Source organism: Streptosporangium sp. NPDC053982, from assembly GCF_055585205.1.
The window spans coordinates 150418-205726 of record NZ_JBVJKQ010000004.1; the positions used below are offsets into that span (position 1 = coordinate 150418).

52 protein-coding genes and 3 pseudogenes (1 of these 55 cut by a window edge) are annotated in these 55309 nt (G+C 70.7%); 28 read left to right on the plus strand and 27 right to left on the minus strand.

The genetic code is table 11. The annotated features are described in order from the left end of the window. The 6 genes and pseudogenes from ACZ6W9_RS08115 to ACZ6W9_RS08140 all read left to right on the plus strand — a co-directional run. Positions 1–216 (plus strand): annotated as a pseudogene (locus tag ACZ6W9_RS08115) (hypothetical protein); the annotation flags it as partial. After that, on the plus strand, positions 213–1499 hold the full coding sequence (locus ACZ6W9_RS08120) for an MFS transporter (protein ID WP_470116946.1): 1287 nt from the start codon (positions 213–215) through the stop codon (positions 1497–1499). The pseudogene ACZ6W9_RS08115 and the gene ACZ6W9_RS08120, both read left to right, overlap by 4 nt. A gap of 129 nt (positions 1500–1628) precedes the next feature. Continuing rightward, on the plus strand, positions 1629–2342 hold the full coding sequence (locus ACZ6W9_RS08125) for an SRPBCC domain-containing protein (protein WP_389961017.1): 714 nt from the start codon (positions 1629–1631) through the stop codon (positions 2340–2342). Positions 2343–2444: 102 nt separating this feature from the next. Further along, positions 2445–4004, plus strand: a complete 1560-nt coding sequence (locus ACZ6W9_RS08130; RefSeq protein ID WP_470116947.1) for an alpha/beta fold hydrolase — start codon at positions 2445–2447, stop codon at positions 4002–4004. 79 nt (positions 4005–4083) lie between these two features. Beyond that, on the plus strand, positions 4084–4470 hold the full coding sequence (locus ACZ6W9_RS08135; protein WP_470116948.1) for a DUF6176 family protein: 387 nt from the start codon (positions 4084–4086) through the stop codon (positions 4468–4470). A 211-nt stretch (positions 4471–4681) separates the two neighbouring features. After that, complete coding sequence (locus tag ACZ6W9_RS08140; protein WP_470116949.1) at positions 4682–5818, plus strand: carboxylate-amine ligase; 1137 nt, start codon at positions 4682–4684, stop codon at positions 5816–5818. A 125-nt stretch (positions 5819–5943) separates the two neighbouring features. Here ACZ6W9_RS08140 and ACZ6W9_RS08145 read toward each other — a convergent pair whose 3' ends face one another. Both ACZ6W9_RS08145 and ACZ6W9_RS08150 read right to left on the minus strand, forming a co-directional pair. Beyond that, complete coding sequence (locus ACZ6W9_RS08145; RefSeq protein ID WP_470116950.1) at positions 5944–7494, minus strand: NAD(P)-binding domain-containing protein; 1551 nt, start codon at positions 7492–7494, stop codon at positions 5944–5946. Beyond that, positions 7491–8060, minus strand: a complete 570-nt coding sequence (locus ACZ6W9_RS08150) for a carboxymuconolactone decarboxylase family protein (protein WP_389961028.1) — start codon at positions 8058–8060, stop codon at positions 7491–7493. The genes ACZ6W9_RS08145 and ACZ6W9_RS08150 overlap by 4 nt, the downstream gene beginning before the upstream one ends. Positions 8061–8431: 371 nt before the next feature. Here ACZ6W9_RS08150 and ACZ6W9_RS08155 point away from each other — a divergent pair, with 371 nt between their 5' ends. Continuing rightward, positions 8432–8827 carry a nuclear transport factor 2 family protein gene (locus ACZ6W9_RS08155; protein ID WP_389961030.1) on the plus strand — a complete coding sequence of 132 codons (396 nt, stop codon included), beginning with the start codon at positions 8432–8434 and terminating at the stop codon, positions 8825–8827. A gap of 538 nt (positions 8828–9365) precedes the next feature. Here ACZ6W9_RS08155 and ACZ6W9_RS08160 read toward each other — a convergent pair. Beyond that, positions 9366–10064 carry a carboxymuconolactone decarboxylase family protein gene (locus tag ACZ6W9_RS08160; protein WP_389961032.1) on the minus strand — a complete coding sequence of 233 codons (699 nt, stop codon included), beginning with the start codon at positions 10062–10064 and terminating at the stop codon, positions 9366–9368. Positions 10065–10467: 403 nt separating this feature from the next. Between ACZ6W9_RS08160 and ACZ6W9_RS08165 the strand changes: the two genes are divergently transcribed. Next, a complete protein-coding gene (locus ACZ6W9_RS08165; protein WP_389961034.1) occupies positions 10468–11766 on the plus strand; it encodes an erythromycin esterase family protein in 1299 nt (432 codons plus the stop codon). Between the two features lie 5 nt (positions 11767–11771). On the opposite strand, the gene ACZ6W9_RS08170 is transcribed toward ACZ6W9_RS08165, so the two are convergent. The 6 genes from ACZ6W9_RS08170 to ACZ6W9_RS08195 form a co-directional block, all read right to left on the minus strand. Next, complete coding sequence (locus ACZ6W9_RS08170) at positions 11772–12518, minus strand: copper homeostasis protein CutC (protein WP_389961036.1); 747 nt, start codon at positions 12516–12518, stop codon at positions 11772–11774. Continuing rightward, positions 12515–13495, minus strand: a complete 981-nt coding sequence (locus ACZ6W9_RS08175) for an asparaginase (protein WP_389961134.1) — start codon at positions 13493–13495, stop codon at positions 12515–12517. The genes ACZ6W9_RS08170 and ACZ6W9_RS08175 overlap by 4 nt, the downstream gene beginning before the upstream one ends. Before the next feature lie 67 nt (positions 13496–13562). Beyond that, a complete protein-coding gene (locus tag ACZ6W9_RS08180; RefSeq protein ID WP_470116951.1) occupies positions 13563–14387 on the minus strand; it encodes an amino acid ABC transporter permease in 825 nt (274 codons plus the stop codon). Beyond that, positions 14384–15028, minus strand: a complete 645-nt coding sequence (locus ACZ6W9_RS08185; RefSeq protein WP_389961040.1) for an amino acid ABC transporter permease — start codon at positions 15026–15028, stop codon at positions 14384–14386. Before ACZ6W9_RS08185 ends, ACZ6W9_RS08180 begins: the two co-directional genes overlap by 4 nt. Beyond that, the gene (locus ACZ6W9_RS08190; protein WP_470116952.1) at positions 15028–15945 is read right to left on the minus strand and encodes a glutamate ABC transporter substrate-binding protein; all 918 of its coding nucleotides are present in this window, start codon (positions 15943–15945) and stop codon (positions 15028–15030) included. The genes ACZ6W9_RS08185 and ACZ6W9_RS08190 overlap by 1 nt, the downstream gene beginning before the upstream one ends. Positions 15946–15966: 21 nt before the next feature. After that, on the minus strand, positions 15967–16695 hold the full coding sequence (locus ACZ6W9_RS08195) for an amino acid ABC transporter ATP-binding protein (protein WP_362936105.1): 729 nt from the start codon (positions 16693–16695) through the stop codon (positions 15967–15969). Positions 16696–16799: 104 nt separating this feature from the next. Between ACZ6W9_RS08195 and ACZ6W9_RS08200 the strand changes: the two genes are divergently transcribed. Beyond that, complete coding sequence (locus ACZ6W9_RS08200) at positions 16800–17942, plus strand: ROK family protein (protein WP_389961044.1); 1143 nt, start codon at positions 16800–16802, stop codon at positions 17940–17942. A gap of 297 nt (positions 17943–18239) precedes the next feature. Then, a complete protein-coding gene (locus tag ACZ6W9_RS08205) occupies positions 18240–18779 on the plus strand; it encodes a hypothetical protein (protein ID WP_470116953.1) in 540 nt (179 codons plus the stop codon). Between the two features lie 144 nt (positions 18780–18923). On the opposite strand, the pseudogene ACZ6W9_RS08210 reads toward ACZ6W9_RS08205, so the two are convergent. After that, positions 18924–19325 (minus strand): annotated as a pseudogene (locus ACZ6W9_RS08210) (aldo/keto reductase); the annotation flags it as partial. 86 nt (positions 19326–19411) lie between these two features. Between ACZ6W9_RS08210 and ACZ6W9_RS08215 the strand changes: the two are divergent. Both ACZ6W9_RS08215 and ACZ6W9_RS08220 read left to right on the plus strand, forming a co-directional pair. Then, a complete protein-coding gene (locus ACZ6W9_RS08215) occupies positions 19412–20902 on the plus strand; it encodes a recombinase family protein (protein ID WP_470116954.1) in 1491 nt (496 codons plus the stop codon). Between the two features lie 690 nt (positions 20903–21592). Next, a complete protein-coding gene (locus ACZ6W9_RS08220) occupies positions 21593–23008 on the plus strand; it encodes a replication initiator (RefSeq protein ID WP_470116955.1) in 1416 nt (471 codons plus the stop codon). Here ACZ6W9_RS08220 and ACZ6W9_RS08225 read toward each other — a convergent pair. Then, the gene (locus ACZ6W9_RS08225) at positions 22992–24227 is read right to left on the minus strand and encodes a helix-turn-helix transcriptional regulator (RefSeq protein ID WP_470116956.1); all 1236 of its coding nucleotides are present in this window, start codon (positions 24225–24227) and stop codon (positions 22992–22994) included. The genes ACZ6W9_RS08220 and ACZ6W9_RS08225 overlap by 17 nt on opposite strands. A 263-nt stretch (positions 24228–24490) precedes the next feature. Here ACZ6W9_RS08225 and ACZ6W9_RS08230 point away from each other — a divergent pair, with 263 nt between their 5' ends. From ACZ6W9_RS08230 to ACZ6W9_RS08245, 4 genes are all read left to right on the plus strand, one after another. Then, positions 24491–24745, plus strand: coding sequence for a hypothetical protein (locus tag ACZ6W9_RS08230; protein ID WP_470116957.1), 255 nt, complete (start codon positions 24491–24493; stop codon positions 24743–24745). Further along, positions 24742–25203, plus strand: a complete 462-nt coding sequence (locus ACZ6W9_RS08235) for an ATP-binding protein (protein ID WP_470116958.1) — start codon at positions 24742–24744, stop codon at positions 25201–25203. Before ACZ6W9_RS08230 ends, ACZ6W9_RS08235 begins: the two co-directional genes overlap by 4 nt. Positions 25204–26023: 820 nt before the next feature. Then, positions 26024–27679: a pentapeptide repeat-containing protein gene (locus tag ACZ6W9_RS08240; protein ID WP_470116959.1), complete on the plus strand. Its 1656-nt coding sequence runs from the start codon at positions 26024–26026 to the stop codon at positions 27677–27679. A gap of 126 nt (positions 27680–27805) precedes the next feature. After that, positions 27806–28610, plus strand: a protein-coding gene (locus ACZ6W9_RS08245) for an IS5 family transposase (protein ID WP_470116960.1) whose coding sequence is annotated in 2 segments (ribosomal slippage) — positions 27806–28158 and positions 28157–28610 — 807 coding nt in all. Because the reading frame shifts where the segments join, the coding sequence is not laid out codon by codon here. Positions 28611–28992: 382 nt separating this feature from the next. Here ACZ6W9_RS08245 and ACZ6W9_RS08250 read toward each other — a convergent pair. The 3 genes and pseudogenes from ACZ6W9_RS08250 to ACZ6W9_RS08260 all read right to left on the minus strand — a co-directional run. Next, the gene (locus tag ACZ6W9_RS08250; protein WP_470116961.1) at positions 28993–29571 is read right to left on the minus strand and encodes a hypothetical protein; all 579 of its coding nucleotides are present in this window, start codon (positions 29569–29571) and stop codon (positions 28993–28995) included. A 151-nt stretch (positions 29572–29722) separates the two neighbouring features. After that, positions 29723–30928, minus strand: a complete 1206-nt coding sequence (locus tag ACZ6W9_RS08255; RefSeq protein WP_470116962.1) for a hypothetical protein — start codon at positions 30926–30928, stop codon at positions 29723–29725. 1560 nt (positions 30929–32488) lie between these two features. Beyond that, a pseudogene (locus ACZ6W9_RS08260) lies at positions 32489–33016 on the minus strand (aldo/keto reductase); the annotation flags it as partial. A gap of 39 nt (positions 33017–33055) precedes the next feature. On the opposite strand from ACZ6W9_RS08260, the gene ACZ6W9_RS08265 reads away from it, so the two are divergent. Both ACZ6W9_RS08265 and ACZ6W9_RS08270 read left to right on the plus strand, forming a co-directional pair. Beyond that, complete coding sequence (locus ACZ6W9_RS08265) at positions 33056–33514, plus strand: MarR family winged helix-turn-helix transcriptional regulator (RefSeq protein ID WP_470116963.1); 459 nt, start codon at positions 33056–33058, stop codon at positions 33512–33514. Then, positions 33511–34944 (plus strand): MFS transporter, encoded by a 1434-nt coding sequence (locus ACZ6W9_RS08270; RefSeq protein WP_470116964.1) that lies wholly within the window; start codon positions 33511–33513, stop codon positions 34942–34944. Before ACZ6W9_RS08265 ends, ACZ6W9_RS08270 begins: the two co-directional genes overlap by 4 nt. 1 nt (position 34945) lies before the next feature. On the opposite strand, the gene ACZ6W9_RS08275 is transcribed toward ACZ6W9_RS08270, so the two are convergent. Continuing rightward, the gene (locus ACZ6W9_RS08275) at positions 34946–35215 is read right to left on the minus strand and encodes a hypothetical protein (RefSeq protein WP_470116965.1); all 270 of its coding nucleotides are present in this window, start codon (positions 35213–35215) and stop codon (positions 34946–34948) included. A gap of 197 nt (positions 35216–35412) precedes the next feature. Between ACZ6W9_RS08275 and ACZ6W9_RS08280 the strand changes: the two genes are divergently transcribed. Next, the gene (locus ACZ6W9_RS08280) at positions 35413–36876 is read left to right on the plus strand and encodes an RICIN domain-containing protein (RefSeq protein WP_470116966.1); all 1464 of its coding nucleotides are present in this window, start codon (positions 35413–35415) and stop codon (positions 36874–36876) included. A 144-nt stretch (positions 36877–37020) separates the two neighbouring features. Here ACZ6W9_RS08280 and ACZ6W9_RS08285 read toward each other — a convergent pair whose 3' ends face one another. The 3 genes from ACZ6W9_RS08285 to ACZ6W9_RS08295 form a co-directional block, all read right to left on the minus strand. After that, positions 37021–37530 (minus strand): GNAT family N-acetyltransferase, encoded by a 510-nt coding sequence (locus tag ACZ6W9_RS08285; protein WP_389961071.1) that lies wholly within the window; start codon positions 37528–37530, stop codon positions 37021–37023. 73 nt (positions 37531–37603) lie between these two features. Beyond that, positions 37604–38305 carry a class I SAM-dependent methyltransferase gene (locus ACZ6W9_RS08290; protein WP_470116967.1) on the minus strand — a complete coding sequence of 234 codons (702 nt, stop codon included), beginning with the start codon at positions 38303–38305 and terminating at the stop codon, positions 37604–37606. After that, positions 38302–39321 carry a Glu/Leu/Phe/Val dehydrogenase dimerization domain-containing protein gene (locus tag ACZ6W9_RS08295; RefSeq protein WP_470116968.1) on the minus strand — a complete coding sequence of 340 codons (1020 nt, stop codon included), beginning with the start codon at positions 39319–39321 and terminating at the stop codon, positions 38302–38304. Before ACZ6W9_RS08295 ends, ACZ6W9_RS08290 begins: the two co-directional genes overlap by 4 nt. A 111-nt stretch (positions 39322–39432) precedes the next feature. Here ACZ6W9_RS08295 and ACZ6W9_RS08300 point away from each other — a divergent pair, with 111 nt between their 5' ends. The 4 genes from ACZ6W9_RS08300 (at position 39433) to ACZ6W9_RS08315 (ending at position 41409) form a co-directional block, all read left to right on the plus strand. Then, entirely contained in the window at positions 39433–39897 is a 465-nt protein-coding gene (locus tag ACZ6W9_RS08300; protein ID WP_470116969.1) for an Lrp/AsnC family transcriptional regulator, read from the plus strand. Between the two features lie 77 nt (positions 39898–39974). Then, positions 39975–40313: an ArsR/SmtB family transcription factor gene (locus ACZ6W9_RS08305; protein WP_389961079.1), complete on the plus strand. Its 339-nt coding sequence runs from the start codon at positions 39975–39977 to the stop codon at positions 40311–40313. Continuing rightward, a complete protein-coding gene (locus tag ACZ6W9_RS08310; protein ID WP_470116970.1) occupies positions 40310–40786 on the plus strand; it encodes an SRPBCC domain-containing protein in 477 nt (158 codons plus the stop codon). Before ACZ6W9_RS08305 ends, ACZ6W9_RS08310 begins: the two co-directional genes overlap by 4 nt. Next, positions 40783–41409, plus strand: coding sequence for a dihydrofolate reductase family protein (locus ACZ6W9_RS08315; RefSeq protein ID WP_470116971.1), 627 nt, complete (start codon positions 40783–40785; stop codon positions 41407–41409). The genes ACZ6W9_RS08310 and ACZ6W9_RS08315 overlap by 4 nt, the downstream gene beginning before the upstream one ends. A 104-nt stretch (positions 41410–41513) precedes the next feature. Here ACZ6W9_RS08315 and ACZ6W9_RS08320 read toward each other — a convergent pair whose 3' ends face one another. The 3 genes from ACZ6W9_RS08320 to ACZ6W9_RS08330 form a co-directional block, all read right to left on the minus strand. Next, on the minus strand, positions 41514–42722 hold the full coding sequence (locus ACZ6W9_RS08320; RefSeq protein WP_470116972.1) for a vWA domain-containing protein: 1209 nt from the start codon (positions 42720–42722) through the stop codon (positions 41514–41516). Then, a complete protein-coding gene (locus ACZ6W9_RS08325; RefSeq protein WP_389961087.1) occupies positions 42722–43930 on the minus strand; it encodes an AAA family ATPase in 1209 nt (402 codons plus the stop codon). Before ACZ6W9_RS08325 ends, ACZ6W9_RS08320 begins: the two co-directional genes overlap by 1 nt. A gap of 153 nt (positions 43931–44083) precedes the next feature. Next, a complete protein-coding gene (locus tag ACZ6W9_RS08330) occupies positions 44084–45370 on the minus strand; it encodes a hypothetical protein (RefSeq protein ID WP_470116973.1) in 1287 nt (428 codons plus the stop codon). A gap of 159 nt (positions 45371–45529) precedes the next feature. Here ACZ6W9_RS08330 and cutA point away from each other — a divergent pair, with 159 nt between their 5' ends. After that, positions 45530–45856: a divalent-cation tolerance protein CutA gene (gene cutA, locus ACZ6W9_RS08335; RefSeq protein WP_470116974.1), complete on the plus strand. Its 327-nt coding sequence runs from the start codon at positions 45530–45532 to the stop codon at positions 45854–45856. Between the two features lie 81 nt (positions 45857–45937). Here the strand turns inward: cutA and ACZ6W9_RS08340 are convergent, their stop codons facing one another. After that, positions 45938–46087 (minus strand): hypothetical protein, encoded by a 150-nt coding sequence (locus ACZ6W9_RS08340; RefSeq protein WP_470116975.1) that lies wholly within the window; start codon positions 46085–46087, stop codon positions 45938–45940. A 33-nt stretch (positions 46088–46120) separates the two neighbouring features. Then, positions 46121–47128 (minus strand): NAD(P)/FAD-dependent oxidoreductase, encoded by a 1008-nt coding sequence (locus tag ACZ6W9_RS08345; RefSeq protein WP_389961093.1) that lies wholly within the window; start codon positions 47126–47128, stop codon positions 46121–46123. 103 nt (positions 47129–47231) lie between these two features. Between ACZ6W9_RS08345 and ACZ6W9_RS08350 the strand changes: the two genes are divergently transcribed. Next, on the plus strand, positions 47232–47822 hold the full coding sequence (locus ACZ6W9_RS08350; RefSeq protein ID WP_389961095.1) for a helix-turn-helix domain-containing protein: 591 nt from the start codon (positions 47232–47234) through the stop codon (positions 47820–47822). A gap of 128 nt (positions 47823–47950) precedes the next feature. Continuing rightward, entirely contained in the window at positions 47951–48817 is an 867-nt protein-coding gene (locus ACZ6W9_RS08355) for a class I SAM-dependent methyltransferase (protein ID WP_470116976.1), read from the plus strand. A gap of 63 nt (positions 48818–48880) precedes the next feature. Here ACZ6W9_RS08355 and helR read toward each other — a convergent pair whose 3' ends face one another. After that, positions 48881–51028 (minus strand): RNA polymerase recycling motor ATPase HelR, encoded by a 2148-nt coding sequence (gene helR, locus ACZ6W9_RS08360; protein WP_470116977.1) that lies wholly within the window; start codon positions 51026–51028, stop codon positions 48881–48883. A gap of 441 nt (positions 51029–51469) precedes the next feature. On the opposite strand from helR, the gene macS reads away from it, so the two are divergent. Continuing rightward, a complete protein-coding gene (gene macS / locus ACZ6W9_RS08365; RefSeq protein ID WP_470116979.1) occupies positions 51470–52591 on the plus strand; it encodes a MacS family sensor histidine kinase in 1122 nt (373 codons plus the stop codon). A gap of 102 nt (positions 52592–52693) precedes the next feature. After that, positions 52694–53344 carry a response regulator gene (locus tag ACZ6W9_RS08370; protein WP_389961103.1) on the plus strand — a complete coding sequence of 217 codons (651 nt, stop codon included), beginning with the start codon at positions 52694–52696 and terminating at the stop codon, positions 53342–53344. 102 nt (positions 53345–53446) lie between these two features. On the opposite strand, the gene ACZ6W9_RS08375 is transcribed toward ACZ6W9_RS08370, so the two are convergent. From ACZ6W9_RS08375 to ACZ6W9_RS08385, 3 genes are all read right to left on the minus strand, one after another. After that, positions 53447–53737 carry a YiaA/YiaB family inner membrane protein gene (locus tag ACZ6W9_RS08375; protein WP_362936232.1) on the minus strand — a complete coding sequence of 97 codons (291 nt, stop codon included), beginning with the start codon at positions 53735–53737 and terminating at the stop codon, positions 53447–53449. 92 nt (positions 53738–53829) lie between these two features. Next, positions 53830–54588, minus strand: coding sequence for a MerR family transcriptional regulator (locus ACZ6W9_RS08380; RefSeq protein ID WP_389961105.1), 759 nt, complete (start codon positions 54586–54588; stop codon positions 53830–53832). Between the two features lie 50 nt (positions 54589–54638). Then, positions 54639–55309, minus strand: the 3' portion of a protein-coding gene (locus tag ACZ6W9_RS08385; RefSeq protein WP_470116981.1) for a DUF2268 domain-containing putative Zn-dependent protease. Its footprint extends 214 nt past the window's final position; the window shows 671 of its 885 coding nt (coding positions 215–885); its start codon lies beyond the right edge, outside the window; it ends in the stop codon at positions 54639–54641.

Here is a 55309-nt window from a genome sequence, read left to right on the forward strand (position 1 = left end):
CCCGCGCCCGCCGCGCCCGCCGCGCCCGCCGCGCCCGCCGCGCCCGCCGCGCCCGCCGCGCCCGCCGCGCCCGCCGCGCCCGCCGCGCCCGCCGCGCCCGCCGCGCCCGCCGCGTCCGACAGGCCGTACGGCGGTCCACACGGTGAGGGGCATGGCGGGCGGCACGACGACTGGTCCGGCGGGCGGTCCGACCGGCAGGAGGAGGAACGGCGATGACGGACACGATCCCCGGAACCGAGGCGCCGCGCACCCGGCGGCCGGGTCCGCTGTCCCTGGCACCGGACTTCCCCATGCTGTGGGGCGCCTCGGCGGTGTCGCTGCTGGGCAACGGCATCTCCTCCGCGGCGCTGCCGCTGCTGGCCGCCACGCTCTCCACCGACCCGGTGGTGGTCGCCTCCGTGACGGTCGTCGGGCGGCTGCCCTGGCTGCTGTTCGCCCTGCCGGCCGGGGCGATGGCCGACAGGTGGGACCGCAAGCGCGCGATGTGGCTGGCGGACCTGGTGCGGGCCGCCCTCACCGGCGTGCTGGCGGCGGCCGTCGCGATGGGCTTCGCGAGCATCGGGCTGCTGATGGTCGTGGGCTTCCTCATCGCGGTCGCCGACACCGTCTTCGACAGCAGCGGCACCGCCGTGCTGCCCAGGGTGGTCTCCGGCGACCCCGACCGCATCCGGCGGGCCAACTCCTGGCTGGTGGGGACCAGGACCACCGTCGAGTCGTTCGCCGGACCCCCGCTCGGCGGGCTGCTGTTCGGCTTCTCCCGGGCGCTGCCGTTCATCGGCGACGCGCTGTCGTTCCTGCTCAGCGCCGTCCTGTTGCGCAGGATGCGCGGCGACTACCACGTCTCCCGCAACGCCTACGGCGAGGCCGGGCTGTGGCGGGCCGTCGCCGAGGGCTGCTCCTGGCTGTGGCGGCAGCCGGTGCTGCGGTCGATCACCGCCGTGGCCGGCCTGTTCAACGTCGCCTGCCTGGCGCAGACCGCCATCTTCGTGCTGTTCGCGCAGCAGGAGCTCGGCCTGGGGGCCTTCGGGTTCAGCCTGCTGCTGGCCGTGGGGTCGTTCGGCAGCCTCTTCGGCGCCGCGCAGGCCGGACGGCTCAACACGTGGTTCGGCACGGCGGTCAGCCTCCGCCTCGCCCTGGTCGCGGCGGGCGCCGCGTGCCTGCTCACCGCGGCCGCGCCGAACGCGTGGACCGCGGGCGCCGCGGAGGTCCTGGCCGGGTTCGCCGCCGCGATCTGGAACGTCAACCAGATGTCGCTGCGGCAGTCCGGCACGCCCGACCACCTCCTCGGCCGGGTCACCGGCGCCCACCGGCTGGTCACCTACGGGGGGATGCCCTTCGGCGCGCTGCTGGGGGGCCTCCTGGCCTCCGCCGCCGGTCTGCGCGCGTCGTTCGTCGTCGCGGGAGCGATCATGCTGGCGCTCGCCGTGTTCGCCGCCGTGACCATCACCCGGTCCCGGGTCGCCGAGCTGGTGGCGGAACCGGCCGGTGGCCGGGGATGAGCCCCGCCGTACCGATCCGGACACGAGCACCCGCATGAGCACCGCCGTACCGGCCCGGACACGAGCACCCGCATGAGCACCGCCGTACCGACCCAGGCAACCGCCGCGCAACCGACAAGGAGCAAGCCAATGGTGGGCAACAGCTTCGAACGCGTCCTGAACCACCCCCGCGAGAAGGTCTGGCGGGCCATCTTCGACCCCGCCGCCGCCGAGCAGTGGCTCGGCGTGGTCGCCAGCGTCATGCCCGAACGGCCGGGCGCCGCCTTCTGCTGGCTCTACGACGCGGGCGCCCGCAGGCCGACCGCCTACACCGGGCGGATCGGCGCCCTGGAGACCGGCCGGCGGCTGGAGCTGACCGTCGGACTGATCGCCTGCGACGCCGAGGTCACCATGGTCTTCGAGCTGTCCGACGCCGACGGCGACGCCGGCCGTACCCGTCTGACGCTCCGGCAGGACGGCTTCCCCGAGGAGGGCAACGGCAGATTCGAACGCGACGGGTTCCTGCACCACTGGGACCACTTCCTGGACCTGCTCGGCGACCACCTCGACGAGGTCCCGCACAACTACCACACCATGCACCGGACCGAGCTGGGGGTCATCCCCGTCGGGGCCGTCGCGGGCGAGGGCATGCTGGTGCAGGACGTGGCGCTCGGCGCGCCCGCCGACCTCGCCGGGGTGCGTCCCGGCGACGTCATCCGCGCAGCCGACGACTTCCTCTTCGACAGCCTCGACGACCTGGACGTGTGGGTCGAGAACCACAGGCCCGGCGACCGGGTGAACCTGGTGATCGGCGAACGCGTCGTCCCCGCCGTGCTGCGGGCCAAGCGGTACGCGCCGGCCTGACCCGCCCGCACTCCGGAGACCCCAGGGCCCCCGGAGACCCCGCAGACCCTGGCGGTTCCGAGGACCCGGACAGGACGGACACGGACACGGACAGGAGGCACGATGCCGGACGTCATCCCGCTGCCGGAGCGGGCGGAGCGGGTCACCGCATCGCTGCCGGACCCGTTCCGGCGGTCCCAGCTCGACGGCGACGGCCCGGCGTTCGCGCTGACCCCGGCCGGGCCGGTGGTGAGCGCCGACGCCTGGTCCGGCCGCCATCTCGCGCTGCTCACCGGCGACCGGTGGACGCCGCTCACCACCGGACCGCGATGGCACCGCCGCCCCCGGTGGGACGGGGAGCGGCTGACGGCGGACGCGTCACGCGACCTGGCCGCCGAACTGTTCGGCGAGGAGACGTTCCCGCTCCCGGTCGCGCTTCCGGTCCCGGGCCCGGTCCCGCTCGCGCTTCCGGTCCCGGTCCCGGTCCCGACCGCGGGCCGGGAGCCGGCGCCGGCCCGCGGACCGGCGGGCCACGCCGGGAGCGTCGTCCACCCGGTCCTCGGCGAGGTGCGGCTGCCACCGCGCGCCGTGGTCGAGGCGGTCGTGCCGGACTCGCCGCGCCGCGACAGGATCGCCGTGCTGCTGCGCCGGGGACCGGCCAGACGCGTGGTGTGCGTGGACGGCGGCGGCGTCTCCCACTGGGACGGCCCGGTGACCTCCGTCGGGCCGTGGCTGTCGCCGGAGGAGGTCGTCGTGGTCGCCGAGACGTGGCCGGGCCGGGCCGCCTACGCCTGGCACACCCGCACCGGGGCACGACGCCGCCTGACCGGGCCCGGCGCGGCCGTGGTGGACGACGTGCTGGCCGGTGACGGGCTCGCCGGCCTGAGCTGGACGTCACCCGGACAGCCCCGGCGGCTGTGGGCGGGGGAGATCGCCGAGCTCGCCGCGGGAGGTCTGCGGCTGCGGCCCGACCCGCCCCGCGGCCACGCGCCCCCGCCCGCCCGCCACACCGTCCTGGAGGGACCGAGCTGCCCGCTGCCGTGCCTGCTGCGCGACCCGCCCGGTACGGCGCGCGGCACGGTGCTGCTGCTGCACGGCGGCCCGAACGGGGTGAACCTGGCGACCTGGTCGCCCTTCGCCGAGTCGCTGGCACTGGCCGGCTGGCGGGTCGTCCAGCCGAACGTGCGGGGGAGCAACGTGCTCGACCCGGCGCTGCGCCCGCCGCCGCCCGGCCGCTACGGCGTGGACGACGCCGACGACGTTCTCGCCGTACTGCGGCAGGTCGCGACCGGGCCCGTCGTGGCAGGCGGGATGAGCTACGGGGGCTATCTCGCGGCGCGGGTCGCGCGCCTGTCCCCCCGGGTGCGCGGGGTCTTCCTGCTCGGTGGGTTCCTGCGGTTCGCCGATCTCGCCGACTCCGGCCACGAGGGGGTGCGGGCCTTCCTGAGCTCGGCCGGTGACCGCCTCGCGCCGGATGCGGCGCCCGCCGCCGTACCGCACTTCGTCGCGCACGGGGAGGAGGACCCGCGCATCCCCGCCGGCGCGGTCCGCGCCCATCTGGACGGGGCGCCGGCCGGGTCGGAATGGGTCGGCATCGAGAACGAGGGGCACGGGATGCTCACCGACCACGCCGCCAGGAAGGTCTTCCCACGGTTCTTCGCCTGGCTGGACCGGCTCGGCTGAGCGCGGCGCCCACCGGCGGCAGGGGACGGGGGACGGAGATGACCGGGTACGACGGAAGAGGTGATGGACGATGCTGCGGGTGAGCGTCAGTAAGGTACGGCCGGAGCAGGTGGACCGGCTGCGCGCGTGGTTCGCCGAGCTGTCCGGCCCCCGCCGGGGAGAGCTTCTCGCGACCTTCGTCGACGAGGGCGTGCGGCACGAGACCGTCCTGCTGGTTCCCACCTCCGACGGGCCGCTCATGGTCTACGTCATGGAGGAGGAGGACCCGGAGCGGTCGATCGCCGCCTTCCGGGCCTCGGCCCACCCCGTCGACGCCGACCATCGGGCGGTGCTGTCGGCGGCGTTCATGGGGGTGGCCGGACACGAGGTGCTCCTCGACGTGCCCGCGGAGCCGTCCGACGGCCGATCCGCCGCCGCGCCCGGCTCCCGGCCGCCGGCGGACGACGCGGTCACCGGAACCTCCTGATACCTCCCGGAGACCCCGGCGCCCGGCGGGGCCGAGGGCATCGTCCGATTCCCGGCTCCGGCCACCGCGTTCTCTGAAAACCCCCTGAAACCCCGGGGGAACCCCAGAACCCGCCGGGGCCGGGGACGTGCCGCCCGATTGCGCCTCCGCGCCGGGAGCCGGGCCGATACCGTGGCACCGCCGCCCGCACACCCCGGCCTGGAAACGAGAGATGACGGCGACCGTGCAGACCCCGCCCCCCGTGCCCTTCGACCCGATTCGTCCACTGATGGGAGTGGAGGAGGAGTACTTCGTCGTCGATCCGGCGACGCGGGCCGTGACGCCCCGGGCCGCTGAGGTGGCCGGGCGCGCCGCCCCCGTACTGGGGGAGCGCGTGAGCACCGAGATCATCCGGTTCCAGGTGGAGGCCAAGACGCCGCCCTGCGCCGGCTCCGCGGACCTGGCGGAGCACCTGCGCGGGATGCGGGCGGCCATGGCCTCGGCGGCTGCCGGGGAGGGGCTGGCGGTGATCGCCTCGGGCACCCCCGTGCTGGGCGACGTCGTCCCGCCGCCGATCGTCGACGACCCGCGCTACGACCTCGGCATCGCCGCCTACCGGACGCTCCACGACGAGCAGAGCATCTGCGCCGGGCACGTCCACGTCCACCTGCCCGACCGGGCGCGGGCGGTGCTGGCGGGCAACCACCTGCGGCCGTGGCTGCCGGTGCTGATCGCGATGACGGCCAACTCCCCGCTGTGGGCCGGCCGCGACACCGGCTACGCCGCCTGGCGGGTGCTGTGCTGGAACAAGTGGCCGGTCGCCGGGCCGCCGCCGTACTTCGCCGAGCCGGAGGAGTTCGACCGGCTCGTCGCCACCCTGACGGAGGCCGGGGTGCTGGTGGACCCGGGCACGGTCTTCTGGGACGTCCGGCCCTCGGCGCGGCTGCCCACGCTGGAGGTGCGGGTGGCCGACGTGCCCGCCAGCGCGGGGGAGTCGGCGCTGCTCGCCGCCGTGGTCCGGGGCCTGGTGGTGACCGCGCTGGAGCGGATCGGCGACGGGGAGCCCGGGCCGCGCCCGCCGGAGGCGCTGCTGCGGGCCGCCTACTGGCAGGCGGCCCGCGACGGCCTGGACGGCCACGGCATCGACCCGCTCACCGGCGAGAAGCACCCCGCCGCCGACCGGCTCGCGGCGCTGCTGCGCCACATCCGGCCCGCGCTGGAGCTGACCGGCGACCTGGACATGGTGACCGAGCGGCTGGCCCGGCTGACCCGGGAGGGCACCGGGGCGGCCCGCCAGCGGGCCGTCCACGCCCGGCGCGGCCTGCCGTCCGACGTGGTGGACCACCTCGTCGGCGACTTCACCGCCTGACCGGCCGTACGGCGGGTCAGGGGGCGCCGTACGGCCGGTCCGGGCGTGCCGGAGAGGTGGGTCAGGGGCGTCCGGGAGCCCGGAGAGGGGCGCCCCGCAGCCCGGAGCCGGCCCCGGAGCGGCCGTTATCCGGGCAGCTGCTCGGTGAGGAAGGCGCGCAGCGGGGCCACGTGCCGTACCGGGTCGCGCCAGGTGGCCTGAAGGTCCTCCAGCAGGTGCCGCTCGGCGACCTGCTCGCCGTCCCGCCAGACCCGCACGACCGGGTGCAGGAACGCGCTCTCGTGCGCCCGCTCCGGCGTCGGGTGCCGCCGGATGGCGAAGACGTCGGGATGTTCCTGCCGCCCCCACCGCAGGGTGACCGTGAGGCACAGCCCCTCGCCGCCGAACCTGCCGACCGCGTAGTCCTCGGGCAGGTCGGTGTGACGCCGGACCCGCCCGGTCCGCTCGTCGAGCACGTAGACGTCGCAGAGGTACTCGAACTGGGTCCACAGCGCGGAGCTGTGGTTGACCCGGTCCAGGATGTCCCCGGTCAGCGTCTCGGCGTCGGCGGGAAGCACGCACTCCTCCAGCGGCGTCCCCTCGTAGCGCTCGGCCAGCAGGGCGGCCAGCGTCCGCAGGTTGTAGCGGAAGCCGTCGATGAACGCCGAGGAGGCGCGCTTGAAGTCGCGGGCCTGCATCAGGGTGCCGGCGAAGTACAGGCCGTCGACGTCGGCCGACTGGAAGTCGGGGCGGATCGCCGGCATGCGGCCGTTCGGGGTGAGCGCGGGACGGCAGGAGTCGTCGAAGACCGAGGTGTCCATGGTGAAGCCGGTGCAGCGCAGCACCCGGTCGTACTCCAGCGTCGCCCGCTCGCCCTCGGCGAGGGTATAGGTGATCTCCACCTCGAACCGGTCGCCCGCGCGCCGGATCCGGTCGACCTCGCACTCCAGCACGCCGTGCAGGGTCTTGAACCAGTAGCTGTCGAGCAGCGCGCCGTACTGGCCGCGCACGTGGCCCGGATGCTTGCTCGTCCAGGCCAGCCGTACCGGGCTGGGGCTGGCCAGGTGGATGACCGCGGCGTGGCCGAGCATCGACTGGGCGGTCTCGAACGCCGAGTTGCCCTTGCCGATGATCAGCACCCGCTGGTCGGTGAAGTCCTCACCGCGGACCGGCATCTCCTCGTAGCCCGTGGCCAGCTCGATGCCCGGGATGTCCGGCACGTACGGCCCGCCCCAGCCGGTCGCCATGATCAGGCATTCGGCCCGGAACACCTCGTCCCCGGCGTGCACGGCGAAGCGCCCGTCCTCCTCCCGGGCGATCCGGTCGACGGAGACGCCGAAGGCGACGTTGAGCTTGTGCTCGCGCTGGAAGTCGCCGAGGTAGCGCACCAGGTCGCCCGCGCCGGGGAAGTAGTCGCGCGAGTAGCGGGGGAACAGCAGGTCGGGGGAGTCGTTGAGCAGGGAGTTCCAGTCCCAGCGCAGGGAGATCTCCGGGTCGTCCTGGCCGGTGTGGACCTTGTTCAGCGAGATCAGTCTGCGGTGGCGCGGGTAGCGGCGGAAGAAGCCGCCCGGCGCGTCCTCGCGCTCCAGCGTGAGGTAGTCGGCGCCGGACCGCTCCAGGAAGTAGCTGAGCTGCAGGCCCCCGGGCCCGGCGCCGATGATCAGGTAACGGTGGACGTGCCCGTCGGGCGCCGTCACGGCCGCGTGCCCGAGTGCTCGGCGGCGGGGGTGGTGCTGCCGTAGCCGTGGGCGACGATCTGCTCGGCCGTCGCCGCGTACACCGCGGGGTCGTCGGGGGCGTGGGTGGCCAGGCCGTCGACGTAGCGGTTGAACATGCAGAACGCCGCGGCGATCAGCACCGTGTCGTGGATCTCCAGGTCCGTCGCGTCCTCGGCGCGGGCGGCGGCGACGTGCTCGGCGGAGACCTCCTTGCCGCCGCGCTGCACGGCCGCGGCGATGTCCAGCAGCGCCCGCAGCTTCGGTGAGACCGGCGCGGTGGCCGGGTTCTCGCAGGTCTGCTCCACCAGCTCCATGCCCTCGGGGAGCTGGGCGGCGGCGAACGCCGCGTGTGAGGAGTGGCAGAAGCGGCAGCGGTTGAGCGACGACACGTACGCCGCGATCAGCTCGCGTTCCCCACGCGACAGGGTGCTGTCCCCGCGCAGCAGGACCTCGGCGAGCCCGTTCAGCGGCGCCGCGGTCTCCGGGCGGAACCGGAACAGGCCCCTGATTCCCGGGTCGTCGGTGGGGAGGGCGATGTGGGGCATGGACACTCCTCGTGCCGGCGCAGCCGGGGATCGTGGGGGAGGGCGCATCATGGTCGGGGTGCGTCTCGCGTGCCGCCGGTGGAGGGCTCCGTCCGGCGGACGCCCTCATGATCTGCACGTGCCCGCCGCGCTGTCAACGGCCGGACCCGTCTCATCCGTCTTTCTCCGGGTCTTTTCCGCGGTTCCCCGGACGGATTTACGGGCGTCTAAAAATTGATTCAGGGGTTGACCTTTTCCGAGTGCGGCACCGGTGTCCTGCGGTGCTTCTGATGACTCTTGCCCCTTTTGCCCGGGTGACGTACCGTCACCGACGCCCCCCTTTTTCATCCTCGTCACCTCGGGGAATTCGACCCTGCCGAAAGAGGAGCGCCATGTCCGAACACCCCAACGCCGGAGTCGTGCGCAGCGCCTACGACGCCCTCGCCAAGAACGACATCGACCACGTCCGTGACAACCTCCTCGCCGACGACGTGGTCTTCCACGTTCCCGGCCGGGGCGAGCTGGCCGGCGACCACCGCGGCAAGGAAGAGGTGATCCGCTACCTCCAGCGGCTCGGCGAGACCACCAGGGGGGCGCTGCGGTTCGAGCCGGAGGCGTTCCTGGCCGACGACGAGCGGGTGGCCGCGGTCCTGCGCGTCGTCGGCGAGCGCGGCGGCAAGGTCCTGGACGAGCGCGGCGTGCACGTCTTCCGCGTCGCGGACGGCAGGATCACCGAACGCTGGAGCTTCCCGCAGGACTCCTACGCGGTCGACGAGTTCCTCGCCTGAGACCCCGGCCCGGGGTTCTCCCGGGTCCCACCGCCTTCTTCCGCCGCCTCCGCGGCGCGTGGGACGTGTGTCGGACGCCCCACGCGCCGCGCGATCTCCTTTCCGCTCCTTCCCGGCGCCTCGCGGGCGGGCGGCGGGGTGACGGGGAAGGCGTCATGCCCCGGAACCGCCCGATCCGTGCGAACCTCTCCGTTTCCCGGAGCTCCAGCGGCCCCGTTCCTTTCCTTCCGGTCTCCTTCGCCTCTCCTTCTCCGGCCGTCTCCTTTCTCCGGCCCTTTCCTCGGCCGTCATCTCTTTCCTTCCTGACCGTTCTCTCGCCTTCCCGGTCTTTCTCCTCTCCTGCCGGAACGCTTCCTTCTCTTCTCCCGTCCTCTCTCGTTCCTCTCCGTCTCCTTCGGTCGACGCTGCCTTTCCCGGCGCGTTCTCCTTCCCGTCGTTTTCCCGCCGGCCCGGGCGGCCCGGCCGTACGGCCCGCGGGGCCCGGCCGTACGGCTCGCGGGGCCCGGCCGTACGGCTCGCGGGGCCCGGTCGTGGCCGGTCAGGCCTGTGCCTGGCGCAGCGACTCGGCCAGGACGTTCACGTAACCCCCCTTCATCCGGGCCCGCGCCGCGTAGGCGGCCGGGTCGTCGGGGGCGTGGGTCCCGAGCCCGTCGACGTAGCGGTTGAACATGCAGAACGCCGCGGCGATCAGCACCGTGTCGTGGATCTCCAGGTCCGTCGCGCCCTCGGCGCGGGCGGCCGTCACGTGCTCCTCGGTGACGTGCCTGCCGCCCTCCTGCACCGCGCCGGCGAGGCGCAGCAGCGCCCTGAGCTTGGCCGACACGGGCGCGGACTCCGGGTCGGCGCAGACCGCCTGCACCAACGGCATCCCCTCGGGCAGCCGGACGGCCGCGAGGGCGGCGTGCGTGTAGCAGCAGAACCGGCACTCATTGCGGGCCGACACGTACGTCGCGATCAGCTCCCTCTCCCCCTGGGTGAGGGTGCTCTCCCCGCGCAGCAGCACGTCCACCAGCGCGTTCAGCGGCAGGGCCGTCTCCGGGCGGTACCGGAACAGTCCCCGCACCCCCGGCTCGTCGGAGTTGAGCGCTATGTAGGCGCTGGATCTTTTCTTCGCCGGCCGGGTGAACCGGATCAGCCGTAACAGGTCACCGCCGGTTCTGCCGCCGTTCCCGGCGGATGCCGCCGATTTCTTCGCGGGAATTTCCACCCGTTTCGCGGAAGTGGTCTGGACTGTCATCTCCCCATCCCTGTCTCCGGTTTTTCCGGTGTGTTCTCGCACTTGCAACTCTGCGCTTCCCGATGGCCCCGATCCAGGGCTCCGCAGGGCAGCAAGCTGCTCGTTCGCCTCCGTTTCCTGTCACGGGGCGGCGCTTGACAGCGCGTACGGCCCCCGCCCGCGGCCGGATGATCTCCCGCCTGCCGTTCTCCCTGGAATCCACCAAATCTCTAGAAAATGGGTTGAAATGGTCGAAAGGGGAACGGTTGACAGAGAAGGCGCCCTCCGATCTCCGCGGCCCCGGGCGCATGAGGGGACCGCGGCGGGTGCCGCCCGCGCCGCCCGCCGCGCCGGGCGCGGAGGGGGAGGGAGAGGTCCGGATCGCCCGGAGACCGGGCGGTCCCCGGGGGAACGGATCTGGAAAATGGACGAGACGACCGAGGCTCGGGAGATGGCCCTTCCGCTGGAGGAAGCGGCCGACCTCGACCCCCTCCTCGACCGCGTCGGCGACGCCCGGTGCGTGCTGATCGGCGAGGCCACCCACGGAACGCACGAGTTCTACGCCTGGCGGGCCGCGCTGACCCGCCGCCTGATCGAGGAGCGCGGCTTCTCCTTCGTGGCGGTGGAGGGCGACTGGCCGGACTGCTGGGACGTCCACCGCTCGGTCACCCTCGCCCGGGGCGCGCCGGAGGACCCGCAGGCGGTCCTGGACGCCTACCGCCGCTGGCCCACCTGGATGTGGGCCAATGCCGAGACCGGGCGCTTCTGCCGGTGGCTGCGGGCCCGCAACGAGGCCCTGCCCGCCGGGGAGCGGGCGGGCTTCTACGGCCTGGACGTCTACAGCATGTGGGAGTCCCTGCGGGCCGTCCTGCTCTACCTGCACGAGCACCACCCCGAGTACACGCGCGACGCCGTGGAGGCCTACCGCTGCTTCGAGCCGTACAACGAGGACCCCCAGGCGTACGCCCGCGGCACGCGGCTGGTGCCCGGCGGGTGCGAGGACGAGGTGGTCGCCCTGCTGAGCGAGGCCCGGCGGGCCGTCCGCATCGACGCCGCCGACCCCGCCGAGGCCCTGAACGCCCGGCAGAACGCCGAGGTGGTGGCCTCGGCCGAGGAGTACTACCGGTCGATGATCAATGGCGGCGCGGAGTCGTGGAACATCCGCGACACCCACATGGCCGACACCCTCGACCGGCTGCTGGACGTCCACGGCGACGGCGCCAGGGCGGTCGTGTGGGCCCACAACACCCACATCGGCGACGCGCGGGCCACCGACATGGCGCGCGGCGGGATCGTCAACCTCGGTCAGCTCGCCCGGGAACGGCACGGCCGGGAGAACGTCGTGCTGGTCGGCTTCGCCACCGCCTACGGTGAGGTGGTCGCGGCCCCCTCCTGGGGGGCGTCCATGGAGGTCATGACGCTGCCCCCGCCGCCCCGCGACAGCCTGGAGGGGCTGCTCTGCGACACGGCGACCGACCTCGACCACCGCGCCCTGTTCGTCTTCTCCGACCAGCCGGACGCGCACTGGCTGACCACCTGGCACGGCCACCGCGCCGTCGGGGTGGTGTACGACCCGATCCGGGAGCGGCGCAACTACGTGCCCAGCATGATGGGCGACCGCTACGACGCGCTGCTGTGGATCGCCAGGACCTCCGCCCTGCAGGCGCTGCACATGGAGAGGGAGAGCCGGGGCGAGCTGGAGACCATGCCCACGGGCGTCTGACCGTGTCAGGCGCCGGCCGCGGCGATCACCTCGGAGACCAGGCCCGGCGAGGTGACCTGGCGGGCGTACTCGGGACGGCGCAGCTCGCCGCCCATGAACGGGTGGGGGTTGCGGTGCGTCGCAGGGCTGGGCGCGTCCACCAGCGCCGCGAAGTGGATCTCCCGCGCCCCCGTCGCCTCGATGACGCGGCCGACGTTGCGCGGGGTGATGCCGCCGCCCGGCATCACGACCAGGCGGTCACCGGCCCGCTCGACCAGCGAGGCGATCAGTGGCGCGCCCTCCAGCGCCGTGACGTCCTGGCCGGAGGTGAGCACCCGGTCCACGCCCAGGCCGGCCAGCGTCTCCAGGGCGGCGAAGGGGTCGGCCGTCATGTCGAAGGCCCGGTGGAAGGTGACCGACAGGTCCCCGGCCGCGTCGATGAGCCGCCTGGCGACCTCGGTGTCCACCTCGCCGGACGGGGTCAGCGCGCCGATGACCACGCCCTGCGCGCCCGCGTCCCGGACGGCGGCCACGTCGCGCTCCATGGCGGCGATCTCGTGCCCGTCGTAGATGAAGTCGCCGCCCCGGGGACGGATGATCACATGGACGCGGATCGAGGAGACCGCGGCCAGGGTCGTCTCGACGGCGCCGAGGGTCGGGGTCAGGCCGCCGTCGAACAGGGCCGAGCACAGCTCCACCCGGTCCGCCCCGGCCTGCTCGGCCGCCAGCGCGCCCGCCGTACTGTCGATGCAGATTTCATACTTAAGACTCATTTTTCCCCCAAAGTGCGGATCTCGCCGACGGGGACGCCGCCGCCGAGCACCGGAACGTTCTCGAACCCGGCCGCCGGAGCCACGTCGGCGCCCGCGGCCCGCAGCGCGGCCAGCGCGATCGCCGTGGTGGCCCGCGGGCTGCCGTCGATGACCTTGACCGCCGCCGCGTGCCCGTCGCCGAGCGCGGCCACCAGCACCCCCTCGGCCCCGCCCTTGACCATCGCGCCCGGCAGCGCCCGCATCAGCGTCGTGTTGACGTGGCCTGTGCCGCCGACGTACTCGGGGTGCTCGCGCATCGCGTCGGCGACCGCGCGCGGGGCCGTGCCCTCCGGAGCGGTCACCATGGCCCGCGCGGCGCGGGCCAGCCCGGTCAGCGACAGCCCGAACAGCGGGGCGCCGCACCCGTCCACGGCGACGTGGGCGGTCTCCTCGCCCGACAGCTCCTCGGCCGCCTCGCGGACCCGCCGCTGCAGCGGATGGCCCGCGTCGAGGTAGGAGGCGGTGTCCCAGCCGGAGGCCACCGCCGCCATGAGCATCGCGGCGTGCTTGCCCGAGCAGTTCATCCGCTCGCGGGAGGGCCCCTGCCCGGCCTTGATCATCGCGTGCCGGGCGGCCTCGTCCTCCGGCCAGTCGGCAGGGCAGCCCAGGGCGTCGAACCCGAGCCCGGCCCCGCCGAGCATCTCGGCGACCAACCGCACGTGCGCGTCCTGTCCGGTGTGGCTGCCGGCGGCGATGGCCAGGCTCGGACCGGCGAGCGCGGCGCCCGACAGCAGGCAGCCCAGCGCCTGGAACGGCTTGGCCGACGAGCGCGGCAGCACCGGCGCGTCCGGCCGGCCCAGGGAGACGGCGATCTCGCCGCCGGGCCCCAGGGCCACCGCGCTGCCGTAGTGGACGCTCTCCACGAACCCCGAGCGCACCACCTCGGCGAGCGCGGCGAAACCGGACCGCCCGACCGGGAGCGGGTCCCCGGCGGACACGGCGGGGGCGGCGGCGCGTGGGTCCCCGGCGGGCGCGGACCCGGTCCGGGACGGGTCTGCGGCGACTTCACACACGGGCGAATCTCCTTCGGGGCGGGCGGACGCCCGGCCGGCGGGCCTCCAGGACGCGGGCGAGTTTGGACAGCGACGCGTTGACCACGAGATAGATCAGCGCGACGACGATGTAGGTCTGGATCAGCAGGCCGTTGTAGGTCGCCAGGACCTTGCCGCTGTAGAGCAGCTCGGCGTAGCTGACGACGAAGCCGAGCGAGGTGTCCTTCAGCAGGCCGACCGACTGGCTGACGATCGACGGCAGCACGCGCCGGGCCGCCTGCGGCAGCACGATCATCCGCATGGTCTGGCCCGGGGTCAGCCCGACCGCCAGGCCCGCCTCACCCTGACCACGCTCGACCGACAGGATCCCGGCCCGGAAGATCTCGGCGAACGCCGCCGCGTTCGACACCGCCAGCGGCACCGTGAGCTTCCAGAACAGCGGCAGGTCCAGCCCGTAGCGGGGCAGCGCGAACAGCACGACGTAGACCAGCAGCAGCGCCGGGATCGTCCGTACCGCCTCCACGTACGCGGCGGCGGGCAGGCGGACCCAGCGGCGCCGCGACAGCCGGCCCAGCGCCAGCGCCAGCCCGGCGGCCATCGCCAGCGCCGCCGAGACGACCGCCGCCAGAGCCGTGGACCACAGTCCCGTCAGCAGGTAGCGCCACACCGGCCAGGTCGCGTACGGCTGCCAGCGCGCCGCGTCGAGTTGCCCGTTGGCCGCGAACTGCCGTACGGCCAGCGCCAGCAGGGCGAGCACCGCGACGGCCCCCGCCACGGTCGCGATCCGGATCCGGCGGCGCGCGCGGGGACCGGGCTCGTCGAACAGCAGGTTGCTCATCGGACCATCCCCAGCCGCCGTTCGAGCCGTCCGGTGACGAACCCGGCGCAGGCGGCGATCAGCGCGTAGGCCAGGCCCGCCCCGACGAAGATCGGGATGGGCTGGGCCTCCGCGAGGTTCACCCGGTTGGCGGCGGCGGTCAGGTCCACCACGCCGACCGCCGCGGCGAGCGAGGTGTTCATCGTCAGCGCGATGAAGACGTTGCCGATCGGCTGGATCACGGTGCGCAGCGCCTGCGGCAGCACCACGTGGCGCAGCGACTGGCCGAAGGTCAGCCCCAGCGCGCGGGCCGCCTCGCCCTGCCCGCCGGCGACCGCGTTGACCCCCGAGCGCAGCGCCTCGGCGATGTAGGCGGCCTCGTACAGGGCGATCACCACGACGGCGGTCGTCAGCAGGCCGGCCTTGATCCCGATCTCCGGGAGCCCGAAGACGGCGAGCACCAGCAGGACCAACAGGGGCAGGTTCTGGAAGGTCTCCACGTACGCCGTGCCGATCGCGCGCAGCACCCCGACCGGGCTGACCCGCATCGCGGTGATCACGAGCCCGACCACCGCGGCGCCGGCGAACGACGCCGCGGTGAGCTGGAGGGTGACCAGCAGTCCCGCCCAGAACTCGGGCAGGTGGTCGAGGACGGCCGACATCAGGAGCCCGGCACCGAGCCGATCTGCGGGGGAGCCGGAGCCTCGCCCTGCACGACCGTGCCGAGGGAGTTCTTCCAGATCCGCTGCCACAGCCCGGAACCCTGGGTCTTGGTCAGCCAGTCGTTGACGAACTTCTTGAACCGGTCGTCGCCGTGCTTGAGGCCGATGCCGTACGGGTCGCTGGTGAACGGCTTGCCGACGACCTGGATGGACGGGTCCTTCTGCGCGTCGGCCACCAGCAGCGTCTCGTCCTGGACGTAGGCGACGCCGCGGTCCTGCTTGAGCGCCTGCACGCACTCGGGGTCGCTGCCGAACGTGACGATCTTCGCCTGCGGCGCGGCCTTCTTGATCGCGGGGATGGCGGGGGTGTTGGCGCCGGCGATGACGGTCTTGCCGTTGAGGTCCTCCGGCTTGGCGATGCCGGCCGTACCCTTCTTCACCGCGATGCTCAGACCCGAGGAGTAGTACGGCCCGGCGAAGGCGACCTGCTCGGCCCGCTCCGGCGTGATCGTGTAGGTCTGGAAGACCACGTCGACGGTGCCGTTGGCCAGCAGCGCCTCCCGGGTCTCCGACGCCGAGTTGACGATCTTCACCTTGGGCTCGCCGATGATGTACTTGGCCAGCGCCTTGCCCATGTCGGCGTCGAAGCCCTCGACCTCGCCGCTCACCGGGTTCTGCTGGGACAGCAGCGGCGCGTCCAGCGACCCGCCGACGATCAGCTCACCCCGCTTCTTGATCTTCTCCATCGTGGAGCCGGGGAGGATGTCGGCCGCCGCCGCGACCGGCGCGTCGGCGAGCAGGCCGGGAGCCTTGGGCTCGCCCGGCACCGCCGGGGCGGCCGGGTCGGTGCCCGAACAGGCCGAAAGACCGATCATCGACACGGCGGCGACAGCGGCCACCCGCTTGAGGGAGACCATCGGGCCCACCATCCTTTGCGATCAGTGCGTGAGTACCTTGGCCAGGAAGTCCCTGGCCCGGTCCGTCTTGGGGGCTTCGAAGAAGGCGTTCGGCTCACCGGTCTCGACGATCCGGCCGCCGTCCATGAACACCACCCGGTCGGCCGCCCGGCGGGCGAAGCCCATCTCGTGGGTGACGACGACCATGGTCATGCCGTCGGCGGCGAGGCCGACCATCACGTCCAAAACCTCGCCGACCATCTCCGGGTCGAGCGCCGAGGTGGGCTCGTCGAAGAGCATCACCTTGGGGCGCATGGCCAGCGCCCGCGCGATCGCCGCGCGCTGCTGCTGGCCGCCCGACAGCTGCGCGGGCAGCTTGCCGGCCTGCTCGGCGATGCCGACGCGCGCCAGCAGCTCCCGGCCGGTCCGCTCGGCCTCGGCGCGGGCGGCGCCGCGCACCTTCATCGGCGCGAGCATCACGTTCTCCAGCACGGTCTTGTGCTGGAAGAGGTTGAAGGACTGGAAGACCATGCCCACGTCGGCCCGGAGCCTGGCCAGCTCGCGGCCCTCGACCGGGGCGGGGACGCCCTCGATGAGGATCTCGCCCGAGCCCGCGCTCTCCAGCCGGTTGAGGCAGCGGCACAGCGTGGACTTGCCGGACCCCGAGGGTCCGATCACCACGACGACCTCGCCCCGAGCCACCTCAAGGTCGACGTCGTGCAGCACATGGTGGTCGCCGAACCATTTGTTCAGCCCTTTGACCTGGATCATCGCCAACTTCCTTCGAAATCGAAGACAAGGCGGAACGTAATGGATGATTCTGGTGGAAGTCAACACGTTGCCGTAGTAAGTCAGGCCGTGGTATTCCTTCTGCCATGACAGGCAAAGAGAGGTTGCCCGTGCGGGGCGCCCAGGGCGACCTCCTGCGCCTCGTCGCCACAGGCCAGGCCGAGTCGCGCGCCGAACTGGCCCGCCTCTCCGGGCTCGCGCCCTCCAGCGTCTCCCTGCGCGTCGAGGAGCTGCTCGACGCCGCCCTCCTCGTCGAGGAGGGCGCGGGCACCTCACGCGGCGGGCGGCGGCCCCGGCGGCTGCGCGTCAGCCCCACCGCCGGCCTGCTCGCCGTCGCCGACCTCGGCACCCACCACGCCCGCCTGGCCCTGCTCGACCTCAGCGGCGTCCCCCTCGTCGTCGAGGAACGCCCCTGCGACATCGCCCTGGGCCCGGAGGCCACCCTCGACTGGATGGCCGCCGCCTTCGACGACCTGCTGCGCTCCCACGCCCCGCCCGGCGTCCCGCTGCGCGGGGTCGGCACCGGCATCCCCGGCCCCGTCGACCCGGCCACCGGCCGCGTCGTCTCCCCCTCCCGCATGCCCGGCTGGAACGCCTTCCCCGTCGCCGACCACCTCGCCGCCCGCTACGACCTGCCCGTCCTCGTCGAGAACGACGCCAACCTCATGGCCGTCGGCGAGGCCCGCGCCTGGCCCGGCTGCGACAACCTCATGGTCCTCAAGGCCGGCAGCGGCATAGGGTGCGGCCTGATCGTCGAGGGCCGCCTGCACCGGGGCAGGGGAGCGGCCGGCGACATCAGCCACGTCCGGGTCCGCGCCGACTCCTCGGCCATGTGCTCCTGCGGCCACCCCGACTGCCTGGAGGCCTACGCCAGCGGCGCCGCGCTGATGGGCGCCCTCGCCGACCAGGGCTTCGCCGTACACCGGCCCGCCGACGTCGCGGACCTCGTCGCCGACGGCGTACCCGAGGCCACCGCCCTGGTCAGGAACGCCGGCCGCCTCATCGGCGAGGTGCTCACCGTCCTGGTCAACTTCATCAACCCCGACGCCATCGTGGTCGGCGGCAGCCTGTCCGGCGCCGAGCCGCTCATCTCGGCGGTCCGCGCCGCCGTCTACGAACGGTGCCTGCCGCTGGCCACCCGCGACCTGGAGATCGCCGTCACCCGCACCGGCCCCGACGCCGCGCTGCTCGGCGCGGGCTCACTGCTCCTGGACGCCGTCCTCGCCTGACCCCGCTCCCCACCGTCCGGCGCGCCGTTCCTCGTCCGTGGCCGCGAAGCGGCGGTCGCGGTGCCACCCGCCAGGGTCCGCGACGGTGATGCGCCGTTCCTCGTGCGGAGCCGCGAAGTCGCGGTCGCGGTGCCACCACCGGGTTCCGCGACGGTGAGATGGGTCACGCCGGCGGGCGCGGCCGATCTTCCGTTGTTACGCTGACCGCAGCGGATACGGCCTTTCCCGCTTCTCCTGCGGAAGACGTGAGACGCCGGGCGATCCGCCTCCGCCGCTGCCCGAGGAGGTGTCCGGCCGATGGCCCTGCCCACCCACTGGGGCGTCCGCCCGGAGGAGACCGCGCGCCCCTACCCCTGCGACGACTGCGTCCCCGCCCCCGGCGGCACGTGGTTCCGCGCGGTCTCGGTCCAGGCCCCGCCCGACGTCGTCTACCGCTGGCTCTGCCAGATGCGCGTCGCCCCCTACAGCTACGACCTCCTGGACAACCTCGGCCGCAGGAGCCCCCGCACCCTCACCCCGGGCGCGGAGGACCTGACGGCCGGCCAGCGGGTCATGACCATCTTCGAGCTGGTCTCCTTCACCCCCGGCCGGGACATGACCCTGCGGATGCTCCCCGGCCCCGGCCGCCGGCTCTTCGGCGACCTCGCCCTCACCTACGACGTCCGTACGGACGACACCGGCGCGACCCGCCTGGTGGTCAAGGCCCTGCTCGGCGCCGAACGAGGAGCGCTGAACGAGGCACGCCGCCGCGCCCTGGCCTGGGGGGACCTGCTCATGATGCGCAAACAGCTCCTGACCTTCCGGACCCTGGCGGAACACCAGGCCGCCACCGGCTGAACCCACCGCGGCGACGGCCGTACGGCGGGCCGGCCCCGGCGGCCGTCAGAAGGCGGACGCCAGAGGACCACGGCTGTCACGGGGCGACGGCTGTCACGGGGCGACGGCCGTCACGGGGCGACGGCCGTCACGGGGCGACGGCCGTCACAGGGCGACGGCGCGCGGGCGGTACGGCTCCGCCAGGAAGCCGACCTCCTTGTCCGTCAGATCCACCTCCACCGCCGCCACGGCGTCGTCCACGTGCCCGGCCCTGGTCGCGCCGATGATCGGAGCGGCCACCCCGGGCTGCTTGAGCAGCCACGACAGCGCCACGCTCGCCGGGGCGACACCGCGCTCCCGGGCCACCTCGGCGACCCGGTCGAGGATCCGGGAGTCGTTCTCGGCGTCGCCGTAGAGGGCGCCGATGCGCGGGTCGCTCCCGGCGCGCGCGGTGCCCTCCTCCTGCTGCCTGCCCGCGCGGGCGAGCAGACCCCGGGCCAGCGGGCTCCACGGGATCATCCCCACACCCTGGTCGAGACAGAGCGGCACCATTTCACGCTCTTCCTCCCGATAGAGAAGGTTCTAGCTATGCATCTCAGGCATGATGTTGGCCGGAGGTGCACATGAGCCCGTCGAATCCCCCCGTCCCGGTCGTGTCCTACGCCCGTATCTCCGCCGACCTGAGGCGCGACGAACACGGCGTGCAGGACCAGCACAGGGTCAACCGGCAGACCGCCGAACGGTACGGCTGGACCGTCGTCCACGAGTTCACCGACAACGACAAGTCGGCGGCCAAAGAGGGAGTCGTCCGCGACGACTTCGAGGCGATGCTACGCGCGTTGCGCGCCGGAAAACTGCCGAACGGCACACCTGTTCAGGGCGTGGTGATCGTCGCGGAAGACCGGCTGGCACGCCGTCCCGGCGACTATGAGCGCTTCGTGGAGACGATCACCTTTCAGGACGGGCGGGTGTTCGCCGACGCGCGGGGCAGCAAGGATCTTTACAGCGAGGACGTGGAGAGCATGGGGCTCTTCGGGGCCGTGATCTCCAAGATGGAAGTCCGGAAGATGCAGCGCCGTATGCGCCGCTCGCACCGTTCCCGGGCGGAGGAGGGGAGGCCGTCAGGAGGGCCGCGCCCCTTCGGGTGGAACGAGGACCGGCTGACGCTCAACGAGAGGGAGGCCGCTCTCCTCCGGCAGGCCGCGAAGGATTTCCTCGCCGGTCGCTCGCTCCATTCGATCACCCGAGGGTGGCAGGCTCTCGGCGTGAAGACCTCGCTCGGCAACGACTGGGCCGTGGCCTCGCTCAAGGTCGCCCTGAAGAATCCCCGAATCTGCGGGCTGCGGGAACTCGGCGGGGAACTCGTGCGGGACGCGGGCGGGGAGCCGATCCGGGGCAAGTGGGCCGCGATCATCACCGAAGAGGAGTGGGCCGCGATCCGGGCCGTCTTCAACGCGCGCAAGGGGCACTTCGTCACCCGGGACATGGAGATCGGCAAGGCGCATCCGCCGGACTACCGGGACCCCACCTATCTACTGTCGGCCATCGTCCGCTGTGGCCGGCCGCGCCCGGACGGAACCCTCTGCAACACGCCGCTGCGCGTCAACGTGCGGAAGAACGCGACGCACCATGACTACGTCTGCAGGAGCAAGGCGGAGGGTGGCTGTGGAGGTCTCTCCCGGCGTGGTGACCTGGTGGACGAGTACGTCTCCGAAGCGGTGCTGGCCAAGCTCGAAGAGAGGTCCTTCGCCGCGTCAGCCGAGGGCTCCGTCTGGGACGGCGAAGCGAAGCTGGAGAGCACCAAGGAGCGCCTTGAGGAACTGACCCGGCAGTGGAACACCGGAAAGATCAGCAATGACCTGTTCTTCAAACTCGCGCCCGGCCTGGAGAAGGAGATCGCCCGGCTCCGTACCGAGCGCGCGAACCTCGCCGCGTCCGCCGAACTGCGGCAGGCACGAGCCAACACGGACGTGGCGGAGATCCGGCGGCGGTGGTACCTGCCGGAGAAGGACGGTGGGCTGCCCATCTCCACCAAGCGCGCTTACATCCGGGAGGCGCTGCATACCGTGATCATCCACCCCATCGGCCGGGGCCAGAAGGTCTTCAACCCTGATCTTCTGGAACCGATATGGCGCGAGGACTGAGCGCGGGATGTCCTGGACGTCTTCCATCTCTTCCGAGGGCTGTCGGCCTTACCGAAAGGCGACAGCCCTCTGTCTTCTGCCACGGATTTCCCGGTGACGGGCGGACGTCTACGGACGCTGACGAACACCCACGGACGCCAACGGACGTCTACACACAACGCTCACGAGGGAACTCGAAGCTGGTCGAACTCGTCTACCCCGGTGTAGAACTGATCGCGTAAGAAGTCACCGACCTCCCCACGGCACGACACAGCGAACATCTCGGCGAATCACCTCAGGCGCATTTTTCATCCGGGCACACCACATCTCATGATCACCGATGATCGTCGGAGGGCCCCGGCCCGGCGGTAGGTGTCCACACAGAGCGCGCCGTTCACTTTCTCGCCGCACTCCATTTTTTGATCTCTCGCTGCTGCGCACCACGCGCCGACGGCTGTCTTCGGGCTGCCCCGGCGGCGGTGTGCGATGTCTTTGTCCGTCAGGCGTGGCGGTGGCTCCACCCACGAGGTGAGGAGTCCACCTGAACCCTGAACCCCTGTCTGCCCGGGAGTGGGGCAGACGACAAGCCGCGCGGTCCCCTCGCTGGACCGATGAGAAGTGGCGACGTGTCGCCACCGTGTTCGGTGTCAGCGTCGCCGAGACGCAGGACGCCGGCTCCCGACCCGATGAGGTGCGCGGGAGGGACGCCGCGTGAACCACGCGCCTTCCCTCGCCCCTGACATGCTGGCCGCGCTGCACCGTGCGGCCATGCCCGACTTCGCCCGGTGGCAGCGCATGGTCTACGCCACCGGCGGTTGTACCCAACCCGTCCGGCTCCACGGCGAACGGCTGACCGTGGACGCCCGGACGGGGGAGGTCCTGGACGTCTACCGGACCGCCGACGAACCCACGGGCTTCCTGCTCACCGCCTGCGGCAACCGGCGCGCTTCCCGGTGTCCGGCCTGCTCGGAGACCTACCGGGACGACACCTATCACCTGATCATCTCCGGCCTACGGGGCGGCAAGGGCATTCCCGAGGACGTCAGCGGACATCCCCGCGTGTTCGCCACCTTCACCGCCCCATCCTTCGGCGCGGTCCATGCCCATCGGGAGCGGAACGGCACGACCCTGCCTTGTCGCCCTCGGCGGAACCGTCCCGTGTGCGAGCACGGCGAGCCGGAAGGGTGCGGCAGGCGTCACGAGCGCGACGACCCGCAAGCCGGGCAACCGATCTGCCCGAGCTGCTACGACTACCGGGGCGCGGTGCTGTGGAACGCCCACGCGGGGGAACTGTGGCGGCGCTTCACCCAGGCGCTTCCGTCCGTTCTCGCCCGGCTGCTCGGCGTCCGCCGGGCCGCGCTGCGCCGTACGCTGCGCCTGTCGTATGCCAAGGTCGCCGAGTACCAGGCGCGCGGCCTAGTCCACTTCCACGCCATGATCCGTCTCGACGGTCCGCAGGGGCCGGCTGACCGGCCACCGGACTGGGCGACCGTCCCTCTGCTCGATCAGGCGATCCGGGAAGCGGCCGGACAGGTCGTCGTCCCGGCCTCGGACGGCCCGGCCCCGGTCCTGCTGCGGTGGGGCGACCAACTCGACGTCCGGCCGGTGTACGTCTCCGCCGATGTGGACGGGGTCACCGATCAACGGGTGGCGGCCTACGTCGCCAAGTACGCGACCAAGGGGGCGGAGTCCGCGGGAACGGTGGACCGCCCGATCCGCCGGGCCGAAGACATCGCCGACCTGGCCGTGACCGAGCACGCCCGGCGCATGATCCTCACCTGCTTCGCACTGGGCCGCCTGCCGGAATACCGGGACCTTCCCCTGCGGCAGTGGGCGCACATGCTCGGCTACCGGGGCCACTTCTCGACCAAGAGCCGCCACTACTCCATCACCCTGGGCGACCTACGACAGGCACGCGCCGACTACCGGGCTGAACAAGCCCGCTCGATCCTCGGCCTTCCCGCCCCGGACGGGAAGGAGACGGTCACCCTGTCTCAGTGGCGCTACGCCGGAAACGGCCTGCGGCACGGGGAAGCCCTGTGGGCCGAACTCGCCCGGCAACGCATCGCCACCGCTCGTCGGATCGCCCGTGAACGCGAGCCGGCGATTCCTACTGAGGGCCGATGAGTTCTCGATACGCCTCGCGTAGCTCTACGGCCTCGGGTACGCGGTGCGCTTCGACGGCGCTGATCACCTCTCGTGCCCTCCAATAGCTGGACGGCACGAGAGAGCCGCTCGTCACGGCGGTAAGAGTGACCTGTCCGGCTTCGTCGGGCTTATCGGCTGCTATGAGGGCCAGCGCCAAATCCAGTCGCGCGGATACCGCCCGTCGCGGGCGGGGCGGTCCGTCGGCGGCCGTCTCCAGGCGGTTGAGCACCTGCCGGGCGTATGACTCGGCGGCCGGGTCTCCGAGCCATGACAGGGTGGTCGCGACGTAGGCGTCCCGCTTGGTGGGGTCGTAGCGGTAGTGGTGCTCGGGGCTGTCGGGCATCGGCAGGGGGGAGACGAGCCGGTCGACTCGGGCGAGCGCGTTCCGGGTCTCCGGTCCGGCGCCCAGACGCGCCCATGCCCGGCCCTCCTGCGCGGTCGCCTGGATGTAGGCGGAGCTTCCGCGTGGTGCGACGGTCTGCGCACCCTGGGACAGCGTCAAAGCACGGCGGTAGTCGCCGGTGGTGACCGCTCGCCATGCCTCCGTCTCCAGGCACCACGCTGCGATCTCGGGGTGCTCGGCGTGCTCCGCCAACTGGGAGGCCGTCTGCAGCCACGTCGTGGCAGCCCGGAACTGGCGAAGGTCGATGTGGCATGTAGAGGCGAGCAATGACAGCCATCCTCCGACCGTGAGCAGGCGGCGATGCTCGTTGATCGTCTTCTTCGCGTCGAAAAGATGTGAGACGTAGGACAGGTGCTCGCGTACCCGGTTCAGCAGTTCGGCCGGTGGCGTCCCCGGATAGGCCATCGCAAGATCATCGACGGCTGATTCCAACCGGTCGAGCGTCTCGGCTCCCACGTCGCTGGCGGCGACGCGGCGGGCCAGTTCCAAGGCTTCGATCTCGTCCCCACGGAGGTAGGCGCTGCCGGGAGGCGTGCTGTCGAGGTCGTCGCCGAACAGCTCGGACTCTTCCATGCCGAACACCCGGCAGTAGAGCACCCGGTAGGGGTCCTTGGGCTGATGCCTGCCCGCTTCCCAGTCCTTGATCATGCGGGTCAGGGATTCACGCTCGGGGAACCGGGCTCGGGTGCGGCCGTCGGCGGCGTCGGCGAGTTGCTTCGCCATCTCTCGCTGCGTCCACAGCTTGCCTCGTCGCTCGGCGCGTAGCCGTACGGCCCAGGCTGGAACGTCGTCCATCGCATGCACCTCGGGGGACTCGGAGGGTCCGCCTGTCTCCCCCAGTCTCCCTTACTCACACTGCCGATGGGAGGGGACTCGGGGATGTCATGAGAGGGCTGCACAAAGCGGGACCCGCAGGCGCGGACACGCCGTACGGGTCCCTTGACCGCACTCTGGAGGTGCGATCCGTGGATCACTCTAAAGCCACGTCGCCGGGTGAGGCGACACCGGCTGACCAGGCGCAACCGGCCCCCCTGACGCAACGGCCCGTCTTGGGGACGGTGCAGGAAGATCGGTACATCCATCTCGTCCGGCTGGCGTGGGACCTGCGCGGCGTAGGCGTGGCGACGCGGCTTGAGCTTCCGCTGACCGAGGAACCGTTCCTGACGGCGCAAGGGGCGCGGCGGCCGGTCCGGGTGACCGCCCGCAGGCTGGGCCAGGACTGGATCTACCAGTGGGGCCGGGGCCGTAACCAGTGGATCGACGCCTTCGACCACGAGGCGGCCCAGACGATTTGTAAGGCGGCGGCGCGGTGAGCCGGGAGGCCGTCTATGAGGCGTTCGAAGCGATGCTCAATCGCTGGAACGGGCTGCGGTTCCTCGACCACCGTGACTTCTACGGGGTGCCGCAGTCGGCATCAGACGCGCGCCACTGGGTGCGGAAGCTGCTGAGCGCGCACATCACGGCGTCGGCGGAGGTTCTGGAGACGGTGGAGCTGCTGGTGAGCGAGGTCGTCACCAACTCGATCCTGCACAGCGACTCGGGTACCCCTGACGAGATCATCACCGTCGGCGTCGGTCTGGGGGATGGCCTGGTCCACGTCGAGGTGATCGACAAGGGCTCACCCGTCAACGTCCCCCAGATGCGTCCCGCCGATAGCGACAGTCTTGGCGGGCGGGGCCTTGCGTGGGTGGACTTCCTGTCCAGTGCATGGGGGACCGACTACGACCCCGAGATAGGCCGCGCGGTCTGGGTGCAGGTTGCCTACCACTGACGCTCCTTGAAAGCCGGTGCGGCGGTGTGGCCTTCCCCCGTAGTCGTGCCGCCGTACCTGACCAGCGATGACCGTGACCACCTGGACCCGTGTCATTCGATGGCAACCCGACCCGGAGCGCAGTGCCGCCAGGCGCGAGCACCGGAAGCGGGGCGGCAGCCATGCCCTTCCCCGCGAACCTCGTGTGCCTGATGAATATGCAGAGCGGAGACGGCCGGCGCAATGCCGAAGGCACCCCGAAGGAGCCGCGTAGCGGTTGGGCCGGCGGTCGCAGCGGCGGCAGCGCGTACCAGGGGCGGCGGGTGCGGTTCGGTACGGCGGGCGCTCGGTACGGCGGGCGGCGGGGTCTGCCCGCTCCCGCCGGGCGGGCGCGGGCCGGGACCGGCCCCAAGGCCGCATGCCCGGTCCCGATGTCCGCGCGGCGGGAGCGGGCAGGCCCCGCCGTGCAGCGGTGCAAAGCGCTGCCGCACTTGATCTCCGGACGTCTGTTGCAAACGGGGTCGATCATGATTTGGGCCGACTGCCTTCCTGCTGACGGCAGATGCCCGCCGGTGAATGCAATCATGCGAGATGAGGTTGCTGTATCCCGCTGCTGTACAGCACCCCGGCAGATGACCAGCCCAAGCTCACCTGAAGGCGAGGGGACCCGTACCACAGGGCCGCTAGGCCAAGGAACGGAAGCCCTGCGGCAGCAAAGCACTCCTTATGAACATTAGATTGATCCATATTGTGTCCATTTTGACCATGATATACATAATTCATACGCTATGGCCGTTTTTCCTAGAGCCACAATTCGATTAAGGACTTTACGCTGTGTGGCATGGAGTTGCAGAATGACTCCATGGAAAAGAAGCTGAGTTCATTGATCACCGCTCTGCGACGGAACTGGCTTATCGCTGTACTGGCAACTGCCAGCATCTTGCTTGGAATAAAAGCATCGGCCAGACATATTTCCCTTAGGGGGGTGTTCTCTTGGTTCGCCTCGGTTGATACATCATGGCTCTCTGGCGTAGGCGCAATAACACTAGCAACTATTACTTTATTTCTTATTCTGCGGAATCGACGTTCGCGGGATCTTGCCCGCAAGCCTCTTAAAGTAATCCCATGGTGGATAGTTATATTCGGGATGGCTTTAGTTGGTATCTCCATATGGTTGACCACCAAGATTCTCCTGGGAGAGGCCAGTGTTGTAAAAAATAATGTGCTCGAACTAGCCAAGCTCCGCAGTGAAGCAATCCGTACGGGTCTTACAGTTGGGGCCGGAGCAGGTGGGGCTGTCGTTCTACTCCTTTCGGTACGCCGCCAATGGCTCAGTGAAAGAACACAGAAGCACCAAGAGGAGGTATCATCCGTTACGGAACTTTATACGAAAGCCATTGAGCAACTGGGTAGCGATAAAGCGCCTGTTCGACTCGCGGCGCTTTATGCACTAGAACGTTTGGCTGACGATCACCCTGGCCAGCGCCGAACAATTGCCAATGTCATGTGCGCCTATCTTCGAATGCCATTTGAATCCCCAGTTGCGCCAGAAGAAATATCTGAAGACCTCGATGATGAAGAGTTCGAATCCGTAGCATCAACCCATCGAGAAGCTGAGCAAGAATTAGAGGTTAGGCTTACCGCCCAACGCATCCTAGCCAGCCACCTTGGGCACGCTGATGCGCGAGATGTCATCAGATGGATCGATATAGATTTAGATCTAAAGGGTGCGACCTTGCTCTCCGCAGATTTCCGAGGATGCCGAATCCGTAACGCAGATTTCCGATATGTAGATTTCCATGGGGATGCTCTTTTTGGTCAAGCCACATTTGAAGGAGACGCCTATTTCTCGGAAGCCGAATTCAATGTGTTTGCAAGCTTTGAAAACGTAAAGTTTAAAGGTGACGCCTGGTTTGATGGCGCCATTTTCTATCGTGATGTATGGTTCAAAGGGGCGATATTTTCAGGGCTGGCCTGGCTTGGGCTTGCAAGATTTCATGGGGAAGCAAATCTTGAGAATATTACCGTTGAAGGGCAGGTCTGGTTCGATCAAGCAAAGGCTTTTGATGTAATTAGATTTAGCGATTCTTTTTTCGCAAAAGATGTAGACTTTGGAGGGTCAATATTCCATGAAGAAGTGTGGCTTGATTCGGTCACATTTAAAGCTTCAGCAAATCTCCTTAGTGTGCGTGCGAGGCTAGCAACATTCGAACAATCGGTTTTTGCCGGAGTTTCCCGATTTAAAGGATCCGAGTTCGCAGAAATATCCTTGGCTGATTCGTCTTTTCATGGCTCGCTGCGGCTTGATGGAATAATATATGACGTCATCGATGTTAGCGGATGCCGCTTGTATGGGGATCCATCAGCTCATTCATTGCCTGGAAAGCTTCAAATATCACCGTTTTCAAATGCGGACTATTCGAGCCTTGTTGAAAGGAGCGCCACCTCGCCCACGTCCACCGTTGTTGCGGATACGGGTGAATCACCCTCGGCGTAAGAATTTTGCGCCATTAAAGGCTCGTTTTGATGCCGTTAGCGCGTGGGCGGCGTGGTCGCAACCGGCCGGAGAGCCGCAGCGCGGCTAAGACCGTGACTCATTTGGGGGTCGATCGTTGAATCGGGCGTGGATGCGTTCCTTCAACGACTGGTGCCCGACGAGTTGTGGGAGTTGTTCCAGCGGGTGGTGCCGCTGGCACCGACCCGGCCGCAAGGTGGTGGACGGCGGCGAGTCGATGACCGTCTGATCCTCGCGGCGATCATCTACGTGACCACCACCGGCTGCGCCTGGCGGCAGCTACCGCCCGTCTTCGGGGCATCCTGGCAGACCGTGCACCGCCGCTTTGCCGAGTGGAGCGCCGCCCGGGTATGGGCCAAGCTCTACCGCATCCTCCTGGATGAGCTGGGTGCGCGGGGAGAGCTGGACCGGTCGCGCTGCGCCATCGACTCCGTGAGCGTGCGGGCCGTCAAAGGGGGAACTGACGGGTCCATATCCTGTCGATCGCGGCAAGAACGGGTCGAAGATCCATCTCATCACCGAACGGAGCGGTCTGCCCATCTCTGCCGAGATCAGCGCCGCCAACACCCATGACAGCCTGGCGTTGCAGCCGCTGGTGCGCGGCATTCCGCCGATCCGCTCTCGTCGTGGGCCGCGCCGCCGACGGCCCGCCAAGCTCCATGGCGACAAGGGCTACGACTACCGGCACCTGCGGACCTTCCTGCGTAAGCGGGGCATCATCCCTCGCATCGCCCGCCGCGGGATCGAGTCCAGCCAGCGACTCGGGCGCCATCGCTGGGTGGTCGAGCGAACCGTCTCCTGGCTGGCCGGCTGCCGCCGCCTACACCGCCGCTACGAACGCCGGGGCGACCACTTCGGTTCCTTCGTCGCGATCGCCGCCGCCCTTATTTGTTACCGCCGACTAGCCAAATGAGACGACGTCTTAGAAGAGTGGCGGTCGTATGGCTGGTTCATGCAACGGGAACTGTGCGAACGTCTCGCGCAACCCGCGCCCTTTGAAAGATCATCTCGCACATATCCCGCACTCGTCGAAGGCGGCCACTACATCACTCGATGGCAAGTCGGACCCGGACCACAGACCGGAAGGCCTGAGGACCGGAAGCCGCGTGGCAGTCCAACGTTCTGCAATGGAGTGGGGCTTCCCAGCCGGATGACGCAGGCCGACCGGCCCGGCAAGCCTGTGGGGTGCGGAGACTCGATCTCCCGGTGGGGCCCTGGAGCCCAAGGCTCGAACTGCAGAGGCTTGAGCTTCCTCAGAAGGCCGAGGTGGTGCTACAAGACATTGTTGTCCAGGCCTAGCCGTGCCTACTGTGCTCATTGACACTCGAGGGAGACGCATCACATGGTTGACTCGATGGGCGTCCGACCCATGCCAGGTGACGCTCCGCGACAAAGGCCCCTTGGCGTCGGCGGCCCCTCATAACTCCAACTCGTGTCCGGCCCTCTAGAACCTGGAGGCCGTTTCCTAGTGGATCGAGTAGCATCCGGTCGATCAAGATCGGCCAGCGCTTCCAAGTTCCGTGGGTTTCCCAGCACTTAGCGACACCCATATGAACTCCGCGGTTGCGCGCCCGCACCCAGTGGCCCGGGTCGGCCGCGTACTCCTCGATACAGTCGCCGTCAGATGCTCCCGTCGGCATCGCCATGAATTCCTCGACCGGAACTGCCGTGACCTCCCACCTCACGGTGGAGAGGTCGATGTTCCCGTAGTCACGGAGAAATGCGCCGTTGTCTGCGTGGTCGTAGAGGAACTGCTCAACGACGTCAGCCGGCCACCGGAGCGAGCTGACTATGGCGCTCGTATGGAAGCCTTCGAAACCCAAGGTGTTCTCGCGGCAAGACGACGCCAATTCCGCGACGTCGGCAAGCTTCACGGTCTCCATCGTATGGCCCCACGTCTTTGGTTTTCATGCTGCTTGAATTGCAAGCTAGTCGATCTTGGGAGTCCTTGGCTTGGCTTGCGGCTCGGGCTTCGGCCTGGTCGGGGCGCAGCAGGGTGAGCTGCAGGTACTGAAGCCGCTCTGGTTAGAACGGCGGGTTGTAGAGCCCACACTTGGCGTTGTTCCACCCCCGCAGCGCGTCTTTGAAGCTGGAGAAGATGTTTGAATCGAAGGAAACCGACTCCATGGGGCATCCCATATAACCGCCCCATGCTGTGATCTCCTCATTGGACGCGTGGTGAATGCAGTGTAGGTAGCGGTTGTAAGGTGGCGGATCATTGTCAATGAACCAGAAGTATGCAAACTGCTTCATCGTGCGGTCTGCAGCGGTGGCCAGCGCGCCGGTTGCGGTGTCAGAGAAGTACTGGTCAGGTGCCGCGTCGAGCAGGTTGATGGCCTCCCGCATGAAGCTCGCCACCGTGTGCGCCAGGTAGAGAGAGGCCAGTAGGATCGCCTCATCGGAGTAAGGCTGCCGCGCTCCGACGGTTGTCCCACCGTGGTAGACGTTGCTGTTTGCCCGCAGGCTTCGGGCGGCGTCATGGGTGGGGTGCAGAAATTGGCCGAGAAACGTGTAGTGCGCGTCCACCCGCAGGCTCGCCGCCTTGTCGAGGATGTCGTTTAGCTCCAGACTCTGGATGAGCGAGTCGTAGGAGAGGTAGAACCGGTAGACGCGAGCGGCCTGATCTTGATGTTGTCGGAGGATTTTCTTCGTCTCGGGCTCGAGCTCGTAATATTCAAAATAGTCGTCGCGCCGAAACCTCATTACCTCTGGACGGAATCTTCTGAATTCGAAGTAGTGTACGGGCACGCGGATACCTTCGCCGGAATCATCCTTGAGTCCTTCGTACACATACATGATATGACGTGTTGCCCTGGAGAATTTCTTGACGCTCAGACATGTCGCGGTTCCGTTTTCCTGAGCGACTTTAAGTGCTTCCTGTTCCTCTTTCAGCTTGACCTTAAATTCGCGCTCCGAAAGCGAGGAGTGGTCGGCGAGTCGGTAATATTTGGTGCCCCGGCACATCAGTGCAAACAGAAGGTAGTTCTCCAGAAGCGACCGGTTGAGCCCGAGCGCCCCCGAGATCCCGCCTGCCTTAATGAGGGCGAGGCAGTCCTGGGCCGTTTCCATGCGAAAGTTGCAGAAATCGAGCAGGTCACTGTAAAAGGCGAAATGAACTTCGCCCCATTGGATCCGGTCACCCCAGGCTGCATATTCGTGTAGCATCTGCTCGATCGTACCCAAGACACGCTGAATCTCGGCGTCTATCCTGGCATCAGAGCCGATGCTCATCTTATTCGCCTTTCTGAGAGCTGTTATGAAGCAGAGGTCGCCTATAAGGCTTCACCTGCCTGTCCGGCTCTCCGCTCAATAGATACTGAGAGATCTGTCGTTCTTTGCCGCCTATTTCCCCGGCATCTCAGGGCTCAGCTATACCAGAGCACTTCCATAGGTGAAAACCAGCCTCGGTAGAGCTTCTTCATCTAGAGCCGATGAGGGGAATCGACCCCTGACCTTCTGTTTACGAGGGCAGGGTGGGCCGCTGCCGAAAGCGTCTTGGTCCTGGCCGGACGGCTGATACCGATTGGCGGGATGTGATTCAGTAAGCCGCCGTTGCTGTACTGCGCTGCTGTACAGCAGAACTCTGGCTTGGCTCTGGTGGGAAAGTCTTCGGCTGTACGAACTTGCTCGGGCCATGAGGGACCTGCTGTCCTTGCGGACAGATACCGGCCGAAGCTTCGCGTGGCGGCTCCGGCCGGTATAGCGGCTACTTACCGCTCTTGTTCTTAGTTGGATCCACGCACACCCACGGCTTCCCCGGCTTGGGGGTGGGCGGCAGGCGGTGTCCCTTCGGCACGGTGACTTCGGGACCACCACCAGCGGGGCGATACTGACCCGACACCGGAGCCGGCTGACCCGGCTTACCCTTGGCGGCCATTCGCTTCACCTCCCCTCCGAGCTGGGCACGTCCTCGAAGCAGGGCTTGCGCACGCTCGCAGAGCCGCTACTCTGATGAGTCCAACCACGACGAAGAACCCCGATTCGGTGCCACCCCGATGGGCAGGCGCCCATCGGGGTTTTTCACGCTCTGGGAGAGATCGTAGCGGGCTCGTCGCACAGCGTCTACTCAACGGAACACAATATGTGGGAGTCCTGAGAACTGTGCCCACAACATGATGTGGTTTGAAGGCGAGGCTAACCTAAGAGTCGGCCGATCATCTCGTTCGCTGTCGACCCGCCCCGTAGCGGCAGAGGGCCGGAGACGGAGTGTCAAGCTCGGCTTCGCGTGTCCATTCGCTGACCGCTGTTCCTCGATCATCCGTTGCCCTGCGTGCGCAGCCGGGCTTGATACGCAGGAGCCGGTCTGCTGGGCTTGCCCGGGTCGATAGCGGGCGAGGTGATCAGCTTCCCCCTCAGCCACTCCAGCGCCCCAGTTCGCGCGAGACGATCACCTCGGGGCTGGAGATCCCCGCCGGAGGCATGCTTGGCCCGTAGCCGGCATCAGCTACCAAGGAGCATTGCAACTGCTGGTGAAGCGCGTAGACGTTCTTCAGGTGACCGCCTGATAAGTCAGCGCGTGGGCGGCGCTGGCCGCGACCGGCCGAAGAGCCGCAGCGCGGCCAGCGACCGCCCCGACGCGCGCCGGCCGCCGCAGGTGGGCGGCCTTGATCGTGTAGAGAAAGTCCTCGCCGGATCGGCTCTTGCGTGATGGCCGTCAGATCTTCGGCAAGCAGGTGGGGCGGTGTGCCCGGGAGCGAATCGGCAGCTCAACGGGGCTTCGTCGCCGTGGTGACCGGTGGGGGAGCGGGGTCAGGCGGCTAGGGTGGACTTACCGCATGAAGTGAACCGCTTGTTGTAGTGATTTTGCATCGCTGCGAACTTGGTCCAGCCGTTGGTCTCGGTGATGTGCTGGGCCTTGGCGAACTGCCAGGCGCTCATGCTGGAGGCGCCGAGATAGAGGGCCTTGCCGGCGCGGACCACGTCGTGCAGGGCCTGCATGGTCTCCTCGATCGGGGTGTCGGGGTCCCAGCGGTGGATCTGGTAGAGATCCACATGATCGGTGTCCAGGCGGCGCAGTGAGGCGTCGATGGCCGACATGATGTGCTTGCGCGACAGGCCGCGGTCGTTGACGCCCCGGCCGACGGGGAAGAAGACCTTGGTGGCCAGCACGTAGTCGTCCCGGTCGGCGAAGATCTTCGACAGCAGGCGGCCGGTGACCTCCTCGCTGCTGCCCCGCGAGTAGACGTCGGCGGTCCCGTCCGGTTCGGCGGCCGCGACCGATCGCGGGTTCGTCGGCTGCGCCAGGTTTGGGTCGGACCAGTCCGGGCCTGGGGCCGGTGCTCTGAGAGCGTCGCAGAAGGGCGGAGTCCGCCAAAGCATTTACATAAACTATGAATATAAAACTGTTATGCTTCGCGCATGAGTCGTCAAGACACCGCTCCTGGCGCGTCCGCCGCCATCGGGGCGGCCCTCTACGGCCTGGCCACCAGAGCCGCGAGACGCCTGCCCCGGGACATGAGCCTGACATCCGCCGCCACCCTGGCCACCCTGGACCGGACCGGCCCGCGGCGCATCACCGATCTGGCCGCGGTCGAGGGCGTCACCCAGCCCGCGATGACCGCCCTGATCCGGGTGATGGAGGAGTCCGGCCTGGTCGAGCGGCGGGGCGACGCGTCCGACAAGCGGGTCACGCTGGTGTGCCTGACCGAGACCGGCGCCTCCTACGTCCGGACGCGGCGCCAGGCGGGCGTCCACGCGTTCGAGCGGTTGATCGGCGAGCTCACCGGCGACGAGGTCGAGGCGCTGGTGGCGGCCCTTCCGGCGCTGAAGCATCTGGCGGAGCTCGAAAGCCAGGACCGCGAAGGGCCGAAGCAGTGACCGGGCAGCCGGTCGGCGGGGCCGCGGCGAAGGCGTTCCCGGCGGCGCGTTCCGAGGCGCGGCTGCTGGTCCCCGCCCTGGTGTTCATCGCTCTGGTCGTGGCGGCGGTCGCCAGCCTCGGGACGCCGCTCATCACCAGCGTGGCGACCTCGTTCCACGTCTCGCTCGGCAGCGCGCAGTGGACGCTGACCGTCGCGCTGCTCAGCGGCGCCGTCGCCACGCCGGTCCTGGGCCGGCTCGGCGCCGGCCCGCACCGGCGGGCCGCGATCCTCGCCACGCTGGCGGTCGTCGTCGCCGGCAGCGCGCTCACCGTGCTGCCGTTGCCGTTCGCGTGGCTGCTGGCCGGCAGGGCGGCCCAGGGCGTCGGGCTCGGTCTGACGGCGCTGATGATGGGCGTGGCCCGGGACCACCTCCCCGAGGAGCGCGGCGCAGCCGTGATCGCCCTGATCTCGGTGGTCTCGATCATCGGGGCCGGGGTCGGCTACCCGCTGGCCGCACTGCTCGCCGAGCTCGGCGGGGTACGGGCCGCCTACGGCCTCGGCCTGGTCGTCACCGTCGCCGCCCTCCTGACCGCGTGGCGCTCCATGCCCGAAGCCCCCGAGGGCCGCTCCGCCCGCGTGGACGTGGCAGGCGCGGTCGTCCTGGCCGCTGCGCTGCTCCTGGTGCTGTTCCTCGCCGGCGAACGGAATCTGTGGAGCCGGCACCTCGCCGTGGCGGCGGGCCTCGCCGTCGTCGCGGTGGTGCTGCTCTGTGTCTGGGTCGTCATCGAGCTGCGCAGCACGACGCCCCTGGTCGATGTGCGGGCGGTGCGGCACCCGGCGGTCGCCGGGGCGAACCTCGCCATGTTCGTCGGCGGGATCGGCATGTACCTCCTGCTCACGCTCATCACCCGGTACGCGCAGACGCCGCACGGCGCCGGCTACGGCTTCGGGCTGACGACCTTCGTCGCCGGGCTGGTCCTCATCCCGTTCTCGGTGCTGGGGTTCGTCGCCGGCAAGCTCACGCCGAGGGTCCGGACGCGGATCGCCGACCCCCTGCTCCTGGCCGGCAGCGCAGTCGTGGTCGGCGGCGGGTTCGCCCTGTTCGCGGCGGCCCGGTCGGACCTGGCCGAACTGTTCGCGGCGATGGGCGTGCTCGGTTTCGGCGTCGGCGGCTTCTCGGCCGCGATGCCCGGCGTCATCCTGGCCGTCACCCCCAAGAGCGAGACGTCGAGCGCCATGAGCTTCAACTACGTCGTCCGCAGCGTCGGGTACTCCCTGGGCAGCGCCGTCGGCGGCCTGATCCTCGCCGCGGGCACCGGCCCCGGCCACCTCTTCCCCGACGACGGCGCCTACACCACCGCGGCGCTGGTCGGCATCGGCGCCATGGCGATCACGACGCTGACAAGCCTCGCTCTCGTCCGCCGGCGCTCGTCCGAGACCAACCCGTAAGTCAGATGCACTCGTCGGTGAGCGCGAGGAAGTGCAGGCCGTGGCGCTTGTGCTTCCCCGAACGGTTCTTGCGGTCGTCCTTGCCGCTGCGGTGGCGGGTGGGGATGAGAGTGCCGTCGATCAGCACGGCCTCCCCGCCGCGCCTGGAGGCCTTGACCAGGGCGCGGTCCAGGCGCGGTGGAGTCGCATCGGCAGGACCGGGCGTCAGAACGACCGGGAAGTCTGCCTGAAACTTACAGCGGTGTCCGTCGCGGACCAGCGGTTCGAGCACGTCGTCTCCCTTTCCGTTGACGCGCTCCCGCCTCCTTCCTAGCGTGAGGCCCTCCGCCGCGTTCGTTTGTTAGCGCTAACAATCAGGCGCAGGCGAAAGTCCGGCCCGGCGGTTCAGGTCTAGTGATGGGACGTTCCATGACACTGAGCATCGCGTCCGATGGTCACTCATCAGGGTCATCGCGAAGCATCCGGTCGTTGCACGGGTTGCTGGTCGCCCTCGTGGTGACCGCGCTCACCGCAGTGGCGGCCCTCGTCCCCGCGTCGTCGGCCAAGGCCGCCACCAACCAGTTCCGAGGCATGAACTGGGCCGTGCTGGGTGACAACTTCAGCACCGGCGCGCTCGTCGTGCAGGGCCTGAGCAAGTCCGACAGCAACGCGACGGTGCGGGCCAAGGCCAACGCCCTCTACGACAACATGGAATACGTCATGGGGGTCAACACCGTCCGGTTGCCCATCAACACCCACACCGTGGCCGACACGACCTGGTGGAACTCCTACCGCGGCGCCATCGACGCCGCCGCCGACCGCGGATTCAAGGTCATCCTGGCCTACTGGGAGGACGGCGCGGCCTCCGGCGGCAGGATCACGAACCTCGCCGCGTGGAACGCGATGTGGTCCAGTGTGATCAGCACCTACGGCTCGAACGGCAACGTCTACTTCGAGCCGATGAACGAGCCGCACGGCTACACCTCGGCGGAATGGCGCAACGTCGCGGCGAACTGGCTCGGCGCTCACCCCTCGGCGGCGCCCGGCCGGGTGCTCATCGGCGGCACCGGCTTCAGCCAGGACCTGCGGGACATCTGCAACGACAGCCGCTTCAACTCGACGCTGCTGTCCTTCCACTACTACGCCTTCTTCTACGGCGCGATGACCTACGACGCCTTCCGGAGCCACATCCAGACGCTTCTGGGCAACTGCGCCTCCCGCGCGGTCATGACCGAGTACGGCGCGCCGATGGCCACCGGCCTCAACTACGGCGACGCGAACAGCACCGACAACTTCGTGCGCTACCTCCGCGCCGTGGCGCAGGTCATGCGTGACAACCAGATGGGCGGCACCTACTGGCCCGCCCTCGGCGGCAAGATAACCGCGGGTCTCGGCTACGACCACTACTCGATGTACGCCCTGGGCGGCAGCGGCACCAACCTCACCCTGGCCATCCGCAACCAGTCCGGCGCCGACCGGGTCCGCTACGGCTGGGGCGACACCGTCCGCGACTCCACCCCTTCGCCGCAGCCGGAGACGTTCTACAAGATCGACGCGCGCCACAGCGGCAAGACCATGGACGTCCAGCAGGCGCGCACCGACAACGGTGCGCGCGTCGACCAGTACGCCTACGGCGGCAACCCGTGGCAGCAGTGGCGGTTCCAGGACGCCGGTGGCGGCTACTGGCGCATCGTCAGCCGCCACAGCGGGAAGTGCCTCGACGTGGTGGGCGCTTCGACCGCCGACGGCGCCGAGCTCATCCAGTACACCTGCGGCACCGGCGCCAACCAGCAGTTCCAGATGGTCGCAGGCGGCGGCTACTTCCAGCTCCAGGCACGACACAGCGGCAAATGCGTGGACGTACCGTCCGCGTCGACCGCGGACGGTGTGATCCTCAAGCAGTATCCGTGCAACGGCGGCACCAACCAGCAGTGGTCGCGCACGGCCGTCTGACGGTCGTCTCGACCGGGTGATGGAAGTCCTCGCCGGGTCGGCTCTTCCGTGACGGCCGTCATGTCTTCGGCGGACGCCGGCACCCCGGGCGGAGAACGCTGGGGCGCCGGCGCCCGCGGGCACGACGCTCAGGCGGTCGTCACGTCACAGCTCGGACGCGTAGATCCGCGTCGTCCGGCCCTGGTACGTCGCCTCACGTTCAAGGGCCAGCCCGATCTTCTCGGCGACGCGCTGCGAAGGAACGTTGTCCGGATTGATGATCGCGATGAGCCGGTCGAGCCCGAGGACGTCACGGGCGTGGTCGCGGCATGCCGCCGCGGCCTCGGTCGCGTAGCCGTTGCCGTGGAGCTCCGCCCGCAGGAGGTACCCGATCTCGGTGTGGACCGTACCTTCGACGTTCTGCAGGGTCAGGCCGCAGTTCCCGGCGAACTCACCGCTGCTTCGGAGCGTGACCAGCCAGAGGCCGTGACCGTGTTCCCGGTAACCGCGCTGGTTCCACTCGATCCAGCGCAGGGCCTCGTCCCGGCTCATCGGCTGCGGATAGTGGCGCATGACCTCGTCGTCGCCCAGGAGCGCGGCCATGTCGTCCAGATCGGCGGCGGTCATCTCCCGGAAGGCCAGACGCCGCGTCGGCCCGGGAATTCGACGGTCCAAGCTCTCACGACTCCTTCTGAGCGGTCCAACCGGCGGGCCGGTCGCATGCCCGCCGACGCGGGGGATACGGGGATCAAAGGATCCTACTGCCGGCGTCGCGTTCGGACGGGAGCCGCTTCACCAGGAGATAGGTCCGGTGGCTGGGGTGCTCGTGTCCGGGGTGTGGCGCCCGGTCGAGCCGTGCGGTGAGGGTGAGGCCCGCCTGGGCGAGGGCCGCCGTCTCGGCGACCGGGTCGAGGAACCGGAAGGTGAGATCGACGGGGTGGTTCCACCATTCGGTGAGGTGGCTGGCCTGTCCGGGGCGGGTGTCGTCGTCGCCGGTGTGGAAGGCGAGAAGGGCATGCCCCGCGGGGCGCAGCACCCGGGCGAACTCCGTGTAGGCGGCGGCCCGTTCGGACGGGTTCAGGTGGATCACGGCGTACCAGCACAGGATGCCGCTCACCGTCCGCGAGCGGATCGGCAGCGCGGTCATGTCCGCCGCGGCGAACGGCAGGGCGGTGGCGCGGTGCGCGACGGCGCACATGGCGGGCGACAGGTCGGCTCCGAAGGTACGGGCTCCACGGCGGGCCAGGTGGGCCGTCGCCTGGCCCGGGCCGCAGCCGACGTCCACGACCGGCCCGTCCGAGGTCAGTTCGGCGAAGGCGTCCAGCAGGGCGCGGTCGAGGGGCTTGCCCCCGAGCTCGTCGCCGATCTCGGCGGCGTACCGTTCGGCCACCGTGTCGTAGCTGCGGCGGGTCACGGCGGACGCCGCCGCACGGGGGCGCGGCGCCGTCATGCCCGGCTCCGGGCCAGGTCCCATGCCGCCTGCGCCGGGGTGCGGCCATGGCGCTCGGCGGTGTCCAGCAGGTCGCCGACGGTGTCCTCGATGGCGTCGACCCGCGCGCGGGCTTCCTCCGCGCTGACGTGGTGGAGTTCGGTGCTGACGGCGTTGATGACCCCGCCCGCGCCGGCGACGAAGTCCGGCACCCAGATGATGCCCCGCCGGTGCAGCAGGTCGGCGACATCCGGAGTGGCGAGCTGGTTGTTCGCCGGTCCCACCACGGCACGGCAGCGGAGCTCGGTCGCGGTCCGCCCGGTCAGGACGGAACCGAGGGCCGCGGGGACCAGTATGTCCACGTCCGCGGAGAGGATGTCGTCGGGAGCCCGCCAGGCGGCCCCGAGTTCGTCACCGAGTCTCCGCTTGTCCGGGTCGATGTCGGTCACCGTCAGCACCGCTCCCTCGGCGGCCAGCAGACGCGCGAGGCCGGCGCCGACACGGCCCAGGCCGACGACGGCGATGCCGCGGCCGTTCAGTTCCGGGGAGCCGTACAGCCGCCGGCTGACGGCCCGTAGCGCGGCGAGCGCCCCCAGCGCGGTGTGCGGTGACGAATCGCCGCTGCCGCCCAGATGGGCCGGACGGCAGAACACGTGCGGGGTGGTCTCCCCGATCACCGCCATGTCGTCGGGGCCGGTCCCGACGTCCGGGCCGGTGGCGTACACGCCGCCCAGCGAGTCGATGACGTCCGCCACGTCGCGCAGCACGTCGCGGCGCTCGCCGTCCCCGAGTTCCCTTCCCTCCGGCAGGGCCACGACGGTCTTTCCGCCGCCGCAGGGCAGCCCGGCCACGGCGAACTTCGATGTCATCGCCGCCGACAGGCGAAGGGCGTCGGTCAGGCCGTCCCGCCAGTCGGGGTAGTGCCAGAGGCGGAGGCCGCCGGCCGCCGGGCCGAGCGTCGTCGAGTGGACGGCCACGATCACCGGCAGCCGGGAGCGCCGGCCGGTGCGGATCGCGACCTGCTCATGATCGAACATGGGTTCATCAGTCCTTCATTCGCCGTGTTGGATGGCACCATGCTGGACGAATGACTCCCGGTCCGGGAGCTTGATCGAACGTTTGGCTGAAATCAGCTACGGTGGCCGACCATGGATGAACTTGATTCGGAGATCGTGCGGCTTCTCCAGACAGATGCGCGGCAGTCCAACCGCGAACTCGCCCGGCAGTTGGGCATCGCCCCCTCGACCTGCCTGGAGCGGGTCCGGGCGCTCCACCGCCGGGGCGTCATCCGCGGCTACCACGCCGACATCGATCTCGTCGCCCTCAACCGCGGCGTTCAGGCGCTCGTCTCGGTTCAGGTGCGCCCCCTCAGCCGTGCCGTCATCGACGCCTTCAAGGATTTCGCCAGCGGCCTGCCGGAAGTCCTCCACACCTTCGTGCTCTCCGGGGGCGACGACTTCCTGCTGCACGTCGCCGTACAGGACCTCGACCACCTGCACGCCTTCCTCATGGACCGGCTCAGCAAGCGCGGCGAGATCATCGGCTTCCGCACCTCGGTCATCTTCCGGCAGGTGAGCAACAGCGCCCCCGCACGGCTTCCCGTGTCCGGCTAGGAACGGCTCCTCCGGCCGGTGGCCCGGTCGATACTTAGCTCTTGCGCTAACCATGGTGCCCTGCAATGCTTAGCCGCATGGCACAGTATTCGGCGCAGCTGGACGGCGTGTTCATCGCCCTCGCCGACCCGACCCGGCGCGCCGTCGTCCGGCGCCTCGGCCGCGGGCCCACGAGCGTCGGCGACCTCGCCCGCGAGTTCCCCATGACCCTTCCCTCGTTCATGAAGCACGTGCGGACCCTTGAGTCGAACGGGCTCATCCGCACGGTCAAGTCGGGCCGGGTGCGCACCTGCACGCTCAACCGGGAACGGCTCGCCCTCCTGGACGACTGGCTCGCGGAGCAGCGCCGGATCTGGGAGCTGCGCACCGACCGCCTCGAACAGTTCGTCACCGACCCCGAGGAGAACACCCAGTGAACCCCGACCTCGACCTCGCCCTGGAGCGGGTCATCCGCGCCCCGCGCGCCACCGTGTGGGCCGCCTGGACCGACCCGTCCCGGCTTGAGCGGTGGTGGGTGCCGGCTCCGTCCCGCTGCCGCGTGGACCGCCTGGACCTGTGGCCCGGAGGCGCGTTCGTGACGCGGATGAGCGACGACGGGTCGGAGTTCGTCCCGCATCTGGACGCGTGTTTCCTCGCCGTCGACGAACTCGAGCGGCTCGTGTTCACCACCGCCATCGACAGCAGCTGGCGTCCCGCGAACGTCGGCCCGATCACGATGACCGCCACGATCACGCTGGCCGACCACCCGGACGGCACGGACTACCGGGCGATCGTCCGGCACGGCGATTCGGAGACCCGCGCCCATCACGAGAAGGCCGGCTTCGCCGAGGGCTGGGGTACGGTCGCCGGCCAACTGGCCGCCTTCACCGAAGGGACGGCCGCGCGATGAAGATCACCATCACCCGGTTCGTCACACTCGACGGCGTCAGCCAGGGGCCGGGCTCGCCGGACGAGGACACCACCGACGGGTTCACCCGCGGCGGCTGGCTCGTGCCCCACATCGACGCGGCGTTCGTCCGGCGCACCTCCGACTGGCTCGACCTCGCCGACGGCCTGCTGCTCGGCCGGCGCACCTACGAGGCGTTCGCCCGCGACTGGCCGGAGATCACAGACCCGGCCGACCCCTTCACCGGGCGGATGAACACGCTGCCCAAGTACGTCGTGTCGAACACCCTCGCCGAGGGGACCTGGCACCCCGCGACCGTGCTCAGGGGCGACCCGGTCCGGGCCGTCGCCGAGTTGAAGGCGCGGCCGGGGCGGGAGCTCCAGATCCACGGCAGTGCCCGCCTGGGCGACACGCTGCTGTCGGCGGGCCTGATCGACACGCTCCGCCTCGTGGTCGCGCCCACGGTGCTCTGGACCGGACGGCGCTTCTCGACCGCGCCGGGCGCCGCGTCCGGTCTCCGCCTGGTCCGCCACGACGCCACGCCCGCCGGTCTGCTGCTCCTCGAATACACGACCACGGGAGAAGCGCCACGGGGCGAGTACGAGGGGGTCGCCGCCTTCGTCTGACGGAACGCCGGGGCCCGGATGGCCCGGAGGCGCCGGCCGACATGACAGGCTCCGGCCGCCGACGCCGCGGCGGATGAGGAGGGATGAGGAGGAAGGCCCTCCGCCTAGCCGATGTCGACCACCCGCGCCCACGAGGGCGGCCTGTCCGGCACGTGGACGGGATCGCTCTCGTCCGGCGGCCCGACCCGGGAGAACAGCCCCACCACCATGCGGCACGCGGGCCGTTCCCGCGGCCACGGGGTCTGTCCGTCGGTCAGGACCACGACGACGTCCGGCCGCGGGCTCGTCCGCAGCGCCCTGGCGATGCCCGCACGCAGGTCCGTGCCGCCGCCGCCCACCAGCGTCATCCCCTCGGCCCGGCACAGCGGCCGCACGACCCGGGCCGCCGCGTCGCAGGACAGCACGCCGACCAGGTCGCGCCGGCCGCCCACGGCGCGGACGATCGCGGAGACCTCCAGCAACGCGCTCCCCAGTTCGGCGTCGCTGACCGACCCGGAGGTGTCGATGACCACACTGACCCGCAGCGGCCTGCGCCGCAGGCTCGGCAGGACGACGCCGGGCAGGCCGGCCGAGCGCCGCGACGGCCTGCCGTAGGTGTGGTCCTCACCCACGCCGGGTCCCGACACCGCCGAGCGGATGGCCGTGCCGAGCAGTTCCCGCCATGGCTGCGGCGGGTGGAACGCCTCCTCCGCCCACCGCCGCCACCCCTTCGGCGCGTTCCCCGGACGGGCGTTGATGCCCTGCGCCACCCGGAACCGGACCGCCTCCCGCTCGTGGTCGCCGAGCCCGTCCGCGCCCTCCGGCCCGAGATCCCACTCCCGGTCGAGCCCGTCGGCGCCGCTGCCGCAGTCCAGCCAGACCAGACCCTGCGTGTACGGCCCGAGCCGGAACATGCGCAGGTAGTCCTCCATGAGCTCGCCTTCGGGCAGCCCCAGCGTCTCCGGCCGGACGGCGTCCTCGGGCCAGGCCAGGCCGTCGCCGTACACGTCGTCGTTGATCTCCATGTCGGCGGCGATGTTCATCCGCAGCCGCTCTCCCCGCCCCGTCAGCTCCCGTTGCCGGGCGACCCGGTCGCTGCGGCCGTGGTGGTCGCGCAGCAGGTGGGAGACCTCGTGCACCCACACGCCCGCGAGCTCCTCGACGGGGGTCCGCGCGACGAACGCCGGGGAGACGTAACACCGCCAGTGCCGGTCCACGGCCATCGTGGGCACCGACCGCGACTCCACCGGGTGCAGCGCGAACAGCGCCGTCGCCAGATAGGGCCGGGCCCTCGCGGCGTACAACCGGGCGGTGAAGAGCTTCTCGAGGTCCATCAGCCCGCCACCCGCGCCGCGACCTCGTCCGCCTTCCTGCCCAGGGAGACCACCCCGGCGAGCCTCTCGATCGCGGCCGGGACCTCCCAGTCCGCGCGGCGCAGCGCGGCGAGCGTGGAGGCGGGCACGACCACCAGGTCCGGGGCGCCGGTCTCCACCGCCCGCACCAGCAGCGCCCACGCGGCGTCCCACCGCTCCTTGTCCGGCCGCTTCCGCACGGCCGCGACCACTCCGTCGAGTACGGCCTGGCGCAGGTCGCCCCGCCGGGGCAGCTCGGCCGCCGCCGGGTCGGCCAGCAGCGTCTCGGGGTCGGGAAGGTCCATCCGATCCATGGCGGCGAGCAGTTCCAGTCCGGGCCCGTCTCCCACCGTGCCCCTGACCAGCATGGACAGCACGTCCTTGGACGCGTCGGCCGCGGTGGCGAAGGCGGTCAGGAACAACGCCATCTCCCAGCTGCGAGGCGAGGGCCACGGGCCGCCCCGGTGCGCCTCGTTGCCCGGCAGCCGGTGCACGAGGTCGGGACGCGCGGTGAGGAGCCCGCACACCGCGCGCCGGGCGAACGCCACCGCCCCGGGCAGCCGCTCCGGGTCGAGCCACGGCAGGCTCGCGCGCGGCCAGGTCCCGCCGAGGCCGCGTACGACGACATCGTGGTCGTGACGCCACTGCAGGTGGACGAACCGGTTGGCGAGCGGCGGGCTCAGCTCCCAGCCGTCGGCGGCGGAGGAACGCGGGTTGGCGGCCGCCACGATCCGGACACCCGCCGGGAGCCGCAGAGCCCCGACCTGCCGTTCCAGAACCAGGCGGAGCAGGGCGGCCTGTACGGCGGGCGGCGCCGTGGACAGCTCGTCCAGGAAGAGCAGACCCCGGCCGGCGTGAGCCAGGCGCACGGCCCAGTCCGGCGGCGCCATCGGGACGCCCTGCACGGCGGGGTCGTCACCGACCACCGGCAGGCCGGAGAAGTCGGACGGCTCGTGCACGCTGGCGATCACCGTGGTGAGCGGCAGGCCGAGCGTCTCGGCGAGTTGCTGCAGCGCCGCGGTCTTGCCGATCCCCGGCTCCCCCCACAGCAGGACGGGCAGGTCGGCCGCCACCGCCAGGGTCAGGGCGTCCAGCTGCGTGTCGGCACGCGGCTCCGTGGTGGTGTCGCGGAGCAGGGACAGCAGGTCGCCGGCGACGTCGAGGCGCGAGGCGTGAACAGAAGAAAGCATGATGAATCACCTTTGAGGTCTGAGAAACGAGATCTGGAAACGGGGTCTGGAAACGAGATCTGGAAACGGGGTCTGAGAAACGGAGGCTGAGAAACGAGGTCCCGGAAACGAGGTCCCGGAAAGGAGGTCCCGGAAAAGAGGTCCGGGAAGGTGTCAGCGGAACGTGGCGTGGCGCGGGCGCGCACGGCCCTCGGGGGAGCGGCGGTCCGGTCGCCCGGCCGGTCCCGGCCCCGGTTCGAGCCCGGCGCGGAACAGCCCGTGGTCGATCCGCCGCCGCGCCGCCTCCTCCAGTACGTCGCGCAGCGCGCCCTCGGGCAGCCGCGCACCGGGTCCGAGGAGACCGTCGACGGTGGCCTGGGCTCCGGCGGCGTCGCCGTGCTCCAGCCGCGCGCGGACGTCGAGGAGGCACTCCGGGGAGCGGTGCGCCTCCTCGATCAGCCGCAGACAGGGCAGCGGGGTGCCGGTCAGCTCGGCCAGCAGCCTCTCGCGCCGGATCTCGGCCGCGTCGTGGTCCAGGGCGACCAGGACGCCGTCCACGAGTGCGATCCGGTGCCGGGCGCCACGGCACTCGACCGTCCGCGGCCCGTTCCGGTCGCGGTGACCGGGCAGCGCGGCGTCCGGTGAACGGCCGGGTACGAGAGCCGCCGCGACGAGCGGGTGCAGCCCGCCGGCCCCGATCAGCCCGGCACGCAGCAACGCCAGGTCGGGCAGCACCCAGGTCGCCGCGTCGGGCAGGATCGGCGGCGCCGGTCCTTCGCCGCCGTCCCCGGACGCGTCCACGTCGAGGAGCACCTGACGCCGCCCGCCGACCCGGACGGCGACCGTACCCCCGTCCCGTCCCTCGGCGCGGAGCAGCAGCCGGGCCTCGTCCGGCCACCGGTCGACGGCCCAGCCCCGTGCGTGCGGTGCCGTCTCGGAACGGATGCGCAGCTCACCGGTCCGGCGCGCGTCCCACAGGTGGCGGTGCAGGTCGAGACGGAAGCGTCGATTCGGATGGGGGTGGGGATGTGGATGAGGTCCGGGCCGGGAACCGTCCCAGAGTGCCAGGCTGATCCGCTGTCCGGCGTCCGCCCAGGCCGGCGGGGTCCTGGCCACGAGGTGAAGCGTGCCGTCCCCGTTGTGGTACCGGGCCAGCGAGACGGTCAGGCCCGGACGCAACAGGCCGTCGGGGGCGATCCTCGGCATGTGCCAGCGCAGCAGGTCGGGTGCCAGGTGGCGGAGGTCGGTCCGGAGACGGGCGGCCGGTTCCCGGCCGTGGAGGCGCGCCGTACGGCGCAGGTCGAGATCGACGTCCACGTGCGCCGCGGCGCACGCAGCCGCCCAGTCGCCGACGCTGCGGCGGGCGGTCGCCGACTCGATCATGGGGGGCGGCACGGCGAACCCGCGCACGCGCAGCCAGAGGGAAAGGCGGGGATCCTCGTTCGAGGTCGAGTGCGGCATCAGCACTCACCTTGCGCGAACGGGGCCCCCAATCTGATGCAGGAGGTGGTCATCGTGATCAGCGTAGCGTCTTCCGGCCCGCGCGAGAAGAGCGCCCGCGGGGCGCGCGGACGCCCTGTGCCCGCCTTCCGGGGAGGACGTCGCGCGTAGGCTGGCCGTATGACGTCTGCCTTCGAGGTGCATGTGACGGCCGGCACGCGCGAGGAGGCGGAGAGGATCTGCGCCGCCGCGGTGAACGACCGCGTCGCGGCGTGCGCGCAGATCATCGGGCCGATCACCTCCCTCTACCGGTGGGAGGGGAGAGTGGAGCGGAGCGAGGAGTTCCTGATCCTTCTGAAGACCGGCGGGGACCGTCTGGATGAGCTCGTCTCCCTCGTCAAGGGCGCGCACTCCTACGAGACACCGGAGATCGTCGCCGTCCCCATCGAAGGCGGGCTGCCGGACTACCTGAACTGGATCGCGAGAGAGACGGCGGATCGACCCTAGGTGTATCGACCACGGGCGTTGGCGACGGTGGCCGGGGTGGTTCTGTCCTTTGCTTCCGGCTGTGGCCCGGCCTTCGTGCGGTCAGTCGGCGGAGACGGCCTCAGCGGGGTCTGTCTCGTCCGCGACCGCTGAGGGGGTGTCCTCGGGGCCGCGGAAGGCGATGAGGCCGACGGTCAGGCCGATCAGTGTCGTGGGCGAGGAGGGTGGGCGGGGCCGGGTCGTCGCACGCATCGGGGCGTACGGGGCCCGGCGTCGCGCCGTGTGTCAGAGGGCGGGAGTTTCGCCCTGGGCCGCGGCGAGGGCCGCGTCGGTGTCCGTCGTGGCCAGCAGGCGGTTGATGTGGGCGCCGGCCAGGGCACCGGCCGCTGCGGAAGCGCCGACCTGGGCGGCGAGGTCGGTGGCGTTGCCGGCCACCCACACGCCCGGCACCTCGGTGGTGCCGGCCGTACCGGAGACGAAGCGGCGGCCCATGTTGTCGGGCAGGTCCTCTACCGGCAGCTTCAGACCGTCCAGTCCCTCGACGCGGGCTTCCATCCGGGTGGCGACCGCGAGGACGCGGCGGGCCACGACCTGGCCGTCGGTCAGGCGCACGCCGGCGAGGGTGCCGTCCTCGTCGTCGACGACCTCCTGGACCGGGGTGTCGACGATGCGGATGTCGCGGGCGGCGAAGCGGGCGCGGGTGGCCTCATCCAGGTCACCGCCCTGGGTGAAATAGGTCAGGTCCTCGGTCAGCTGCCGGAACAGGAGTGCGTGGCCGATGGAGGCCGGGCCGGTCGCCAGGATGCCGATGGGCTCGTCGCGGACCTCCCAGCCGTGGCAGTACGGGCAGTGCACCACACCGTGGCCCCAGTGCTCGGCGAGGCCGGGGATCTCGGGCAGTACGTCCTTGAGGCCGGTGGCCACCAGGACCCGGCGCGCGGCCACGATGTGACCGTCGGCCAGGGTGACGGTGAACCGCAGGTCTCCGTCCGTCGACGGGGCGGCGGGCTCGGCCGAGGCCACCTCACCGAGGACGACGCGCCCTCCGTACCGGCGCACCTGCTCCCGGCCCCGTCGAAGGATCTCGGGGGGCGGGGTGCCGTCCAGAACGATGAAGCCGTGCATGGCCTTGGCCGGCGCGTTGCGCGGGGAACCGCTGTCGATCACGACGACCGAGCGGCGGGAGCGGGCGAGCATCAGCGCACCGTTCAGCCCCGCGGCACCTCCGCCGATCACCACCACGTCGACGGTCCCATCGGGGAGTGCGTCACCCGCGTACGGAGAAGTCGTCACAGCCATGGCATCCTGCCTTTCCTCGTGCACCGGTCCCAGACGGTGCGGACCATCTACACGCGACGCTAAACCCGGCATGCTGCCAAGGCATACAATGTTGCCTATGACGCAAGAAGATGGGGATCTGGACGGCCTCGTACGCAAACGCATCCGCGCCCTGCGGGTGGCGCAGGGCTGGTCTCTGGAGGAGTTGGCCTCCCGCTCCCACCTCAGCCAGTCCTCACTGAGCCGCATCGAGAACGGCCAGCGCCGCCTCGCACTGGATCAGCTGGTCACCCTCGCCCGCGCCCTGGACACCACGCTGGATCAGCTCGTGGAGACCGCCGCCGACGACGTCATCACCAGCCCGACGATCGACAGCGCGCACGGCCGGATGCACTGGGCCGTCAAGGCCGACCCCGGGGTGAGCGTGGTGCGCCAGCGCATGACCGAACCGCCCCCCGAGAACCAGGCGCGCATGCGTGCGCACCCGGGGCGCGAATGGCTCGTCGTGCTGTCCGGCACCGCGATCCTCATGCTCGGCCACCGCCGCTTCCGCCTCGAGACCAACCAGGCCGCCGAATTCCCCACGATGATGCCGCACGCGATCGGCGCCGAGGGCGGGCCCTGCGAGATCCTGGGCATCTTCGACCGCGACGCCCGCCGCGGCCACCAGAGCGACGGCGGCGACGATGTCCAGGGCGCTCCCGAATGATCGCGCGGGCCGCGCGACGGCCCCCACGGCGGTGACCTCTTGCGCGTCGGGCAGCACCCCCGACCACTATCTTGCGTAAATGGGGACGCTTCGTGCCACAGGCGCATATCCGTCTTAGTGTGAAGAACATGAACCACGCACACACGCCCACCCCCCACCACGGCGCGTCCCACGGCCACCACGAGCAGACGGAGGGCCAGGCGGAGATCCTCGACCTGGACGCCGAAGTACTCGCCGAGCACACCGCCTCCATCACCGCATGGCTGCCGCTGCAGAGCGACCCACACCACATCGTGGACCTGGGCTGCGGCACGGGCGCGGGCACCTTCGCCCTCCTCGACCGCTTCCCCGACGCGCACGTCACCGCCGTCGACACCTCCGCCGAACACCTTCAGCGCCTGCGCACCAAGGCGTGCGCCCTCGGCGTCCAGGAGCGTGTACGCACCGTGCAAGCCGACCTCGACGAAGCCGCCTGGCCCGACCTCGGCTCACCGGACCTGGTCTGGGCATCGGCCTCGATGCACCACATGGCCCACCCTGACCGCGCACTGCGCGCCGTCCACGACACGCTCGCGCCCGGCGGCCTGTTCGCCGTCGTCGAACTGGCCGGCCACCCCCGCTTCCTGCCCGCGGACGCCCCCGCGGAACGGCCCGGCCTGGAAGAGCGCGTCCACGCCGCAGCCGACCGCTTCCAAGCCGAACACATGCCCCACCGCGGTGCCGACTGGGGTCCGATGCTGACCGCCGCCGGATTCACCATCGAGAGCGAACGCACCATCGTCGTGAACCTCGACGGCACCCGCAGCGAAGCGATCGGTCGCTACGCCACCGGTGTCCTGCAGCGCATCCGCAGCGTCATCGCGGACAGACTCTCCTCCGAGGACCTCACCGCGCTCGACCGACTCCTCGACACCGGCAGCCCGCACAGCATCCTGCGCCGCGACGACCTGACGGTACGCACCGAGCGCACCGTCTGGGCCGTCCGCCGTAATTGACCACGGATGGTTCCTCCGGCCATCGTCCCTCCGACGGCGCGACGACGACCGGCCGGGCCGAGGTCAAGGGCCGGTGAGGATGACGAGGCGCTGGGTCGCGCGGGTCATCGCGACGTAGCGGTCGACCGCCCCCTCGACGCCCTCGCCGAACCTCTCCGGGTCGACGAGGACGACCAGGTCGAACTCCAGGCCCTTCGCCAGCTCCGGGGTCAGCGACCGCACGCGGGACGTCGCCCGGAACGCCGGGTCGCCGATGACGCAGGCGATGCCGTCGGCGTGCTCGGCGAGCCAGGCGTCGAGGACCGCGTCCAACTCCGAGGCGGGTCCGTGGACGACGGGGACGCCGCCGCTGCGGATGGAGGTCGGCACGTTGGCGTCCGGGAGCGCGGCCCGGATGACCGGCTCGGCCTCCGCCATGATCTCCTCCGGCGTCCGGTAGTTGACGGTCAGGGAGGCCAGGCTGATCCGGTCGAGCCCGACCCTCTCCAGGCGTTCCCGCCACGACTCGGTGAACCCGTGCCTGGCCTGGGCGCGGTCGCCGACGATGGTGAAGCTCCGTGACGGGCAGCGCAGCAGCAGCATCTGCCACTCGGCGTCGGTGAGCTCCTGGGCCTCGTCCACGACGACGTGCGCGAACGGGCCGGCGAGCAGGTCCGGATCGGCTCCGGGCAGCGCGGCCTCGTCGACCAGGGCGTTCTGCAGGTCCTGCCCGCGCAGCATCGACATCGTGAGCATCTCGGAGTCGTCGGACTCGATCAGATCGTCGACGACCCGGTCCATGCGCTCGCGCTGGGCGGCGACGGCGGCGTCGCGCCGGCGCCTGCGCAGCGACGTCTCCGGGTCGCCGAGCCGCTGCCGTGCCGCGTCCAGGAGCGGCAGGTCGGACACCGTCCACGCCTGGGCGTCCTCACGCTGGAGCCTGCGGATGTCCTCGGGGCCGAGCCAGGGCGCGCACAGCCGCAGGTAGGCGGGCACCGTCCACAGGTCTCCGACGAGGTCGGCCGCGTCGATCAGCGGCCACGCGCGGTTGAAGACGGTGAGCAGCTCCCTGTCCTGGTTCAGGGCCCGGCGGACGAGGTCGGCCGAGACGTCGTCGTCGTGCCTGTCCACCAGGATCGTGAGCAGCTCCTCCCAGATCACGTCGCGTGCCTCGTTGTGCGGGGTGCCGGGATCCGGCGCGCCGAACGCCTCGGCCCAGTCCTCGGCCCTGAGCCGGATGTCGGCCCAGGGGGTCGTGACCGTCATCCCCTTGGCGGGCGGGTTCTCGTAGAACCGTACGGCCGGCTCGATCGCCCTCACCAGGTCCGCGGACGACTTCAGGCGGGCCGCCTCCGGGTCGGCCTCGGCCACCGCCGTGGCCCCCTCGGCGACGAGGTCCCGCAGCGTGCACGTCTGCACGCCCTCCTCCCCGAGGCTGGGCAGCACATCGGCGACGTAGGCCAGGTACGGCTGGTGCGGGCCGACGAACAGCACGCCGCCCCGGTCGTGACCGAGACGGGGATCGGAGTAGAGGAGGTAGGCGGAGCGGTGCAGCGCGACGACGGTCTTGCCCGTGCCCGGACCGCCGTCGACGACGAGGGCGCCGCGCGATCCCGCGCGGATGATGGCGTCCTGGTCGGCCTGGATGGTGCCGAGCACGTCCCGCATCCGCGCCGACCGGTCGGTGCCCAGGCTGGCGATGAAGGCGGACTGGTCGTCGAGCGCGGCGTGCCCTTCGAGCCCGTCCGGGGTGAACACCTCCTCCCAGTAGTCGCTGACCCGGCCGCGGGTCCAGCGGTACCTGCGGCGGCTCGCCAGGCCCATCGGGTTGGCGTGGGTGGCTCCGAAGAACGGCTCGGCGGCGGGGGAGCGCCAGTCGAGCAGCAGCCGGCGGCCCGCCCGGTCGGTGAGACCGAGCCGCCCGACGTACACGGGCTCGGCGTCGTCCGCGCCGACCATGCGCCCGAGGCACAGGTCCAGGCCGAAGCGGCGCAGCAGGCGCAGGCGGCCGGACAGGCGGTGGATCTCCAGGTCCCGTTCCAGCGCCTCCCTGCCCTCGCCGCCGGGCGCCCTGCGCGCGGCGTCGAGGCGGCCGGACAGGTCGGCGATCGTCTGCTCCAGGCTCTCGGCGATGGCCGCGAAGTGCTTCTCGTCGGCGCCGATCAGCTCCGGGCCGGCCTTGGGGGCGAGGTGGCCGGGAAGGTCGAACGCGCTGGTGGCCGGCGGTCTCATGCGTCTGCTCCGATCCGGTGGTCATCGTGCCGGGTTTCCCGCAACCGCGCCGCCAGTCCCACCAGTGGCTCGACGTCCCCGCGCGACCCGTACGCCGACGACAACACACGCATTCCGTGTCCCCCGTTTCCGCAGCTCCCGGCCCCCGGTCGGCGACCAGGGCCCGGCCTCGGCGGACGATTCTGCGGCATGACCGGGGTCTTGTGGCAAGCCCCCGGGTGCGCTATACGTTAGGAGTGGCGGGGAGCACGTGTTCCCCCTCCCTCTCGTCCCCTCGCCTCCGCGATGGGCGGACGACCTCCTCATGACCCGTGAACCGGCCGTGTACGGCGACGCCACCGGCCCGGACGGGCGATCCCGGCGGGCGACCCCCCATCCGCGGCGGTGGGACATCATGAGCGGACCACCGCGAACAACGCCGGCCACCTCTCATGGGGAGACATGGGGATCGAGGGATCGTTCTGGCGCGCCATCGCGGTCTACCGCGTCGCGTCCCTGGGCTACGCCGCGCTTCTGCTGGCGAGCGCCGGAGGCTACCGGCATCCCGTCGCGGCCTGGTCCGTCATCGGCCTGATGGCCGTCTGGACCGCCGTCACCACCGTCGCGTACTCGACCAGGAGGAGCCGCCCCCTGCTGGTGGCGGACGTCGTGGTCACCCTCGGCTGCATGCTGGCCTCGCCGTACGTGCAGGGGACCGGCGCCGGACCGGCGGGCGTGCTGCCGATCACGGCGACCTGGGTCGCCGGACCCGTACTCGCCTGGGCCGTGTACGGCGGGCGGCGGGCCGGCGCGCTCACCGCGGTCGTGCTGGCGCTGGGCGACCTGTGGCTGCGCGGCCTGGGCGCGGCCGACGTCTCCGTCCCCGTCAACGGAGCCGTGCTGCTGGTCCTCGCCGGGACCGTCCTCGGCCACGTGACCCGGCTCACCCGGCAGGCGGAGGAACGGCTGCAACGGGCCGCCGAGATGGAGGCCGCGGGCCGGGAACGCGAACGGCTCGCCCGCGGCATCCACGACTCCGTCCTCCAGGTGCTGGCGCTGGTGCAGCGCCGCGGGCTGGAGATCGGCGGGGAGGCGGCCGAGCTGGGACGGCTGGCGGGGGAGCAGGAGGCGGCGCTGCGCGAGATGGTCCGCGGCGGTCCGGGCCCGGCCGGGCGGGACGGCTCGGGCCTCGTGGACGTGGGGGCCGGTCTGCGCCGGTACACCACGAGGACGGTCACCGTGTCGGCGCCCGCGACCCCGCTGCTCCTCCCCGCCGGTCAGGCCCGCGAGGTCGTCGCGGCCGTGGGCGCGGCGCTCGACAACGTCCGCAGGCACTGCGGCGGCGACGCGCGGGCCTGGGTCCTCGCCGAGGACGACGGCGTCTCGGTGACCGTCACGGTGCGCGACGAGGGTCCCGGCATCCCCCCGGGCCGCCTCTCCGAGGCGGAGGCGGAAGGCCGGCTCGGCGTCGCGCAGTCCATCCGGGGCCGGATCACCGGCATCGGCGGCACCGTCGCCGTCACGTCGGCGCCCGGCCAGGGAACCGAGATCGAGATGGCCGTCCCCGCCTCCGCCCCCGGGTAGGCGCGCACATCCCGGGCGCCCGCGCACGCCGGGCCCCGCCGCGCGGCCTCGCACCACGGGCGACGCGCGCACCGGCGCCGCGGGCCGGTCTACAGTTGCGGCATGGCCGGCGCTCCGCGGGTAATGGTGGTAGATGATCATCCGATGTGGCGGGACGCGGTCGCCCGCGACCTGGAGGACGCCCGGTACGAGGTGGTGGCGACCACGGGGGAGGGCCGCCAGGCGCTCCGCGTGGCCGTCGCCGTACGGCCCGACGTGGTGGTCCTCGACCTGAGGCTTCCCGACCTGCCCGGGGTGGAGGTCGCCAGAGGATTGGCCGCGTCCGACCACCCGCCCCGCGTGCTGGTGCTGTCGGCGAGCGGCGAGCACGAGGACGTGCTGGAGGCGGTCAAGGCCGGAGCCTCCGGCTACCTGGTCAAGTCCGCGAGCCGCGAGGAGTTCCTCGACGCCGTCCGGCGCACGGCCGAGGGGGAACCGGTCTTCACCCCCGGCCTGGCCGGCCTGGTGCTCGGCGAGTACCGCCGCCTGGCGACGCGCGGACCCGCGGGCGACGAGCCGCGCCTCACCGACCGGGAGACCGAGGTGCTGCGCCTCGTCGCCAAGGGCCTGTCCTACCGGCAGATCGCCGAACGGCTGGTGATCAGCCACCGCACCGTGCAGAACCACGTGCAGAACACCCTCAACAAGCTCCAGCTCCACAACCGGGTCGATCTCGTCCGCTACGCGATCGAACGGGGACTCGACGAGGCGTAGGGCGGGCCCGGCGGGCCGGGCCGAGGCGAAACGGCGCGAGGCGCGGCGCGGCCGCCGGGACGGCTCAGGTCCGCCGGGGTGACCCGGAGCCGGCGGGGCGGCTCACAGGGCGTCGACCTTGTAGGGGTCGTGCTCGGAGAGCAGCTTGTCGAGGCGCGCCTGGTCGACGCGGCTCGACATGCTGTCGAACTCCTGCCGGTCGCGCACGCACTTGGCCAGGACGAAGGCCGACGTCACCGTGTACAGCACGGACACCGCGAGGAAGGCGCGGACCCACGAGCTGACCGGCAGGTAGAAGACGCCGAGCGTCGTGCTGCCGAGCGCCACACCGAAGGAGATGACGCACTGCGCGAAGTAGGCGGAGGTCATGACGGGCTGGATTGGCTTGGTCATGCCCCCAGGGTCCGGCACCGGCCGGGCGCGCGCCTGAGTACGCCTACCCATTTCCGCCTGAGCACGCGAACCCAGGCGATGCGCCGGACGGGTCACATCCGGGTCCGCGTGTGCGCGTGCAACGCGTCGCGGACGAACCTCGCCCCGGCGGCGTCGCCGTACATGCCTGCGAAGCGGGGGTCGTCGACGTACATGTCCCCCAGGCAGTTCACCATCTCGATCGAGCGCTCCCGGTCGCCCTCCGCCGTGGGGGTGCCCGGGATCCGGCTCAGCCACCGGACATGCCGGGCGGCCAGAGACTGAGCGTGTTCCGACGCCGGAGAGACCCCGGCCCTCACCGCGGCGACCCACGCGGCGACGAGGTCCTCGGCGGCCTGCTTCCAGGCCCGCTGCTGGTCGAGGGTCTTGCCATGCCACCAGTCGTTGCTCACCCGGAACACGCGCTCGCCCCAGCGCGAGACCACCTCGTCCTTGTGGCGGTCGTTGAACCCCGCCAACATGACGTCCATCTGCGGTTCCGCCCCCGCCCGCAAAGCTTCGAGGGTGTGACGCGCGGACCGGATCTGCCGTTCGATGCGGTCCCGCTCCTCCTCCAGCGCGGCGATGTGCGCGCGGATCCCGTCGCACGTGTCCACCTCGTCCGCCAGGACCTCGGCGATGGCCGGCAGGCCCATGCCGAGCCGGCGCATGAACAGGATCCGCTGCAGCCGGGCGACCGCGACCGGGTCGTAGTAGCGGTACCCGTTCGCGCCGATCCGGGACGGGGCCAGGAGACCGACGCGGTCGTAGTGGCGCAGGGTGCGGCTGGTGACGCCGGCCCTCGCTGCGAGTTCCTGGATCGTCCACTCCATCATCCCGGTGTCACCCGCCCTCTCCCGCTGTCACCGTCCGCCGCCCGCTGTCACCCGTGACGGAGCGTGGCGGCGATGATCTCCGAGCTGTCGGCGTGCAGGGCCTGCGCCGCCGTCTGCCCGGTCGCCGCCAGGTAGGTGTCGACCAGCCGGTTGCCCGCGGCGTATCCGGCGCCCATCGGCAGTCCCACCGGGGTGACACCGAGGTGCTCGGCGCCGGGGTCGCCGTGCACCCAGGCGGTGAAGTTGTGCATGCCCGTCACGTCGAGCCCGGTGAGGACCTTGGCGAAGACCTCGTCGTCGTGCAGGTGCGGCACGCCGATGCGGGTGGGGCCGAGCTCGTCCCCGTAGAGCTGGCGGGCGAAGGCGTCGGCCAGACCCTCGCCGACGATGTGCTCGCCGACCGTGACGGTCATCGGGTCCCACACCACCCCGCCCGGACTCCATCGCAGGTTGTGGTTGAGTTCGTGCACGACGGTGGCCTCCAGCCGCTCCATGTTCTCGGGGAAGGGCCAGAGCGTGATGGCGATGTTGCCCGAGATGCCGCCGAACCCGGTCAATCCCAGGCAGGGACCCATGAAGTGCTTGTCAGCCGGATCACCGAGGACGAACAGCACGGTGATGTCCGGGGCCTCCAGCCCCGGCGTCGCCTCCAGCAGTACGGCCAGAGCGTCGTCGAGCGCGCGTTGCATCCGCTCCCAGGCCCCGGCCGCCGCCAGGG

Excerpts from the sequence above, each read along its gene's own strand:
- ACZ6W9_RS08120 (WP_470116946.1), top strand. The coding sequence starts at position 213 with ATGACGGACACGATCCCCGGAACCGAGGCGCCGCGCACCCGGCGGCCG.
- ACZ6W9_RS08125 (WP_389961017.1), top strand. The coding sequence starts at position 1,629 with ATGGTGGGCAACAGCTTCGAACGCGTCCTGAACCACCCCCGCGAGAAG.
- ACZ6W9_RS08130 (WP_470116947.1), top strand. The coding sequence starts at position 2,445 with ATGCCGGACGTCATCCCGCTGCCGGAGCGGGCGGAGCGGGTCACCGCA.
- ACZ6W9_RS08140 (WP_470116949.1), top strand. The coding sequence starts at position 4,682 with ATGACGGCGACCGTGCAGACCCCGCCCCCCGTGCCCTTCGACCCGATT.
- ACZ6W9_RS08150 (WP_389961028.1), bottom strand. The coding sequence starts at position 8,060 with ATGCCCCACATCGCCCTCCCCACCGACGACCCGGGAATCAGGGGCCTG.
- ACZ6W9_RS08155 (WP_389961030.1), top strand. The coding sequence starts at position 8,432 with ATGTCCGAACACCCCAACGCCGGAGTCGTGCGCAGCGCCTACGACGCC.
- ACZ6W9_RS08160 (WP_389961032.1), bottom strand. The coding sequence starts at position 10,064 with ATGACAGTCCAGACCACTTCCGCGAAACGGGTGGAAATTCCCGCGAAG.
- ACZ6W9_RS08165 (WP_389961034.1), top strand. The coding sequence starts at position 10,468 with ATGGACGAGACGACCGAGGCTCGGGAGATGGCCCTTCCGCTGGAGGAA.
- ACZ6W9_RS08170 (WP_389961036.1), bottom strand. The coding sequence starts at position 12,518 with ATGAGTCTTAAGTATGAAATCTGCATCGACAGTACGGCGGGCGCGCTG.
- ACZ6W9_RS08180 (WP_470116951.1), bottom strand. The coding sequence starts at position 14,387 with ATGAGCAACCTGCTGTTCGACGAGCCCGGTCCCCGCGCGCGCCGCCGG.
- ACZ6W9_RS08185 (WP_389961040.1), bottom strand. The coding sequence starts at position 15,028 with ATGTCGGCCGTCCTCGACCACCTGCCCGAGTTCTGGGCGGGACTGCTG.
- ACZ6W9_RS08190 (WP_470116952.1), bottom strand. The coding sequence starts at position 15,945 with ATGGTCTCCCTCAAGCGGGTGGCCGCTGTCGCCGCCGTGTCGATGATC.
- ACZ6W9_RS08195 (WP_362936105.1), bottom strand. The coding sequence starts at position 16,695 with ATGATCCAGGTCAAAGGGCTGAACAAATGGTTCGGCGACCACCATGTG.
- ACZ6W9_RS08200 (WP_389961044.1), top strand. The coding sequence starts at position 16,800 with ATGACAGGCAAAGAGAGGTTGCCCGTGCGGGGCGCCCAGGGCGACCTC.
- ACZ6W9_RS08205 (WP_470116953.1), top strand. The coding sequence starts at position 18,240 with ATGGCCCTGCCCACCCACTGGGGCGTCCGCCCGGAGGAGACCGCGCGC.
- ACZ6W9_RS08225 (WP_470116956.1), bottom strand. The coding sequence starts at position 24,227 with ATGGACGACGTTCCAGCCTGGGCCGTACGGCTACGCGCCGAGCGACGA.
- ACZ6W9_RS08240 (WP_470116959.1), top strand. The coding sequence starts at position 26,024 with ATGGAGTTGCAGAATGACTCCATGGAAAAGAAGCTGAGTTCATTGATC.
- ACZ6W9_RS08255 (WP_470116962.1), bottom strand. The coding sequence starts at position 30,928 with ATGAGCATCGGCTCTGATGCCAGGATAGACGCCGAGATTCAGCGTGTC.
- ACZ6W9_RS08265 (WP_470116963.1), top strand. The coding sequence starts at position 33,056 with ATGAGTCGTCAAGACACCGCTCCTGGCGCGTCCGCCGCCATCGGGGCG.
- ACZ6W9_RS08290 (WP_470116967.1), bottom strand. The coding sequence starts at position 38,305 with ATGACGGCGCCGCGCCCCCGTGCGGCGGCGTCCGCCGTGACCCGCCGC.
- ACZ6W9_RS08295 (WP_470116968.1), bottom strand. The coding sequence starts at position 39,321 with ATGTTCGATCATGAGCAGGTCGCGATCCGCACCGGCCGGCGCTCCCGG.
- ACZ6W9_RS08300 (WP_470116969.1), top strand. The coding sequence starts at position 39,433 with ATGGATGAACTTGATTCGGAGATCGTGCGGCTTCTCCAGACAGATGCG.
- ACZ6W9_RS08305 (WP_389961079.1), top strand. The coding sequence starts at position 39,975 with ATGGCACAGTATTCGGCGCAGCTGGACGGCGTGTTCATCGCCCTCGCC.
- ACZ6W9_RS08315 (WP_470116971.1), top strand. The coding sequence starts at position 40,783 with ATGAAGATCACCATCACCCGGTTCGTCACACTCGACGGCGTCAGCCAG.
- ACZ6W9_RS08320 (WP_470116972.1), bottom strand. The coding sequence starts at position 42,722 with ATGGACCTCGAGAAGCTCTTCACCGCCCGGTTGTACGCCGCGAGGGCC.
- ACZ6W9_RS08325 (WP_389961087.1), bottom strand. The coding sequence starts at position 43,930 with ATGCTTTCTTCTGTTCACGCCTCGCGCCTCGACGTCGCCGGCGACCTG.
- ACZ6W9_RS08330 (WP_470116973.1), bottom strand. The coding sequence starts at position 45,370 with ATGCCGCACTCGACCTCGAACGAGGATCCCCGCCTTTCCCTCTGGCTG.
- cutA (WP_470116974.1), top strand. The coding sequence starts at position 45,530 with ATGACGTCTGCCTTCGAGGTGCATGTGACGGCCGGCACGCGCGAGGAG.
- ACZ6W9_RS08340 (WP_470116975.1), bottom strand. The coding sequence starts at position 46,087 with ATGCGTGCGACGACCCGGCCCCGCCCACCCTCCTCGCCCACGACACTG.
- ACZ6W9_RS08350 (WP_389961095.1), top strand. The coding sequence starts at position 47,232 with ATGACGCAAGAAGATGGGGATCTGGACGGCCTCGTACGCAAACGCATC.
- ACZ6W9_RS08355 (WP_470116976.1), top strand. The coding sequence starts at position 47,951 with ATGAACCACGCACACACGCCCACCCCCCACCACGGCGCGTCCCACGGC.
- helR (WP_470116977.1), bottom strand. The coding sequence starts at position 51,028 with ATGAGACCGCCGGCCACCAGCGCGTTCGACCTTCCCGGCCACCTCGCC.
- macS (WP_470116979.1), top strand. The coding sequence starts at position 51,470 with ATGGGGATCGAGGGATCGTTCTGGCGCGCCATCGCGGTCTACCGCGTC.
- ACZ6W9_RS08370 (WP_389961103.1), top strand. The coding sequence starts at position 52,694 with ATGGCCGGCGCTCCGCGGGTAATGGTGGTAGATGATCATCCGATGTGG.
- ACZ6W9_RS08375 (WP_362936232.1), bottom strand. The coding sequence starts at position 53,737 with ATGACCAAGCCAATCCAGCCCGTCATGACCTCCGCCTACTTCGCGCAG.
- ACZ6W9_RS08380 (WP_389961105.1), bottom strand. The coding sequence starts at position 54,588 with ATGGAGTGGACGATCCAGGAACTCGCAGCGAGGGCCGGCGTCACCAGC.